Annotated in this window: 56 protein-coding genes and 1 pseudogene (2 of these 57 cut by a window edge); 36 read left to right on the top strand and 21 right to left on the bottom strand. The window is 64.1% G+C overall.

Annotated features, from left to right (window positions below):
• Nucleotides 1-1,030 carry the 3' portion of an IS3 family transposase gene (locus tag ACVJ5M_RS42710; protein ID WP_231142186.1) on the top strand. 38 nt of this gene lie to the left of the window's left edge, so the window shows 1,030 of its 1,068 coding nt (coding positions 39-1,068); its start codon lies beyond the left edge, outside the window; its stop codon occupies nt 1,028-1,030.
• Between the two features lie 237 nt (nt 1,031-1,267).
• Nucleotides 1,268-1,855, top strand: a complete 588-nt coding sequence (locus tag ACVJ5M_RS42705) for a hypothetical protein (protein ID WP_063985768.1) — start codon at nt 1,268-1,270, stop codon at nt 1,853-1,855.
• Between the two features lie 245 nt (nt 1,856-2,100).
• Here ACVJ5M_RS42705 and ACVJ5M_RS42700 read toward each other — a convergent pair whose 3' ends face one another.
• Entirely contained in the window at nt 2,101-3,192 is a 1,092-nt protein-coding gene (locus ACVJ5M_RS42700) for a TRAP transporter substrate-binding protein (protein WP_063985767.1), read from the bottom strand.
• A gap of 330 nt (nt 3,193-3,522) precedes the next feature.
• Entirely contained in the window at nt 3,523-4,614 is a 1,092-nt protein-coding gene (locus ACVJ5M_RS42695) for a TRAP transporter substrate-binding protein (RefSeq protein ID WP_063986726.1), read from the bottom strand.
• A 292-nt stretch (nt 4,615-4,906) separates the two neighbouring features.
• Here ACVJ5M_RS42695 and ACVJ5M_RS42690 point away from each other — a divergent pair, with 292 nt between their 5' ends.
• The gene (locus ACVJ5M_RS42690; protein ID WP_063985766.1) at nt 4,907-5,992 is read left to right on the top strand and encodes an SDR family oxidoreductase; all 1,086 of its coding nucleotides are present in this window, start codon (nt 4,907-4,909) and stop codon (nt 5,990-5,992) included.
• Between the two features lie 205 nt (nt 5,993-6,197).
• Here the strand turns inward: ACVJ5M_RS42690 and ACVJ5M_RS42685 are convergent, their stop codons facing one another.
• From ACVJ5M_RS42685 to ACVJ5M_RS42660, 6 genes are all read right to left on the bottom strand, one after another.
• Nucleotides 6,198-6,575: a hypothetical protein gene (locus tag ACVJ5M_RS42685; protein ID WP_063985765.1), complete on the bottom strand. Its 378-nt coding sequence runs from the start codon at nt 6,573-6,575 to the stop codon at nt 6,198-6,200.
• Nucleotides 6,576-6,650: 75 nt separating this feature from the next.
• On the bottom strand, nt 6,651-6,926 hold the full coding sequence (locus ACVJ5M_RS42680; protein ID WP_283017750.1) for a hypothetical protein: 276 nt from the start codon (nt 6,924-6,926) through the stop codon (nt 6,651-6,653).
• Nucleotides 6,927-7,281: 355 nt separating this feature from the next.
• Entirely contained in the window at nt 7,282-8,589 is a 1,308-nt protein-coding gene (locus ACVJ5M_RS42675) for an NAD(P)H-dependent oxidoreductase (RefSeq protein WP_063985764.1), read from the bottom strand.
• Between the two features lie 142 nt (nt 8,590-8,731).
• Entirely contained in the window at nt 8,732-9,532 is an 801-nt protein-coding gene (locus ACVJ5M_RS42670) for a phytanoyl-CoA dioxygenase family protein (RefSeq protein ID WP_063985763.1), read from the bottom strand.
• A gap of 141 nt (nt 9,533-9,673) precedes the next feature.
• A complete protein-coding gene (locus ACVJ5M_RS42665) occupies nt 9,674-10,351 on the bottom strand; it encodes a GntR family transcriptional regulator (protein WP_063985762.1) in 678 nt (225 codons plus the stop codon).
• A 183-nt stretch (nt 10,352-10,534) separates the two neighbouring features.
• Nucleotides 10,535-11,791 carry a M20/M25/M40 family metallo-hydrolase gene (locus ACVJ5M_RS42660; protein ID WP_063985761.1) on the bottom strand — a complete coding sequence of 419 codons (1,257 nt, stop codon included), beginning with the start codon at nt 11,789-11,791 and terminating at the stop codon, nt 10,535-10,537.
• A gap of 153 nt (nt 11,792-11,944) precedes the next feature.
• On the opposite strand from ACVJ5M_RS42660, the gene ACVJ5M_RS42655 reads away from it, so the two are divergent.
• Nucleotides 11,945-13,054, top strand: coding sequence for an IS630 family transposase (locus ACVJ5M_RS42655; protein WP_135216181.1), 1,110 nt, complete (start codon nt 11,945-11,947; stop codon nt 13,052-13,054).
• A gap of 10 nt (nt 13,055-13,064) precedes the next feature.
• Here the strand turns inward: ACVJ5M_RS42655 and ACVJ5M_RS42650 are convergent, their stop codons facing one another.
• A complete protein-coding gene (locus ACVJ5M_RS42650; protein WP_354098030.1) occupies nt 13,065-13,934 on the bottom strand; it encodes a sigma-70 family RNA polymerase sigma factor in 870 nt (289 codons plus the stop codon).
• Nucleotides 13,935-14,033: 99 nt separating this feature from the next.
• Between ACVJ5M_RS42650 and ACVJ5M_RS42645 the strand changes: the two genes are divergently transcribed.
• Complete coding sequence (locus ACVJ5M_RS42645; protein ID WP_063986725.1) at nt 14,034-14,489, top strand: carboxymuconolactone decarboxylase family protein; 456 nt, start codon at nt 14,034-14,036, stop codon at nt 14,487-14,489.
• A gap of 166 nt (nt 14,490-14,655) precedes the next feature.
• On the opposite strand, the gene ACVJ5M_RS42640 is transcribed toward ACVJ5M_RS42645, so the two are convergent.
• Nucleotides 14,656-15,468, bottom strand: a complete 813-nt coding sequence (locus tag ACVJ5M_RS42640) for an alpha/beta fold hydrolase (protein WP_063985759.1) — start codon at nt 15,466-15,468, stop codon at nt 14,656-14,658.
• Between the two features lie 2 nt (nt 15,469-15,470).
• Nucleotides 15,471-16,289 (bottom strand): alpha/beta fold hydrolase, encoded by an 819-nt coding sequence (locus tag ACVJ5M_RS42635; RefSeq protein WP_063985758.1) that lies wholly within the window; start codon nt 16,287-16,289, stop codon nt 15,471-15,473.
• A 138-nt stretch (nt 16,290-16,427) separates the two neighbouring features.
• On the opposite strand from ACVJ5M_RS42635, the gene ACVJ5M_RS42630 reads away from it, so the two are divergent.
• Nucleotides 16,428-16,970, top strand: coding sequence for a methylated-DNA--[protein]-cysteine S-methyltransferase (locus ACVJ5M_RS42630; RefSeq protein ID WP_063985757.1), 543 nt, complete (start codon nt 16,428-16,430; stop codon nt 16,968-16,970).
• 173 nt (nt 16,971-17,143) lie between these two features.
• On the opposite strand, the gene ACVJ5M_RS42625 is transcribed toward ACVJ5M_RS42630, so the two are convergent.
• Both ACVJ5M_RS42625 and ACVJ5M_RS42620 read right to left on the bottom strand, forming a co-directional pair.
• Nucleotides 17,144-18,688: an acyl-CoA synthetase gene (locus ACVJ5M_RS42625; protein WP_063985756.1), complete on the bottom strand. Its 1,545-nt coding sequence runs from the start codon at nt 18,686-18,688 to the stop codon at nt 17,144-17,146.
• 177 nt (nt 18,689-18,865) lie between these two features.
• Nucleotides 18,866-20,038, bottom strand: a complete 1,173-nt coding sequence (locus tag ACVJ5M_RS42620; RefSeq protein ID WP_354100264.1) for an acetyl-CoA C-acetyltransferase — start codon at nt 20,036-20,038, stop codon at nt 18,866-18,868.
• A gap of 238 nt (nt 20,039-20,276) precedes the next feature.
• Here ACVJ5M_RS42620 and ACVJ5M_RS42615 point away from each other — a divergent pair, with 238 nt between their 5' ends.
• The 8 genes from ACVJ5M_RS42615 to ACVJ5M_RS42580 all read left to right on the top strand — a co-directional run bounded on the left by ACVJ5M_RS42615 (nt 20,277) and on the right by ACVJ5M_RS42580 (nt 29,433).
• Complete coding sequence (locus ACVJ5M_RS42615; protein WP_231143663.1) at nt 20,277-20,855, top strand: TetR family transcriptional regulator; 579 nt, start codon at nt 20,277-20,279, stop codon at nt 20,853-20,855.
• 55 nt (nt 20,856-20,910) lie between these two features.
• Nucleotides 20,911-21,669 (top strand): SDR family NAD(P)-dependent oxidoreductase, encoded by a 759-nt coding sequence (locus ACVJ5M_RS42610; protein WP_063985753.1) that lies wholly within the window; start codon nt 20,911-20,913, stop codon nt 21,667-21,669.
• 185 nt (nt 21,670-21,854) lie between these two features.
• A complete protein-coding gene (locus tag ACVJ5M_RS42605; RefSeq protein WP_063985752.1) occupies nt 21,855-22,661 on the top strand; it encodes an enoyl-CoA hydratase/isomerase family protein in 807 nt (268 codons plus the stop codon).
• 44 nt (nt 22,662-22,705) lie between these two features.
• On the top strand, nt 22,706-24,577 hold the full coding sequence (locus ACVJ5M_RS42600) for an AMP-binding protein (RefSeq protein ID WP_063985751.1): 1,872 nt from the start codon (nt 22,706-22,708) through the stop codon (nt 24,575-24,577).
• A 158-nt stretch (nt 24,578-24,735) separates the two neighbouring features.
• Complete coding sequence (locus ACVJ5M_RS42595) at nt 24,736-25,863, top strand: acyl-CoA dehydrogenase family protein (RefSeq protein ID WP_231143662.1); 1,128 nt, start codon at nt 24,736-24,738, stop codon at nt 25,861-25,863.
• 119 nt (nt 25,864-25,982) lie between these two features.
• The gene (locus tag ACVJ5M_RS42590; RefSeq protein WP_354098028.1) at nt 25,983-27,227 is read left to right on the top strand and encodes an acyl-CoA dehydrogenase; all 1,245 of its coding nucleotides are present in this window, start codon (nt 25,983-25,985) and stop codon (nt 27,225-27,227) included.
• 123 nt (nt 27,228-27,350) lie between these two features.
• On the top strand, nt 27,351-28,595 hold the full coding sequence (locus tag ACVJ5M_RS42585) for an acyl-CoA dehydrogenase (RefSeq protein ID WP_231143661.1): 1,245 nt from the start codon (nt 27,351-27,353) through the stop codon (nt 28,593-28,595).
• Nucleotides 28,596-28,731: 136 nt separating this feature from the next.
• Nucleotides 28,732-29,433 carry a nitroreductase gene (locus ACVJ5M_RS42580; RefSeq protein ID WP_063985747.1) on the top strand — a complete coding sequence of 234 codons (702 nt, stop codon included), beginning with the start codon at nt 28,732-28,734 and terminating at the stop codon, nt 29,431-29,433.
• Between the two features lie 97 nt (nt 29,434-29,530).
• Here ACVJ5M_RS42580 and ACVJ5M_RS42575 read toward each other — a convergent pair whose 3' ends face one another.
• Complete coding sequence (locus tag ACVJ5M_RS42575) at nt 29,531-30,079, bottom strand: sigma-70 family RNA polymerase sigma factor (protein ID WP_014491704.1); 549 nt, start codon at nt 30,077-30,079, stop codon at nt 29,531-29,533.
• Nucleotides 30,079-30,309, bottom strand: coding sequence for a NepR family anti-sigma factor (locus ACVJ5M_RS42570; protein ID WP_063986724.1), 231 nt, complete (start codon nt 30,307-30,309; stop codon nt 30,079-30,081). Before ACVJ5M_RS42570 ends, ACVJ5M_RS42575 begins: the two co-directional genes overlap by 1 nt.
• A gap of 221 nt (nt 30,310-30,530) precedes the next feature.
• Here ACVJ5M_RS42570 and ACVJ5M_RS42565 point away from each other — a divergent pair, with 221 nt between their 5' ends.
• The gene (locus ACVJ5M_RS42565) at nt 30,531-31,337 is read left to right on the top strand and encodes a response regulator (RefSeq protein ID WP_014491706.1); all 807 of its coding nucleotides are present in this window, start codon (nt 30,531-30,533) and stop codon (nt 31,335-31,337) included.
• Between the two features lie 82 nt (nt 31,338-31,419).
• On the opposite strand, the gene ACVJ5M_RS42560 is transcribed toward ACVJ5M_RS42565, so the two are convergent.
• Complete coding sequence (locus tag ACVJ5M_RS42560) at nt 31,420-32,289, bottom strand: energy transducer TonB family protein (protein ID WP_063985746.1); 870 nt, start codon at nt 32,287-32,289, stop codon at nt 31,420-31,422.
• A 179-nt stretch (nt 32,290-32,468) separates the two neighbouring features.
• Here ACVJ5M_RS42560 and ACVJ5M_RS42555 point away from each other — a divergent pair, with 179 nt between their 5' ends.
• From ACVJ5M_RS42555 to ACVJ5M_RS42535, 5 genes and pseudogenes are all read left to right on the top strand, one after another.
• Nucleotides 32,469-33,101 carry a nuclear transport factor 2 family protein gene (locus tag ACVJ5M_RS42555; RefSeq protein WP_354100262.1) on the top strand — a complete coding sequence of 211 codons (633 nt, stop codon included), beginning with the start codon at nt 32,469-32,471 and terminating at the stop codon, nt 33,099-33,101.
• A 247-nt stretch (nt 33,102-33,348) separates the two neighbouring features.
• The gene (locus ACVJ5M_RS42550) at nt 33,349-33,774 is read left to right on the top strand and encodes a hypothetical protein (protein WP_071909388.1); all 426 of its coding nucleotides are present in this window, start codon (nt 33,349-33,351) and stop codon (nt 33,772-33,774) included.
• A 135-nt stretch (nt 33,775-33,909) separates the two neighbouring features.
• Nucleotides 33,910-35,787 (top strand): molecular chaperone HtpG, encoded by a 1,878-nt coding sequence (gene htpG / locus ACVJ5M_RS42545; RefSeq protein WP_063985743.1) that lies wholly within the window; start codon nt 33,910-33,912, stop codon nt 35,785-35,787.
• A 127-nt stretch (nt 35,788-35,914) separates the two neighbouring features.
• A pseudogene (locus ACVJ5M_RS42540) lies at nt 35,915-36,194 on the top strand (DUF3551 domain-containing protein).
• Between the two features lie 33 nt (nt 36,195-36,227).
• Entirely contained in the window at nt 36,228-36,497 is a 270-nt protein-coding gene (locus tag ACVJ5M_RS42535; RefSeq protein WP_063985741.1) for a DUF3551 domain-containing protein, read from the top strand.
• Nucleotides 36,498-36,541: 44 nt separating this feature from the next.
• Here ACVJ5M_RS42535 and ACVJ5M_RS42530 read toward each other — a convergent pair whose 3' ends face one another.
• On the bottom strand, nt 36,542-37,255 hold the full coding sequence (locus ACVJ5M_RS42530; protein WP_063985740.1) for an SGNH/GDSL hydrolase family protein: 714 nt from the start codon (nt 37,253-37,255) through the stop codon (nt 36,542-36,544).
• A gap of 285 nt (nt 37,256-37,540) precedes the next feature.
• On the opposite strand from ACVJ5M_RS42530, the gene ACVJ5M_RS42525 reads away from it, so the two are divergent.
• The 5 genes from ACVJ5M_RS42525 (at nt 37,541) to ACVJ5M_RS42505 (ending at nt 42,169) form a co-directional block, all read left to right on the top strand.
• Nucleotides 37,541-39,355 carry a long-chain-acyl-CoA synthetase gene (locus ACVJ5M_RS42525; RefSeq protein WP_063985739.1) on the top strand — a complete coding sequence of 605 codons (1,815 nt, stop codon included), beginning with the start codon at nt 37,541-37,543 and terminating at the stop codon, nt 39,353-39,355.
• A 148-nt stretch (nt 39,356-39,503) separates the two neighbouring features.
• Nucleotides 39,504-39,749, top strand: a complete 246-nt coding sequence (locus ACVJ5M_RS42520; protein ID WP_014491754.1) for an acyl carrier protein — start codon at nt 39,504-39,506, stop codon at nt 39,747-39,749.
• Nucleotides 39,736-41,118: a class I adenylate-forming enzyme family protein gene (locus ACVJ5M_RS42515; protein WP_063985738.1), complete on the top strand. Its 1,383-nt coding sequence runs from the start codon at nt 39,736-39,738 to the stop codon at nt 41,116-41,118. Before ACVJ5M_RS42520 ends, ACVJ5M_RS42515 begins: the two co-directional genes overlap by 14 nt.
• Nucleotides 41,111-41,833: an SDR family NAD(P)-dependent oxidoreductase gene (locus ACVJ5M_RS42510; RefSeq protein WP_063985737.1), complete on the top strand. Its 723-nt coding sequence runs from the start codon at nt 41,111-41,113 to the stop codon at nt 41,831-41,833. The genes ACVJ5M_RS42515 and ACVJ5M_RS42510 overlap by 8 nt, the downstream gene beginning before the upstream one ends.
• Before the next feature lie 126 nt (nt 41,834-41,959).
• Nucleotides 41,960-42,169, top strand: a complete 210-nt coding sequence (locus ACVJ5M_RS42505) for a hypothetical protein (protein WP_155794867.1) — start codon at nt 41,960-41,962, stop codon at nt 42,167-42,169.
• Nucleotides 42,170-42,173: 4 nt separating this feature from the next.
• Here the strand turns inward: ACVJ5M_RS42505 and ACVJ5M_RS42500 are convergent, their stop codons facing one another.
• A complete protein-coding gene (locus ACVJ5M_RS42500; protein ID WP_231143659.1) occupies nt 42,174-42,551 on the bottom strand; it encodes a hypothetical protein in 378 nt (125 codons plus the stop codon).
• A gap of 225 nt (nt 42,552-42,776) precedes the next feature.
• Between ACVJ5M_RS42500 and ACVJ5M_RS42495 the strand changes: the two genes are divergently transcribed.
• Nucleotides 42,777-43,931, top strand: coding sequence for a DUF3095 domain-containing protein (locus ACVJ5M_RS42495; RefSeq protein ID WP_063985734.1), 1,155 nt, complete (start codon nt 42,777-42,779; stop codon nt 43,929-43,931).
• Here the strand turns inward: ACVJ5M_RS42495 and ACVJ5M_RS42490 are convergent.
• The 3 genes from ACVJ5M_RS42490 to ACVJ5M_RS42480 form a co-directional block, all read right to left on the bottom strand.
• Nucleotides 43,928-44,362, bottom strand: coding sequence for a DUF2147 domain-containing protein (locus ACVJ5M_RS42490; protein ID WP_063985733.1), 435 nt, complete (start codon nt 44,360-44,362; stop codon nt 43,928-43,930). The genes ACVJ5M_RS42495 and ACVJ5M_RS42490 overlap by 4 nt on opposite strands.
• A gap of 96 nt (nt 44,363-44,458) precedes the next feature.
• Entirely contained in the window at nt 44,459-45,844 is a 1,386-nt protein-coding gene (locus ACVJ5M_RS42485) for an MATE family efflux transporter (protein WP_063985732.1), read from the bottom strand.
• A gap of 82 nt (nt 45,845-45,926) precedes the next feature.
• Complete coding sequence (locus ACVJ5M_RS42480) at nt 45,927-46,454, bottom strand: GNAT family N-acetyltransferase (RefSeq protein ID WP_063985731.1); 528 nt, start codon at nt 46,452-46,454, stop codon at nt 45,927-45,929.
• Nucleotides 46,455-46,685: 231 nt separating this feature from the next.
• Here ACVJ5M_RS42480 and ACVJ5M_RS42475 point away from each other — a divergent pair, with 231 nt between their 5' ends.
• The 10 genes from ACVJ5M_RS42475 to ACVJ5M_RS42430 form a co-directional block, all read left to right on the top strand.
• Nucleotides 46,686-47,282 (top strand): superoxide dismutase, encoded by a 597-nt coding sequence (locus ACVJ5M_RS42475; protein ID WP_063985730.1) that lies wholly within the window; start codon nt 46,686-46,688, stop codon nt 47,280-47,282.
• A gap of 215 nt (nt 47,283-47,497) precedes the next feature.
• Nucleotides 47,498-48,109 carry a permease gene (locus ACVJ5M_RS42470; RefSeq protein ID WP_063985729.1) on the top strand — a complete coding sequence of 204 codons (612 nt, stop codon included), beginning with the start codon at nt 47,498-47,500 and terminating at the stop codon, nt 48,107-48,109.
• Nucleotides 48,106-48,606, top strand: coding sequence for a hypothetical protein (locus tag ACVJ5M_RS42465; RefSeq protein ID WP_008138982.1), 501 nt, complete (start codon nt 48,106-48,108; stop codon nt 48,604-48,606). The genes ACVJ5M_RS42470 and ACVJ5M_RS42465 overlap by 4 nt, the downstream gene beginning before the upstream one ends.
• 44 nt (nt 48,607-48,650) lie before the next feature.
• Nucleotides 48,651-48,899: a hypothetical protein gene (locus ACVJ5M_RS42460; RefSeq protein WP_063985728.1), complete on the top strand. Its 249-nt coding sequence runs from the start codon at nt 48,651-48,653 to the stop codon at nt 48,897-48,899.
• 2 nt (nt 48,900-48,901) lie between these two features.
• Nucleotides 48,902-49,654 carry a metal ABC transporter ATP-binding protein gene (locus tag ACVJ5M_RS42455; RefSeq protein WP_063985727.1) on the top strand — a complete coding sequence of 251 codons (753 nt, stop codon included), beginning with the start codon at nt 48,902-48,904 and terminating at the stop codon, nt 49,652-49,654.
• Between the two features lie 6 nt (nt 49,655-49,660).
• Nucleotides 49,661-50,530, top strand: a complete 870-nt coding sequence (locus ACVJ5M_RS42450; RefSeq protein WP_063985726.1) for a metal ABC transporter permease — start codon at nt 49,661-49,663, stop codon at nt 50,528-50,530.
• A gap of 2 nt (nt 50,531-50,532) precedes the next feature.
• A complete protein-coding gene (locus ACVJ5M_RS42445) occupies nt 50,533-51,396 on the top strand; it encodes a metal ABC transporter solute-binding protein, Zn/Mn family (protein ID WP_063985725.1) in 864 nt (287 codons plus the stop codon).
• A 55-nt stretch (nt 51,397-51,451) separates the two neighbouring features.
• Entirely contained in the window at nt 51,452-52,492 is a 1,041-nt protein-coding gene (locus ACVJ5M_RS42440; protein WP_063985724.1) for a CobW family GTP-binding protein, read from the top strand.
• Nucleotides 52,492-53,511 carry a WD40 repeat domain-containing protein gene (locus ACVJ5M_RS42435; protein WP_354098032.1) on the top strand — a complete coding sequence of 340 codons (1,020 nt, stop codon included), beginning with the start codon at nt 52,492-52,494 and terminating at the stop codon, nt 53,509-53,511. The genes ACVJ5M_RS42440 and ACVJ5M_RS42435 overlap by 1 nt, the downstream gene beginning before the upstream one ends.
• A 211-nt stretch (nt 53,512-53,722) precedes the next feature.
• Nucleotides 53,723-55,087, top strand: the start of a protein-coding gene (locus ACVJ5M_RS42430) for an FG-GAP-like repeat-containing protein (RefSeq protein WP_063985722.1). Its footprint extends 2,178 nt past the window's final position; only the first 1,365 of its 3,543 coding nucleotides appear in the window; the start codon lies at nt 53,723-53,725; its stop codon lies off the right edge, out of view.

Below are 55,087 nucleotides of genomic sequence, written 5' to 3'. Positions count from 1 at the left end.
CCAAGCGGTTGCGGCAACTCGAGGACGAGAACGCCAAGCTGAAGAAGCTGCTGGCCGAGCAGATGCTGGATGCTGCAGCGCTACGCGAGCTTTTGTCAAAAAAATGGTAGGGCCCGTCGCCAAGCGCGAAGCCGTCGCGCACCTGCAGGCCGTCATGGGTCTGGCGGAGCGGCGGGCCTGCGGCATCGTCGGCGCTGACCGCAAGATGGTTCGGTACCGATCGTGCCGACCGCCGGACACCGAACTACGCGGCCACTTGCGCGAGCTTGCTAATGCCCGTCGGCGGTTCGGCTACCGCCGGCTGTTCGTGCTGCTTCGCCAGCAGGGCGAGCCGTCCGGGCGGAACCGGATCTACCGTCTGTATCGAGAGGAAGGCCTCAGCGTGCGCAAGCGCCGGGCCCGCCGCCGCGCCGTGGGCACCCGAGCGCCGATACTGGTCGAGGCTCGGCCGAACGCCCGGTGGTCGCTGGATTTTGTCCACGACCAGTTCGCCAGCGGCCGTCGCTTCCGGGTCCTGAATATCGTCGATGACGTGACCCGGGAATGTCTGGCGGCCATCCCCGACACCTCGATCCAGGGGCGGCGGGTGGCACGCGAACTGACGGCGCTGATCAATCAGCGCGGCAAGCCGGGCATGATCGTCTCCGACAACGGCACCGAGTTCACCTGCAATGCCATGCTGGCCTGGTCGGAGGAGAACAAGATCGACTGGCACTTCATTGCGCCGGGCAAGCCGATGCAGAACGGCTTCTGTGAAAGCTTCAACGGCCGGATGCGGGACGAGCTTCTCAACGAAACCTTGTTCTTCGGCCTCGATCACGCCCGCGCCAAGATTGCGGATTGGGTCGGCGACTACAACGGCCAACGCCCGCATTCCTCGCTCGGCTATCTGACCCCTGCGGCCTATGCCGCCTACCTCACCGCAACGTGCGATCGGCTGCGCAACCCCGACCAGCTCCGCCGATCGCACGTTGCTCACACCGCGCCAAACGGCGTAACATCCGCCGAGACTCTAACCGCTACTGGGTGAAACTTCAGGGGCAGGTCAAGGTCGGCAAGCGAGATGGATTGCATGCAGAACAATGTTTGGTGATCGCAGGAGCCACCACAGGGTTGTGATCATTCAGCCATGATCGGCCCTTAGCAGACGCAAGCGGAGTTCATGAGCAGTTCATTCCAGGCTCCCTAGTTTTTCCGTCGTCGAGACCCTCGATCGCCAAGACCTTCCGCTGACAACACCAACCATCCCCTTCAGGAGGAGACTCCCATGCCAGCATTGCTTCGTCCCGCCCTCACCGCGTTCGGCGTCGCGTGCCTTCTGTCCGCCGCATCGCTTGCCTCCTCCGGTACCGCGTTCGCGCAAGCCAAGCAGGCCGCGCCGGTTCCGCAGGCCGCGCCGGCGCAGGCGCCTAGCCTCAAGCAGATCGCGCTGACCGACAAGCAGCTCGACGGTGTGCTCGCCGCGCAGAAGGACATGGATGCGATCACGGAAAAGCTGCCCGAGAACACCGCACCCGACCAGAAGGTGATCGGCCAGCTCGACGGCGTCGCCAAGAAGAACGGCTTTGCGGGCTATGACGATTACAACAACGTCGTCGACAACATCAGCCTCGTGCTCGGCGGCTTCGATCCCGCGACCAAGAAATATGTCGGCACCGAAGCCGTCATCAAGGCGCAGATCGCGCAGGTCCAGGCCGACAAGAAGATGCCGGCCAAGGACAAGAAGGAAGCGCTCGACGAACTCAACGAAGCGCTGAAGACGCCGGCGCCGCAGGTCGAGAACAAGGCCAACATCGATCTCGTCGGCAAGTACTACGACAAGCTGGTTGCCGCGCTGGGCGACGATCAGAACTGAGCGCTATTACGGCAAGCGCCCGCCACACTCACAGCTGTCATGCCCCGGCTTGGCCGGGGCATGACAGTACGCCGCGGCGGAGGTGGTGAGAGCGTGTTCTCCAATATGGGCCTCTGGAGTACTGGATCGCACGGTCAAGCCGGGCGATGACACCTTTGGTGTGGTTCGGGCTCTCCCGAAACAAAAAGCCCCGGAGACATCTCCGGGGCTTTCGTCGTTTGTGGCGCTGCGTTTCGCTTAACGCCTCACGTCCGTGTCCGCATCCGCATCATGAAGCTGTCGTAGCTGAGCTCGGCGACCTGCATCCAGGCGAGCGACTCGTTCCTGAATGCCGACAGGCTGGTGTACATCTTGTTGAAGTGCGGATTGGTCTTGCTGAGATCGGCGTAGATCTCGTTGGCGGCGTTGTAGCAGGCCTCCAGGACTTCCTGCGGGAACGGCTTCAGGACCGCACCGGCCACCAGCAGGCGCTTCAACGCAGACGGGTTGACGTAGTCGTATTTGCCGGTGACCCAGGTGAAGGTATCGCGTGAGGCCATCTCGACCACGGCCTGATAGTGCTTCGGCAGCGCGTTCCACTTGTCGCGATTTATGACGTTGTGGCCCTGGCCGGTGCCTTCCCACCAGCCCGGATAGTAGTAGTATTTCGCGACCTTCACGAAGCCGAGCTTCTCGTCGTCATAGGGCCCGACCCATTCGGCGGCGTCGATCGTGCCCTTCTCCAGCGCCGGATAGATGTCGCCGCCCGCGATCTGCTGCGGCACGCCGCCGACCTTGGCGATGATCGTGCCGGCGAAGCCGCCGACGCGGAATTTCAGTCCCCTGAAATCCTCCATCGACTTGATCTCCTTCCGGAACCAGCCGCCCATCTGGGCGCCGGTCGAGCCGGTGGGAATGCCGACCGTGTTGTATTCCTTCAGCAGGTCGTTGAGCATTTCCGTGCCGCCGCCGAACAGCAGCCAGGAAATATGCGCCCGCGTGTTCAGTCCGAACGGCAGCGAGGTGCCGAACGTGAAGGCGGGGTTCTTGCCCCAGTAATAATACAGCGCCGTGTTGCCCATCTCGACCGTGCCGTTCGAGACCGCATCGAGCACCTGCAGGCCCGGCACGATCTCGCCGGACGCGAACGGCTGGATCTGGAATTTGTTGTCGGTGGCCTCGGCCACGCGCTTGCAGAAATATTCGCAGCCGCCGTAGAGCGTATCGAGCGCCTTGGGCCAGCTCGCGGCGAGCCGCCATCTCACTTCCGGCGAAGATTGCGCGATGGCCGGCGCAGCAACCGCTGTGCTTGCCGCCAGGCCAGCGCCTGTCACTTTCAGAAATTCACGACGTTTCATGCGTATCCCTCCGTTGTGCCGATTGCTCGACTAAGGGAACGATCTTCGTGTCGTCTTTTGCTTCGCCGAGAACCGAACTTGTCTTTGGTGAAGGTGTGAGTGTGTCCGACGGCCCTTCAGGGCTCTTTGTGGATCCCGTACGTTGCGGTTCCGGCCATCAGGATGACCGGTCGCCTTGCGATAATCAAGCGTCGTCGGAACGCTCGCAGTTGCGAAGCCGATGGGGACAACCAGGTTTGGTCCGAAACCAGAACCAAAGCACGTAAAACCCCGGAGATGGCAGCATCTCCGGGGCTTCTCCGTCTTTAGTCGTGTGAGCCGCTCAGCGCCTCACGTCTTGGTCCGCATCCGCGCCATGAAGCTGTCGTAGCTCAGCTCGGCCACCTGCGTCCAAGGCAACGAGTCATTCTTGAACGCGGTCATGCTCGCATGCATCTTGCCGAAATGCGGATTGGTCTTGGACAGGTCCGCATAGATTTCGTTGGCGGTGTTGTAGCACGCCTCGAGCACTTCCTGCGGGAAGCCCCTGAGGATCGCGCCGTTCACGATCAGCCGCTTCAGCGCCGGAGCATTCACCGCATCGTACTTGCCGGTGATCCAGGTGAAGGTGTCGCGTGACGCCGCGTCGATCGCCGCCTGATAGTGCTTGGGCAGCGCGTTCCACTTCTCGATGTTCATGATGTTGTGGCCCTGGCTCGTGCCTTCCCACCAGCCGGGATAGTAGTAGTACTTCGCGACCTTGGCGAAGCCGAGCTTCTCGTCGTCATAGGGACCGACCCACTCGGCCGCGTCGATGGTGCCCTTCTCCAGCGCCGGATAGATGTCGCCGCCGGCGAGCTGCTGCGGCACGCAGCCGAGCTTGGCGAGGATCGTGCCGGCGAAGCCGCCGATGCGCATCTTCAGGCCCTTGAGGTCGTCGACCGTCTTGATCTCCTTCCTGAACCAGCCGCCCATCTGCGCGCCGGTCGATCCGGTCGGGATGCCGTAGACGTTGTGCTCTTTCAGGAGGTCGTTGACGAGATCCTGTCCGCCGCCCCACAGCAGCCAGGAAATCTGCTGGCGCGTGTTCAAGCCGAACGGGAGGGCAGTTGCGAACGTGAATGCGGGGTTCTTGCCCCAATAGTAATAAAGCGCGGTATTGCCGATCTCGACCGTGCCGTTCGACACGGCGTCGAGCACCTGCAGGCCCGGGACGATCTCGCCCGCCGCAAAAGGCTGGATCTGGAATTTGTTGTCGGTAATGTCGGCGACCTGCTTGCAGAAATATTCGCAGCCGCCATAGAGCGTATCGAGGGCTTTCGGCCAGCTCGTGGCGTAGCGCCACCTGACCTCGGGCGACGACTGCGCGATCGCGGGCGCAGCCACTGCTGTGCTCGCGGCCAGGCCGACGCCTGTCACCTTCAGAAAATCACGACGTTTCATGCGCATCCCTTCCATTGCGTCGATGCATCGACCAGGGAACGATCTTGCTGTCGTCTTGTCTTCGTCGAGGATCGACGTTCTCTTGTTGAGATTTGTTTGAGCGTTTCCGAATGGCCCTGATGGGCTCTTGTTGCTGGAAGCCGAGCGTTGCGGTTCCGTCAGCAAGGATGACCGGACGCCCTGCGATAATCAAGCCTGATGCCTTCCTCGCAAGTGCGAACGCGGGCCAGACGCAAGTCGGAACCATCAGCGATCTGCTACGCGATTAGGCAATAACAAGGGAGGCTCGCGCATGACGGGCAAAAAGGTCGTGGTCGCTGGGGCAACCGGTCTCGTCGGCAACGCCGCGTTGCGACACTTCGGCACATCCGAGCCTTCAGAAGTTGTGGCGCTGTCGCGACGCAAGCCGCGCCACCTCTACGGCGCCCGCCACGTCCCGATCGACCTTACCAGCGAAGCCGATTGCCGCCGTGCCGCGGCCGAGCTTCAGGGCGCCACCCATTTGATCTACGCCGCGCTCTACGAGGCGCCACAGCTCGTCGATGGTTGGCGCGATCCGCAGCAGATCAAGACCAATGATCTGATGTTGCGCAATTTGATGGCCGCGCTCGAGCCGATGGCGCCAGACCTCAAGCATGTCGCCTTGCTGCAAGGCACCAAAGCCTATGGCGTTCACGTCCGCCCCTTGACGGTGCCGGCGCGCGAAGGCCGCTCCGAGATGTACGAGCAGCCCAACTTTTATTGGGCGCAGGAAAATTTCCTGCGCGAGCTCCAGGCCGGGAAAGCCTGGCACTGGAGTATCTTGCGCCCCGTTCTGATCGTCGGCCTCGCCATGGGCGGCGCCATGGATCTGATCCCGCCACTCGGCGTCTATGCCGCGATGCTGCGCGAGCAGGGCAGGCCGCTCGACTTTCCCGGCGGCGCCGCGCGGGTGGCGCAGGCCGTCGACGTCGATCTCCTCGCGCGCGCGATCGCCTGGTCGGGCGAGGCCAAGGCGGCACAGAACGAAGCCTTCAACGTCACCAATGGCGATGTCTTCACCTGGGAAAACATCTGGCCCGCGGTGGCCGACGCGCTGGAGATGAAGCCCGGCAAGCCGATCCCGCTATCGCTCGCCAAGGAGTTTCCCAATTGGGTCTCTTCTTGGGACGCGTTGCGACGCAAGCATGACCTTGTGTCGCCGGACCTCGCCGACTTCGTCGGCCTGTCGTTCCAATACGCCGATTACAGCATGCGCTACGGCCAGACCGAGTCCGGTCCGCCCTCGATCGTCTCGACCGTGAAGATCAACCGCGCCGGCTTCACCGAGATGATGGACACCGAGGACATGTTCCGGAAGTGGTTCAAGCAAGCCAGGGAAGAACGGCTGCTTCCATAGAGATCGCTACCACGAAGGCCCGCCGCCCGCTCGAAGCACTGGTGACGGTACGCGACCTCGATCCGGAGATCGGGGTCGTTCGTACACCCAGTCGTGCACCCACCGCGCGATCTGGATGCTAATTCTCGGCGAGAGCCACAACTCCGGCACGAAACAGGCGGCCCCTTTGGGGCCGCCTGAGCTGTTTAACGTCAGAGCAGATGACCTACTGGCAGAGATGCTGGAGGCCGTCGCTACCCTTGAAATAGGTGCCGGGCCGGCAGACGATGCCGTTACGGGCAGCATACGTACTCCAGCTGCCCTGCCAGCCCATCTCGCCGTACGACATGCCGGGCGACATGGCGTAGGAATTGCCCCAGTTGCCGACAGTCGCGTCCGCCGCTGCCGGCTGGCGATATGCCGTTCGCCGAGTTGATGGCCGAACCCGATAGTCGGGGGTGGTCCCCGTTCCAAGACCCGTGCAGCTGGCGAATTCAGCTTGGCATGCGTCCGGATTGGAGTTGTACCACTGCGCCTGTACAGCAGAGCTGGACAGGGCAGATGCCACAACAACGACCGCACCAAGAATTTTCAGATTTATCATGGATTGCTCCTTACGGTTGGACCGTGGTGCAAGATGCCACGTGTGTCAGTACCCGTTTTTTTTGCGCGCAAAACATCAAATCGACGTGACACGTTGGGCGAGCACGAACAGAACGAGCATCCCGGTGTCATCCTTCGCGACCATCCTGACACTGCTCGGCCCGGCCATTGGCTTCTCGGGGCTATCAATCGCTGTGACCAGCGCAAGAATTTCGAGGAGGCCGAAGCCAAGGTCATCGTGGTCGAAGAGGACGCAACCTGCTGCGATCATGAGTCCGCATATGGTTGGACATGGCGCGGGCTGCGGCCGATGCCGGCTTTTGATCGAGAAGCCGAACTCACGGTTCAACATTCACCGCTTTGGCATAGCTACACTTCATCTATAATTCTCTCCCGTGGATCAGCTACAGGAGGCAAGAATGAAGCGATCAATTGCCTTGTCAGCGTCGCTAATTATTGGCTTCTCAATTGGAAGCAATGCAGGCGCGAGTGCTGCAACTTACTGCCGACACGCTGGCTATCCCGCCAATTGTGGCGTTCGGACCGGCGTCATAGTCGCGCCAACCCGTGATGTTCGCGGAATGCCACCATCAATTGATGCGGGCCCGAGCGGCGTTATAAGGCAGGACTTGTTCGCAAGGAATAATCCGAACAATTTGCGATCGGATTGGCCCAGTCCACCCGCTCAACCGGGGCAGTTCTAGCCGCTATTTCGCGAATGCCGTCTCCATTACCTTTCGCGTCTTGATCGTCTCGTTGTTAGCGTCGAACTCGACGTCGCTCCAGCGCACGATCTCGCCATGGGCGACGTCGTGCTTCAGCTTCAGGCGATGTGCGAGACCGATCGGCAGGGCGCCTGCCTTCAGGCTCGCGGCCGCCGGCACCAGCTTGCCCCACACGGTGTAGCCGCCTTCGCCGTCCAGCATCTCGCCGGCGCGCAGATTGCGCTTGGCCACGGCGGCAACGTCGCCGCGGAAGCCATAGGGCTGGCCGGTCGGCTCGCCCCGCAGCGCCGCCGACAGGATCGAGATGTTCAGCTCGAGCCCGATCAGATGGTACGGCTTGTACATCGCCGCGAAGCGTCCGCTGCCGTCGGTCTTCAGGCCGTATTGCCTGAAGCAGTCGGCGGCATAGTCGTTCGGCGCCTCCAGCACGACATAGACGCCCCACCGCAAATCGCGAAACACCGGCCGGCCGTCGCGCTCGAGTGACGACACCACCTCCACCACGCCCGACCGTTCCAACACGCCGCCCTTGTCGCTGGGACGCATGACGTGTGGCAAATCGTCGACGCCGCAGGGCGGAAACAGCAAGCCGCTCGCGGGCACGTCGAGCCCGCAGGCATTGGCGATCGCGGCCATCTCGATCGCGGATTTGGTGCCGTCGAGGAAGGAGTTGAACATCTGCGGATTCATGCCGGCCGACTGTGCCTCGCCCGCGGTGAGACCATAGTGCTGCCAGACGCCGTCAGGTGTCACGTCGTGATAGGCTGGCAGATATTTTGTCCCTTTGCCGGCTGCGACCACGCGAAAACCGGTGGCGCGCACCCAGTCGACCATCTCGGCGGTCAGCGCCGGCTGGTCGCCATAAGCGAGCGAATAGACCACGCCCGCCTTCCGTGCTTCCTCGGCGAGCAGCGGGCCCGCCAGCACGTCGGCCTCGACATTGACCATCACGATATGCTTGCCCGCCGCGATCGCAGCGCGCGCGTGCTTGATGCCGACGGCCGGATTGCCGGTCGCTTCAACGACGACATCCATCGCGCCGCCCGCAATGGCGCGTGCGCCATCATCGGTGAAGACGGTGGCCGCGATCCGCTCGGCGCTCCAGCCCACGGTGCGGCAGGCTTCGCGCGCACGGTCGCGATCGATATCGACGATGATGGGCACCTCCAGCCCCGGCGTGTGCGGCACCTGCGCCAGAAACATCGAGCCGAACTTGCCGGCACCGATCAGCGCGACACGGACAGGCTTGCCAGCGGACGCGCGGGCCTGGAGGAGGCGGAAGAGGTTCATGGGGGATGTCCTGAGCGCAACAATCAAAGCTCGTCATTCCGGGGCGACGCGCAGCGTCGAGCCCGGAATCCATAACCACGATCGGGAGTATGGATTCCGGGCTCGCGCCCAAGAAGGCGCGCCCCGGAATGACAGTGAGAACTTACTCCGCCGCCTGTCGCGGCGCACGTGCGAGCCGCACCAGCGCATCATCGTCCACCGTCTTGATCGGCGCAAAATCGCGATGCGCGATGTACTCAGGCCGCGTCGGGGTGCGGATGTAGTTCGAGACCGCGTTCAGCGTCAGGTACACGATCTTGCGCGGGTAGGGCGTGATGTTGCCGGCCGAGCCATGCACGAGATTGCCGTGGAACATCAGCATGCCGCCCGGCTTGCCTGTGGGCGCGACGATGCCGCCCTGCTTGACGAGGCGCGTCACGGTCTCTTCGTCGAGCGTCCACAGTGGATAGGAGGTCGTCGCAAGGTCATGCGAGGCCTGGAGATCGCCGGCATTCTGGCTCTGCGGCACCAGCATCAGGGGGCCGTTGATCGGCATCACCTCGTCGAGGAAGATCGCGATGTTCATCGCGCGCGGCTCCGGCATGCCGTCGTCGCGCTTCCAAGTGCCGTAATCCTGGTGCCACTGCCAGACGTCGCCGGTGAAGGCCGATTTCGCGTTGATCTTGAACTGGTGCATGTAGACCGGCTCGCCGAACAATTGCTCGACCGGGTCGATCATGCGCGGATGCGCACCCAAGATGCGGAATGCCTCGTTGTAGAGATGCGCGGCAAACGCCGTGCGCGGCGCGCCGCTCTTCTCGCGCCAGACCTCGGGCCGATTCGCGTCATAGATGCCGATCGCCTCGCGCGCGAGGAAGTCGACTTCCTCCTGGCTGAACAATTCGGGGAGGAACAGCCAGCCCTCGTGGTGGAAGAACTCCAATTGCTCCTGAGACAGTTTCATGGGTCGTCCTCCTGTTTTGATTTGTTGTTTTCTCTCGTCATGGCCGGGCTTGACCCGGCCATCCACGTCTTTGCTCCACGTTCGCGAGAAGAACGTGGATGCCCGGGACAAGCCCGGGCATGACGGGGGGCGCGATAGTCGCTACGCCGCCGCCTCGTCCGTCGCCCTCAATTTCTCCTCGGTCATCCGTCCCGCCGTCTGCGCATGGGCCAGCGCTGCGCGCTCGGCGGCTTTCGCATCGCCTGCGAGAATGTGTCCGGCAATCGTCGCATGCTCGGCCCACGCGCTGCCGCGATAATCGAGCTCGGAGAGCACCGTCGCCATCGAGCGGCGCATATGCGGCCATTGCGGCGCGATCGTCTCCTCGATCACGGGATTGCCCGCGAGCTGATAGATCGCGCGGTGAAAATCGACGTCGAGCACGATCAGCTCGGCGAGCGAAGTCTTGCGGTCGATGCGGCGTCCGGCGGCGAGGGCTGCGTCCAACCGCGCGCGTCCCGCCGCGTCGCTTGCGGCGCGCTGAGCGGCGAGCCGCGCGGCCAGCGCGTCGATGGCGCCTCGCACCTCGTAGAGCTGGCGGATGCGCGAGGGGTCGAGCTGGGTGACTTCAAAACCGCGACGGCCGCTCTCGGCGACGAGACCCTGCCGGTGCAGCAGATGCAGCGCATGCGACACCGGCTGGCGCGACACGCCGAGCTTGTCGGCGAGTTCGTTCTGCCGGATGCGCTGGCCGGGTTGAAGCGTGCGGTCGGAGATCGCCTCCAGGATCCGCGCATAGACCTGGTCGATCAGGTTCGGGAGCGGGTCGAGAGGGATCACGCCGGCAGCTCCGAGACACAAAAGGGAATACGGAATTCCGTATTCGAAGGTATCGCAGGAGGGGGAGGGCGTCAAGGCGGTCCTCAAGCCGCCGTTTTGGCCTCGCTAAGCCATTGATATCGCTAGGGCCGTCTACTGTGCATGGGGTTGTTTTCGCCGAAATGGCTTGGCCGGCCCCGGCGCCTACTTCTTCTTGCCCTGCTCGATCAGTATCCGGCTCACCAGATAGAGCCGCGGCACGATCGAGTTGGTGTCGATGAACTCGTCCCGGGCGTGATAGCCGAAGCCGGCGAGGCCAAAGCTCTCGACCACGACCGCCTTGCCGCTGCGGTTGGCATAACCGGCATCGGTGGCGCCGCCGGTCATCTCGGCGATGTCGAGCTTGCGGTCGATCTCGGCATAGATCGCCTGCCCCTCCTGCGCGAGCGCGCGGCCGCGATCGCTGGCGACGAAGGGCGGGCGGCCCGCAATGATCGTCACCGTGGTTTCGGTGTCGGGCACGAACTTGTCCTTCACCTTCGCGTCGAGCGCCGCCTGCAATTTGGCGATGCCATCGGGGATGGTCAGGCGGATATCGGCGCCGGCCTCGGCCTTTTCCGGAATCTGGTTGCGCACCGTGCCGGCCTGCGCCGTGGTCCAGTTGAGCTGCGTGCCCGGGATCGACTTGGCGACGTCCTTTGTCTGCTGCAATTGGTGCGCGAGCTCGATCAGCGCGTTACGGCCGAGATCGGGCGCGGCGCCGGCATGCGAGGCGCGGCCCTTCACCTCCATTTTCGCCGTGGCAGTGCCGCTCGCGCCCAGCAGCAGCCCGTCATTCTTGGCGATCGGCGCGGCGACCGTGGGTTCGCAGGAGAGCACGACGTCGTGCTGGTCGGCGAACTCGGCGATGATCTCGCCCGACCCGATCGAGCCGACCTCTTCATCCGGATTGAAGGACACGGTGAGCCTGGCGTAGTCCTGCCAGCCGGCGTCCTTCAGGATCTTGAGCGCATGCAGGACCACGGCGATGCCGCCCTTGTCGTCGGCGATGCCGGGGCCGTAGATGCGGTTACCGTCGACACGGTACGGCTCGCTTGCGAGAATGCCGCGCTGATAGACCGTGTCCATATGCGCGATCAACATCAGCTTTCGCGACCCGGTGCCCTGGAAGGTGGCGATCACCATGTCGGCGCCCGTACCCGCGGTGGTCTTGCGCCGCTCGATGGTGGCGCCCAGCGCCTTCAGGCGCGCTTCGGTGAATTCGGCCATCTTCTTCAGGCCCTCGGCATCGCCGCTGCCGCTTTCGATCATCACCATGTCGTGCAGGGTCTCGATCAGCGGCGCCTTCTCCTGCTCGGCCGCGGCCTTCAGCTTTTCGTCGGCGGCCGCAAGCGCGGTGGTGCTGCCGGCGGCGAGGCCGAGCAGGGACAAGGCGAGCAGGGGAATGAAGCGGGCTGTCATGGAAATCGTCCTTTCGCGTCTTGAGCGCTGGCACCGCGCGATTGGACTTCAGCGTAACATCCGGGCCGTCCGGATGCCACGTCCCGCTAGTCATCTGGAACGCAAGTTCGCCACATTAGTTGATAGCTCGAATCTCTACAGAGGAGAGAGCTCGTGGCGAATGCAGGTGAACGAGGCCGGCCGATCGCGCCGTTGGTGCTTAGTCCGCAGGAGCGGGCGTACTTGGAGAGGCAAGTTCGTCGTCATCGCGTTGCCCGATCGCTATCTGAGCGCTGCCGCGCGATCCTGCGGTGTGCGGATGGCTTGCCAAGCAAGTCCGTGGCTGCCGAACTCGGCCTCCACGAACACACCGTTGGCAAGTGGCGTCGCCGATTTTTGAAGGATCGCTGTGATGGCCTGCTTGACGAGGCCCGCCCTGGCCGCCCTCGAACCATCAACGACGATCAGGTTGCTGAGGTAATTGAGCGGACATTGCGTACAACGCCACCCGACGCGACGCACTGGTCGATCCGCTCAATGGCTGGGGAAACTGGCTTTTCCCACACCACGATCCGCCGAATGTGGATGGCGTTCGGCCTGCAGCCGCACCGCAGCCAGACATTCAAGCTGTCGAGCGACCCGCTGTTCGTCGACAAGGTCCGCGATATCGTCGGCCTTTACCTGTCCCCACCGAACCGAGCCCTTGTCCTCAGTATCGATGAGAAAAGCCAGATCCAGGCCCTGGATCGCGAGCAGCCGGTCCTGCCGATGATGCCGGGCGTACCGGAACGGCGCACGCACAGTTATGTGCGGCATGGTACGACCTCGCTGTTTGCCGCGCTCGATGTCGCCTCGGGGTTCGTCATCGGCAAATGCTATAAGCGGCACCGGGCAGTCGAGTTCTTGAAGTTTTTAAAAGGGATCGATGCTCAAGTTCCTGAAGGCCTCGATGTCCATCTCGTCATGGACAACTACGCCACCCACAAAACACCTAAGATCAAAGCGTGGCTCGCCCGTCGGCCGCACTATCATGTCCACTTCACGCCGACTTCCGCGTCATGGATCAATCAGGTCGAGCGCTGGTTCGCTGAACTCACCAGAAAACAGATCCAGCGAGGTGTTCACACCTCCGTCAGGCAGCTCGAGGCCGACATCCGTACCTTCATCGACCTGCACAACAGAAAACCGAAGCCATTCAAATGGACCAAGTCCGCAGACCAGATTTTGGCTTCCGTCAAACGCTTCTGCTATAAAGCTCAGCGGACTTTATGTGGCGAACTTTAGATTCACGTGACTAGCGCTCCAGCACCTCCACCTCCATCGTCGCGATCTGGTCCGCATCGGCCACCGCCTCGATCCCCGCGATCCGGTCGCCGTTGAACGTCACGCGCAGCGCGATGCGCAGACGTCCGCCGAAGATGACGGCGACGCCGATCTCGCCATCGACCAGCGCCGTCCGTGCAGCCTGCGCACGGCCCTTGTAGAGCTGTGCGACCGCATCCGCGCCGCGGATCTCCGGCAGCGTGCCGAGCCGCACCGCAGCCTGGTCGGCACGGAACACGACGTCGGGATCGAGCAGGGCCAGCAGGCCCTCGAAATTGCCCTCGCGCGAAGCCCTGAGGAAGGCATCGACGATCGCGCGCTGGTGCGAGATGTCCGCCTCGGGCACCGGCGCCCCCTGGACGCGCCGTCGCGCGCGGCTCGCCAACTGCCGCGAGGCGTCGACCGAGCGTCCCACGATCGGCGCGATCTCCTCGAACGGGACTGCGAACATGTCGTGCAGCACGAAGGCGAGCCGCTCTGCCGGCTGCAATGTCTCGAGCACGACGAGGAGGGCCGCGCCGACGGAATCGGACATCTCCGCCTCGCGCTCCCGCGTCTCGTCGACCGGCTCGGGCACGTGCGGGCCCATCGGGTCCTCGCGGCGCGATTTGCGCGCGCGCAGCATGTCGAGGCAGATGCGCGCGACCACGGTGGTCAGCCAGCCGCGCAGGTTCGCGACATCGGACGTGTCGTAGCGGCTGACCCGCAGCCAGGCCTCCTGCACGGCATCGTCGACCTCGGCACTGGAACCCAGCATCCGGTAGGCGACCGCGCGCAGATGGTCCCTGCTGGCCTCGAATTGGCGGCTGAGAAAATTTTCTTCGAAGTTTTTCTGGGTCATCGGTCACATTCCCTCATCGCAATCCGTCATGCCCATGACGAAGCCAATCCGGCCGATGTGACCGGAACCGTCCAAATTCTCTAACGGAGACGCAAGATGATGCACGCGCGCATGAACCACCCCGTCATGGTCCTGCCTGAAGCCATGAACCACCTTCAATCCCTCGGCAATTTGACCAAGCAGGGGCTGCCGGAAAAGCTCCTGGAACTGGTGCACCTGCGCGCCAGCCAGATCAACGGCTGCAGCGTCTGCGTCGACATGCATCCGAAGATCGCCCGCAAGCTGGGTGAAACCGACGAGCGCCTGTTCGCCGTCTCGGCCTGGCGCGATGCGCCCTATTTCAGCGACGCCGAACGCGCCGCGCTGGCGCTGACCGAAGCCGTCACGCGCCTTGCCGATCGCGAGGACCCGGTGCCGGATGCGATCTGGAACGAGGCCTCCAAGCATTTTGACGAGCGCGAGCTCGCAACCCTGATCCTCTCGATCGCGACCATCAACGTCTGGAACCGGCTGAATGCGACGATCAAGATGCCGGTCGGCGTTTGGAAGGTGTGAGTTTCTGTGCCCTCTCCCCTTGCGGGAGAGGGCAGCGCCGCTGGGAGACACGAACTCACTTGGTGAGGGGTATTTCTCCGCAGACTCATTTGCAGATGTGATCTCTCCCACATCCGCCTTCGCCTGAAGGCTTCGGCGGACAAGAGGGGAGAAGGAAAAAAGAAAGCTACTCCGCCAAAAACCTGTTCACCACCTCGCCGAACTCAAGCGGCGCCTGCTCGAACATCCAGTGGCCGGCATTGGGGATCACCGCGGTCTTGCTGCCCGCGATGTGCTCGGCCAGCACGCGCCACATCACCGAGAGGCTGCCGGTGGTTGCACCGCCGCCGATCAGCAGCGTCGGCGTCCTGATCGCCTGCGCATCAGCGAGCGTGTAGGGCCGGCGCTGCTCGTTGATCTGGCCGAGGAAGGTGAGCGTGTTGTCGCGCAGCTGTTGCTTCGCCGCCGCCGGCACGCGCCGCCACGAGCCGTCGCCTTCGATGCCCTCGTAGAAATTCTGCAGCGCGCCGTCGAGATCGCCGGCGCGGATCATCTCGACCGAGCGTATCGTCTTCGCAGCGAGCGGCGGATGCGCGGGCGTGCCTTCGGGCACCGACAGGCTGGCGTCGAGATCGCCGCCCGGCTCGGCCAGCACCAGCTTGCGCAGCAGGTCAGGCCGCGCTTGCGCGACGCGAAACGCGATGTGGCCGCCGCGCGAATGCCCCATCAGGTCGACCGGCCCGGGTTTGACCTGCTCGATGAAGGCGATCGTGTCCGCGACGTGCTGCGCCATCTTGTAATCGTCGCCGATGGCGTCCCAATGCTCGGGAAAGAAATGCCGCAGGCTGACCGAGATCACGCGATGGGACTTCGACAGTGGGCCGAGCACTGAATACCAGGTGCGGAAATCACCTAGCGTGCCATGGACGCAGACCAGCGGCGGGCCGTCCCCGACTTCGAGATAGGCCATGTCGTAACCGTTGACGCGAAAGCTCTGCATGATCAGCTCGCCAGGAAATCCAGAACCAGTTCGGAGTATTTTTGCGGCGCCTGCTCGAACATCGGATGGGTCGCGTTCGGGATGATCGCCGTCTTGGAATAGGGTACGTGCGCGGCCAGCGCATGCAGCACCTTTGGCAGCAGGCCTTTGGTCCGCGCACCCAGGATGAACAGCGTCGGCATCCTGATCGATTCCGCATCCGCCTTCGAGAAGGGCGGACGGTTGTCGCGGACCTGCCCGATCAGGGTATAGGCGTTGTCGCGCAGATTCTGCTTCACCATCGCCGGCAGCCGCGGCCAGGTGCCGGCGCCCTCCAGCGTGTCCACGAAGACGGCAAGGCCGCCGTCGACATCGCCGGCCGCGATCTTCTCGGCCGAGGCCGTGAACCGCGCCAACAGCGGCGAGGGGCCGCCGACGTAATCGGGATCGAGGCTCGCATCGAGCTCGCCGCCGGGTTCGGCCAGGATCAGCCGCCGCAACAGGTCGGGGCGCGCCTGTGCCACGCGGAAGCAGATGTGCCCGCCGCGGGAATGGCCCATCAGATCGACCGGGCCGACGTCGAGCTTCTCGATGAAGGCGATGACGTCCTGGACATGCTGGGCGATCGAATAGGTGTCGCCGACGCCATCCCAGCGGTCCGGGAAGAAGTGCCGCAAGCTGACGGCGATCACCCGATGCCGCTGCGTCAGCGGTCCGAGCACGCAGCCCCAGACGCGGAAGTCATTGAGCGAGCCATGTACACAGACCAGCGGCGGCCGGCTCCTGTCTTCGCCCACGTCGAGATAGGGCATGTCGTATCCGTTGACGTGGAGGCTTTGCATTCGGGGCTCGCGGGAGGGGGCAGGAACTCCTGTGCAAGATTCCCGGAAACCGGGTGGATCGCAACTATTTCCAAGCCTAGATTTAGGCATGGATCACAATGGGGGCATGCGACGAGGGCGCAAGCCAGGAACCAAGCCATGACCGACCAGCATTTTGCCCTGTTCGACACCAGGATCGGCCTCTGTGCCATCGCCTGGGGCCCGCGTGGTATCAACGGCACGCAACTGCCCATGGGCGGCGAGGAGAAGATCCGCACCCGCATCAGCCAGCGCCATGCCGACGCCACCGAGGCCGAGCCGACCGCCGAGGTGCGAGAGGCGATCGACCGCATCACAAAATTGCTCGCGGGCGAGCCGGACGATCTCACCGACATCCCGCTCGATCTCGACGGCGTGCCCGACTTCAACCGCGGCGTCTACGAGATCGCCCGCGCCATCCCGCCCGGCAAGACCATCACCTATGGCGACATCGCCAAGCAGCTCGGCGGCGTCCAGCTGTCGCGCGATGTCGGTCAGGCGCTCGGCCGCAACCCGTGCCCGATCGTCGTGCCCTGCCATCGCGTGCTGGCCGCCGGCAACAAGCCCGGCGGCTTCTCGGCCAATGGCGGCGTGGTGACGAAGCTGAAGATGCTCGAGATCGAAGGCGCGCTGGTGAACCACACGCCGAGTTTGTTTGATTAATCTCCGCTTCACCCTCCCCTGGAGGGGGAGGGTCGATGCGCATGCAGCGAAGCGGAATGCGCAGCGGGGCGGGGTGACAGTCTCTCCGAGTGGAACAGTGCCCGAGTGGAGAGATCACCCCACCCCGTCGCTTCGCGCCGACCCTCCCCCTCCAGGGGAGGGTAAGCAAGTGGCTAAATCTTTGCCGTCGTCTTCGGCCAATACCGGTCGCGCAGATGCCGCTTCACCAGCTTGCCCGTCGGCGTGCGCGGCAGCTCGGCTTCGAAATCGATCGAGCGCGGGCATTTGATCGCCGAGAGACGTGTCTTGCAGTAGGCGATCAGGTCGGCTTCGAGCGCCTTGCCGGCGCGGCTCATGTCGTGTGGCTGCACCACCGCCTTCACCTCTTCGCCCATCTCCTCGTTCGGCACGCCGAACACGGCGACGTCGGCGATATCAGGGTGAGTGATGAGCACGTCCTCGGTCTCCTGCGGGTAGATGTTCACCCCGCCGGAGATGATCATGTAGGACTTGCGGTCGGTGAGGAACAGAAAACCGTCCTTGTCGAGGTAGCCGACGTCGCCAAGCGTCGACCAACCCTTGGCGTTGTAGGCCTTCTTCGTTTTCTCTGGATCGTTGTGATAGGTGAAAACAGGCGCATCGGCGAAATAGACCGTGCCGATCTCGCCCACCGGCTGCTCCTCGTCGTTCTCGTCCAGGATCTTGATCTTGCCGACCACGGCGCGGCCGACGCTGCCGCGATGCTCCAGCCATTGCTGCGAATTGCAGACGGTGACGCCGTTGCCTTCCGAGCCGGCGTAATACTCGATCAGGATCGGTCCCCACCATTCGATCATTTTTGCCTTGACGTCGACAGGGCAGGGGGCAGCGGCGTGGATCGCGCCCTTCAGCGTGGAGACGTTGTACTTGCCGCGAACCTCGTCCGGCAGCTTCAGCATGCGCACGAACATGGTCGGTACAAGCTGTGACTGCGTGACCTTGTACTTCTCGACGAGCTTGAGAAAATCCTCGGCGTCAAAATGCTCCATGATGATGGAGGTGCCGCCCAGCACGATCGCCATCATGTTGAAGCGCAGCGGAGCCGCGTGATAGAGCGGCGCCGGCGAGAGATAGGTGCTCTCCGCATTCATGCCGCACATGTCGGCGCAGAGGACGCGCAGGAAGGCGTTCGGCACGTCGATCTTGTTGCCTTCGAAGGCCCTCTTGATGCCCTTCGGTCGGCCGGTGGTGCCGGACGAATACAGCATGTCGTAGCCGGCGACCTCGTCCGCAATCGGCGTTGTCGGCTGTGCCGACGCTTCCTTGTCGTAGGAGCGGAAGCCGGGCTGGGGTTCGTCGACCATGTAGAAGATCGGCTCGCCTGCGGTCCCCTTGATCAGGGCCCTGATCTGGTCGGCGCATTTCGGCGTGGTGATCACGACCTTGGCGCCGCAATCGCCGATGATGTAGTCGATCTCGTCCTGCTTCAGATAGCGGCTGATGGCGGTGTAATAGAGCCCGCTGCGTTGCGCGGCCCAGCAGATCTCCATGAACGCGAGACGGTTTTCCATCAAGAGCGCGATGTGGTCGCCGGCCTTCAGGCCGAGCGAGCGGAACAGGTTTGCGCCCTGGTTCGAGAGCTCGTCGAGCTCGCGATAGGTGATCGCCTTGCCGGTCCCGGCCATCTGGTAGGCGATCTTGTCGGGCGTGGTTTTGGCGTAGACGGACGGATGGGTCATAAGCGTAGGTCCCAAGGCACACGAGATGTCGTCCCGGCGAAAGCCGGGACCCATAACCACAGGGCGTCGTTTGGCAGAGGATTGTCGTTCGGTACTGCGACCAACCACAATCGATAGATTTCGCGGTATGGGTCCCGGCTTTCGCCGGGACGACACCGTTAGTGTGGCAGCAGCAGCTTACAGCCGCTCCACGATCGTTACATTCGCCATGCCGCCGCCTTCGCACATGGTCTGAAGACCATAGCGCTTGCCGCGCTGGTGCAGGGCGTGGACCAGTGTGGTCATCAACTTGGTGCCGGAGCCGCCGAGCGGATGACCGAGCGCGATGGCGCCGCCATTGACGTTGAGGCGGGCTGGATCGGCGCCGGTGGTCTTGAGCCAGCCGGTCGGCACCGAGGCGAAGGCCTCGTTGACCTCGAACAGGTCGATGTCGTCGATCGTCATGCCGGCCTTCTCCAGCGCGCGCTTGGTGGCGTGCAGCGGAGCATCGAGCATGATGACGGGATCGCCGCCGGTCATGGTCATGTGATGGATGCGCGCCAGCGGCGTGAGGCCGAGCTGCTTGAGGCCGCGCTCGTTCACCACCATGACACCGGAGGCGCCGTCGCAGATCTGGCTGGCGCTCGCCGCCGTCAGCTTGCCGTTCTCGGCAATCAGCTTGACGCCCTTGATGCCGTCGAGCGTGGCGTCGAAGCGGATGCCTTCGTCGATGTGATGGGTGTCCTTGCTGCCGTCGGCGCGGGTGATCTCGAGCGGCACGATCTCCTTCTTGAAGTGGCCGGCTTGCGTCGCTGCGATCGCGCGCTGATGGCTGTTGTAGGAGTATTCGTCGAGATCATTCTTCGACAGGCCGTACTTCTCGGCCATCATCTCCGCGCCGGTGAACTGGCTGAACACGATGTTCGGATATTTGTGCTCGATGCCCGGGCTCTTGTAATTGCTAAAGCCGTTCTTGGCCGGAAGCTGCGAGGACAGGCCCATCGGCACGCGCGTCATCGATTCCACGCCAGCGGCGATCACCACGTCCATCGTGCCGGACATCACGGCTTGCGCGGCGAAGTGCAGCGCCTGCTGCGAGGAGCCGCACTGCCGGTCGATCGAGGTGCCCGGAACGCTCTCCGGCAGCTTCGAGGCCATGATCGCGTTGCGCGCGACGTTGTTGGACTGCTCGCCGACCTGCATCACGCAGCCCATGATCACGTCCTCGACCAGGGCGGGATCGACCTTGGTGCGATCGACCAGTTCGTCCAGCACCTTCGCGGCGAGATCGGCCGGATGCCAGCCGGCGAGGCGGCCCCCCTTGCGCCCGCCCGCGGTACGCGCAGCGGCGACGATGTAAGCCTCGGCCATGTCGGTCTCTCCCTGGATTGTTCTCTATCGAGTTTGGATTGTCGCGGCGGATTTAATGGGCGCGATATCGTTTAGTCAATCGATCAATTAACTCTTGTGATGAGGCGCTGCTTCGGCTTATCTGCGGCCGCTTCAAGCGGCGAGAACAGGGAACTCCGTGACTACCAGCGTACCGAACAGGCTCCCCAGCGGAAAGAATTCCACGGCAGAGAAATTGCTCGTGGCCGCGAGCGAGCTGATGATCGAACGCTCGTCGATCGAGATCTCGCTGTCCGACATCGCCCAGAAGTCGGGCGCCAATGCCGCGCTGGTCAAATATCATTTCGGCAACAAGGACGGCCTCTTGCTGGCGCTGCTCGCGCGCGATGCCGCGACCGAGATGTCAAATCTCGAATATCTGCTGGCGCAACCGATCACATCGACGGCGAAGCTGAAGCTGCACATCGCCGGCATCATCCGCGCCTATTACCGGTTCCCCTACATGAATCGGCTGATTCACTATCTGCTGCATGAGACCAATGCCGGCTCTGCCGACGAAGTCTCAAAGTTCTTCGTCGCGCCGCTGCTGGATTTCCATCGCCGCCTGCTCACTGAGGGCGTCAGCCGCGGCGAGTTCCGTGCCACCGATCCGGTGCTGTTCTACACCAGCCTGATCGGCGCCTGCGATCACCTGTTCTTTGGCCGGCACGCGATGTCTCGCGCGACCGGCGTCGGTCCGGTCACCGATGACGTATGCCGGCAATACATCAAGCACATGGAAACGCTGATTTGCGGTGGCATCCTCACGCAAGCCGAGGAAGCTGCCGCGGCCGGATAATCCGGCCGAGACGTACAAGTCTAGAGAAGAAACGCCCAAGGAAAGGTAGCCTGTCATGGAATTGAAAGACGTAGCCGTTCTCATCACCGGTGGTGGTTCGGGTCTTGGTGAAGCGACCGCGCGCGCCATGGCCGCCAAGGGCGCCAAGATTGGTGTGATCGATCAGAACAAGGACAATGCAGAGAAGGTCGCTACCGAAGTGAAGGGCGTCGCGCTTCATGCCGACGTCACCAGCGAGGAGCAGATCAAGGCAGCAATCGCGAAGGCGGAAGCCGCGCACGGCGTCGCGCGCGTGCTGATGAACTGCGCCGGCATCGGCGGCTCGCAGCGCATCGTCGGCCGCGACGGCATCTATCCGCTCGAAAAGTTTGCGCGCATCATCAACGTCAATCTGATCGGCACCTTCAACTGCCTGCGTCTGTTCGCCGAGCGCCTCGTCACGATCGAGCCCGTCGGAGAAGAGCGCGGCGTCATTATCAACACTGCCTCGGTGGCCGCCTATGAAGGCCAGATTGGCCAGATCGCCTACTCGGCCTCGAAGGGCGGCGTCGTCGGCCTAACGCTGCCGGCCGCGCGCGACCTCGCCAGCCAGAAGATCCGCGTCAACACCATTGCGCCCGGCCTGTTCTTCACGCCGTTGTTGATGGGTCTGAATGAAGAAGCCCGCAAGAGCCTCGGTGCCCAGGTGCCGCATCCCTCGCGCCTCGGCGATGCCAAGGAATACGGCTCGCTCGCGGTGCATATCGTCGAGAACGCGATGCTCAACGGCGAGACCATCCGTCTCGACGGAGCCATCCGTATGGCGCCGCGGTAGTAGATGCGCTCTTCCTTCTCCCCTCGTGGGAGAAGGTGGCGCGAAGCGCCGGATGAGGGGTCTCTATCCGCGGAGACAGACCCCTCACCCCGGCGAGTATGTGGCTAGCGATGTACATGCCCTCTCCCGCAAGGGGAGAGGGCACAATAATCGGCACCGCCAAGACCGGTAAGCAGGAGCGCACCATGTCCCAACCGCTGCTGATCGAGCACAACGACGGCGTCGATACGGTGACGCTCAATCGTCCTGAAAACCTCAATGCCCTCGATCCCGCGCTGATCGATGCGCTCAACGTCTATTTCCAGGGCCTCCAGCGCAACCGCGACACGCGCGTCGTCGTGCTGAAAGGCGCCGGCAAGAATTTTTGCGCCGGCCTCGACCTCAAAGCGGCGATGGCCCGCCGCGCCGGGCAGCAGGAGCCGCCCGGTGTCACCGAGTCGCTCGACTCGCAGCGCCGCATCGCCGACATCGTGATGCTGATGCGGCGTTGTCCGCAGCCGATCATCGCTCTGGTACAGGGCGCGGCGGCCGGCGGCGGGTTCGCGCTGGCGCTTGCCTCCGACATCCGCATCGCGACGAAGTCGGCGCGGATGAACTGCGCCTTCATCAAGCTCGGCCTCGGCGGCTGCGACATCGGCACCAGCTACTTTCTGCCGCGGCTCGTCGGCGTCTCTGTGGCGTCCGAATTGATCCTGACCGGACGTTTCATCGGCGCCGAGCGCGCGCTCGCGGTTGGGCTCGTGTCCGAGGTCGTCGATGAAGATAAGCTCGATGCTGCTGCTGCGCCCTATGTCGATGCGATGATGACGGCGTCGCCCGTGGGACTGCGCCTGTCAAAAGAATGTCTCAACATGAGCGTCGATGCGGGATCGCTGGAAACCGTTATCGCGATAGAGGACCGCAACCAGGTCCTGTGCAGTCGCTCCGAGGAATTTTCGGAAGGCATCAGGGCCTTCCTTGAGAAGCGAAAGCCTGTCTATATCAGGCGCTGAAACGAGAACGATCCGCAAAGGACGATAATTCCGGGAGACGCAAAATGAGTGGAAGTGCGGCGGCCGTGATGACGAAGCCCGCCTTTCGCAAGGTCGAGTGGCTCGCGCGCGACATCGACGTCGAGCGGCGCGACGACGGCACGGTGGTGCTGAAGTCGCGCATTCCGCTGCAAGCCTACGAGACGCATCTTCCGGCCTCGCTGGCGAAATGGGCCAGGCAAGCGCCTGAGCGCATCTGGCTCGCGCAGCGCGGCGGAGCGAACCGCGAATGGCGCAAGGTCTCCTACGGTGAGGCCAAGCGCACCGTGGATGCGCTGACGCAGGCGCTGCTTAATCTCAGGCTCGAGGGACGCCCGGTCACGATCCTCTCCGGCAATTCGATCGAGCACGCGCTGATGACGCAGGCCGCGATGCAGGCGCGCTTGCCAGCAGCGCCGGTGTCGCCGGCCTACTCGCTGATGAGCCATGACCACGTCAAGCTGAAGTATCTGTTCGACCTGATCAAGCCGGCCGTGGTGATGGTGCAGGACGGCCCGACCTTCGAGAAGGCGCTGAACGCACTCGACCTCACCGGCGTCACCGTCGTTCACGTCGCTCGTCCCTGCGACGGCATCACGAGCGTCAGCTTTGCCGAGCTCGCGGCAACGTCCGTGACCGCCGATGTCGAAGCATCGATCGCGAAGATCACGCCGCAGACCGTGGGCAAGCTGTTGTTCACCTCCGGCTCGACCGGCATGCCCAAGGCGGTCATCAACACGCAAGAGATGATGTGCGCCAATGCGGCGATGATGATGCAGGTGCGGCCGCGCGATCCCGGCGGTCCGATCTCGACCATGCTGGACTGGATGCCATGGAACCACACCATGGGCGGCAATGCGGCGTTTCACCCGGTGCTGGTCGACGGTGGCACGCTCTATATCGATGACGGCCGGCCGATGCCGGGCCAGTTCGAGGAGACGCTGCGGAATCTGCGCGAGATCTCGCCGACCTATTACGCCAACGTGCCGGCCGGCTATGCCGCGCTCGCGGCGGCCATGGAGAAGGACGATGCGCTGTGCCGCTCGTTCTTCAAGAACCTGTCGATCATGGCCTATGGCGGCGCGCGGCTGCCCGACGATCTCTATGAGCGCATGCAGGCGCTCGCGGTGAAGACGACCGGCGAGCGCATCGTGTTCTACACCGGCTGGGGCTCGACCGAGACGGCGCCGACCTCGACCGGCACCTATTGGGACACCGAGCGCGTCGGCCTGATCGGCCTGCCGTTCCCCGGCGTCGAATTGAAGATGGTGCCGTGCGGCTCAAAATACGAGCTGCGCCTGCGCGGCGTCAACGTCACGCCCGGCTATTTCGGCCAGCCGGACCTGACGAAGAAGATGTTCGACGAGGAAGGTTTTTACTGCATCGGCGATGCCGGCATCTTCGTCGACGATGCCGATCCGGTGAAGGGCATCATCTTCGCCGGCCGCGTCGTAGAGGACTTCAAGCTCACCACCGGCACCTTCGTCCATGTCGGATCGCTCCGCACTGACGCGATCGCCGCGGCGACGCCCGTTGTGCATGACGCGCTGGTTGCCGGGCAGGATCAATGCTCGATCGGTCTGCTGGCATGGCCGAACCTGCACGCCTGTCGCCAGCTCGTCGGCAATCTCGAGCTGAGCTTCGAGGACGCGGTGAAACATCCCGAGGTGATCGCCTGCTTCAGACGTGGCCTCGAAGCACACAACACGGAGTGTGGCGGCGCCAGCAGCCGCGCTATCGCGCGCGCAATGCTGATGGCCGAGCCGCCCTCCATCGACGGCAATGAACTCACCGACAAGGGCTACATCAACCAGCGCGCCGGCCTGGAGCGCCGTGCGGCGCTGGTGAAGCGGCTCTATGCGGACAAGCCTGATCAGGATGTGATCGTGCTGCGATGAATGCGCAACTCTCTCAACTCGTCATTCCGGGATGGCCCGAAGGGCCAGGCCCGGAATCCATAACCCCGGCTGGTGGATATGGATTCCGGGCTCGCGCTCCGCGCGCCCCGGAATGACGGCGCAAATAAATGACAACGAATAAATAAGGGTAGCCCGCCATGAACTTCGATTTCTCCGACGACCAGAAACAGCTCCGCGACCAGGCGCGCAAATTCCTCACCGAAAAATGCTCGCCGAAGGCGGTGCGCGTCGTGCTCGACGGCAAGGCGCCCTACGACAAGGACCTCTGGAAAGGTCTCGCCGAGATGGGCTTTCTCGGTGTCGCGATCCCAGAGGAGTTCGGTGGCGCTGGCGCGGGCCATCTCGAGCTCTGCGTGATCGCGGAGGAGATGGGCCGGGCGAATGCGCCGGTGCCGTTCTCCTCGACAGTGTATCTTGCCGCCGAAGCGCTGCTGATCGCGGGCAGTGATGCCCAGAAGAAGAAATGGCTGCCGGCGATTGCCTCGGGCGAGGCGATCGGCACGCTGGCGCTGTTCGAGGGCAAGGGCAATCCGTCGCCGAAGAACGTCAAGCTCACCGCTGCGAATGGCGTGCTCAACGGCGTGAAGAAGCCGGTCGCGGATGGTGCGATCGCCGACTTCGCTGTCGTCGCCGCGCGCACCGGATCGGGCGGTCGCGACGGCGACATCTCGCTGTTCCTCGTCGACCTCAAGGCCGGTGGCGTCGAGGTGAAGAGCCTCACCAATCTCGATCCGACCCGCGGACAGGCCGAGATCACGTTTAAGGATTGCAAGGCCGAGCCGCTGGGAGCTGCGGGTGAAGGCTGGAGCATTTTGACCCAGGTGCTCGATCGCGCGGCGGTGCTGTGCGCATTCGAGCAGGTCGGCGGCTCCGACCGCGCGCTCGAAATGGGCCGCGACTACGCGCTCGACCGCATCGCCTTCGGCCGCCAGATCGGCTCGTTCCAGGCGGTCAAGCACATGCTCGCGGACATGTATGTGTCGGCGACGCTGGCGCGCTCCAACAGCTATTACGGCGCCTGGGCGCTCTCGACCAACGCGGCCGAGCTGCCGGAAGCCGCCGCCGCCGCGCGCATCAGCGCGACGCAGGCGTTCCAGCATTGCGCCAAGAACAACATCCAGGTTCACGGCGGTATGGGATTCACCTGGGAGTTCGACTGTCACATGTACTACCGCCGCGCCAACGCCATGGCGCTCGGGCTCGGCAGCCTGTCCTATTGGGAAGACCAGTTGATCGACCGCATGCGCAAGAAGAACGCGGCGTAACGACAGGTGATTTGTAGGATGGGTAGAGCGTAGCGAAACCCATCATGACGCGGGTGGTCTGACAGATGGGTTTCGCTTCGCTCTACCCATCCTACGACGCCGGCGAAGGATGACAGACCATGAATTTCGACGACACCCCGCAGGAAGCCGAATTCCGCGCCACCGCCCGCGCCTGGATCGGCGCGAACGCGCCCAGGCAGTACGAGGAAGAGCTGCGCAAATCCTCGCTCGGCCGCACCCAGCTCAAGAACGCCAATATTCTCGAGGTCGCCAAGGCCTGGCAGAAGAAGAAGGCCGATGCCGGCTGGGCCTGCCTGCACTGGCCGAAGGAGTATGGCGGGCGCGGCTCGTCGCCGATCGAGCGCGTGATCTGGCAGCAGGAAGAGGGGCCGTTCGGCCAGCTGTCCCGCATGCTCATCATCGGCCATGGCATGTGCGGGCCGACCATGATGGCGTTCGCCCGCGAGGAGCATAAGCGCACGTACCTCCCGCCGCTCGCATCCGGCGAAAAGGTCTGGTGCCAGCTGTTCTCCGAGCCGGCCGGCGGCTCCGACGTCGCGGGCCTGCACACGCGCGCGGAAAAGGACGGCGACGACTGGGTCATCAACGGCCAGAAGATCTGGACGTCGGGCGCGCATTATTCCGACTATGGCATCCTGCTGACCCGCACCGATCCGACCGTGCCCAAGCACAAGGGCCTCACCATGTTCTTCCTGGACATGAAGAGCCCGGGCGTCGAGGTGCGGCCGATCAAGCAGGCGAGCGGTGCATCCGACTTCAACGAGGTCTATTTCACCAATGTCCGTATTCCCGACCATCAGCGCCTCGGCGAGGTCGGTGACGGCTGGAACGTCTCGCTGACCACGCTGATGAACGAGCGCAGCGCGATCGGCGCGGCCGTCTCGACCGGCTTCCCGGAGCTGTTCGAATATTGCTCCAGCCTGATGCTCGACGACGGCCCGGCGATCGAGGATCGCGCTGTACGCTCGAAGCTCGCGAACTGGGCGGTGAAGGCGAGCGGGCTGAAGTACACCAGCATGCGCGCGATCTCGGCGCTGTCGAAGGGCGAGCGCCCGGGTCCGGAGAATTCCATCGGCAAGCTGGTGGCGGGCTCGATGATCCAGGACGTCGCGACCTACGCGCTGGACCTGCAGGGTGCGAACGGCGTGATCAGCGGCGAGGATGGCGAACTCGCCGGCCGTTTCCAGGCGATGCTCTTGCGCGCGCCGGGCACGCGCGTCGAAGGCGGCACCGACGAGATCATGCGCAACATCATCGCCGAGCGGGTGCTGGGCCTGCCCGGCGATATCAGGGTCGACAAGGACGTGCCGTTCAACAAGATCCCGACGAAGGGAAGAGGCTAGAGTCGTAGGGTGGGCAAAGGCGCGTAGCGCCGTGCCCACCAATTCTGTCGAGAACGAGGGAAGGTGGTGGGCACGCTTCGCTTTGCCCACCCTACGCACCGAGCAAGAATTGAGAGGTTCGCCATGAATTTCGACGACACCCCGCAGGAAGCCGCTTTCCGCGAGACCGCGCGCAAATGGGTCGAGGCCAATGCGCCGAGGGAGTTGCATGCCGAGCTGTCAAAATCCTCGCTCGGCCGCATCCGGCTGGCCAATCATGACATCGTCGATGTCGGCAAGGCCTGGCAGAAGAAGAAGTTCGAAGGCAATTGGGCCTGCCTGCACTGGCCGAAGGAATATGGCGGCCGCGACGCCACGCCGATCGAGAAGGTGATCTGGCAGCAGGAGGAGGGCGTCTACGGCAAGCTGACGCAACCGTTCCAGATCGGCGAGGGCATGTGCGGCCCGACCGTGATGGCTTTTGGCAGCGAGGACGCCAAGCGCCGCCATCTGCCGAAGCTCGCCTCCGGCGAGGAGATCTGGTGCCAGCTGTTTTCCGAGCCGTCCGCCGGCTCCGACGTCGCGGGGCTGCGCACCCGCGCGGAGAAGAAGGGCGACAATTGGGTCGTCAACGGCCAGAAGATCTGGACCTCCGGCGCGCATTATTCCGACTTCGGTCTGTTGATCGCGCGGACCGATCCGAACGTGCCCAAGCACAAGGGCCTCACCATGTTCTTCCTGGACATGAAGAGCCCGGGCGTCGAGGTTCGCCCGATCAAGCAGGCCAACGGCATGCAGGAGTTCAACGAGGTCTATTTCACCGATGTGGTGATCCCCGACAGCCAGCGCCTCGGCGCCGTCGGCGAGGGCTGGAGCGTGTCACTGACGACGCTGATGAACGAGCGGATGTCGATCGGCTCGCGGCTTGCGACCGGCGTCCCTGAAATGTTCGAGTTCTGCTCCAATCTGATGCTCGAGGACGGGCTCGCCATCGACGATCCCGCCGTGCGCTCGAAGCTCGCGAGCTGGGCGGTGAAGTCGAGCGGGCTGAAATACACCAGCTACCGCGCGATCTCGGCGCTCTCGAAGGGCGATCGGCCGGGGCCGGAGAATTCGATCGGCAAGTTGGTGTCGGGCATGATGCTCCAGGACATCGCGACCTACGCCATGGACCTCCAGGGCGCGGCCGGTGTTCTCACCGGCACCGACGAGGAGACGGTGCAGGGGCAGTTCCAGCAGATGCTGCTGTCCTCGCCCTCGATGCGCATCGCTGGCGGCACCGACGAGATCTTGCGCAACATCATCGCCGAGCGCGTGCTGGGATTGCCGGGCGACATTCGCGTCGACAAGGACGTGCCGTATAACAAGATCCCGACCAAGGGTCGGTGATCCAGCCTCTCGCTGTATCGCGTAGGGTGGGCAAAGCGAAGCGTGCCCACCATATGCAGATGCGCCGGGGTAAGTCTGTCGGTGGGCACGGCGCTATCGCGCCTTTGCCCACCCTACGAGGAGCGCGAGCTAATTCATGGATGCAAAAGTGAGCCAGACCCAGGACCGCATCGGCGTGCTCGAAGAGCTCCTCAACGAGCGCTACTCCGTCCGCGCCTTCTTGGCCAAGGAGGTCGACCGCGCGACCATCGAGCATGTGCTGACCACCGCGCAGCGCACCGCGTCCTGGTGCAACAGCCAGCCCTGGCAGGTCATCATCGCCAGTGGCGCGGCCAAGGAGCGCTTCCGCCAGGCGATCTACAAGGAAGCGTCGGGCGGATTGGGTGACGATTACGATTTCACGCCACCTCGCGAGTATGCCGGCGTCTATCTCGAACGCCGCCGCGAGAGCGGCTTTCAGCTCTACAACACGCTCGGCATCGCCCGCGGCGACAAGATGGCTTACGCAAAACAGGCGCTGGAGAATTACAATTTCTTCGGTGCGCCGCATGTCGCGATCATTCACACCGACGAGCCGCTCGGCATCTACGGTGCGATCGATTGCGGCGCTTATGTCTCGAATTTCATGCTGGCCGCGCAGGCGCTCGGGCTCGGCACCATTCCGCAGGCGGCGCTCGCGCGCCATTCCGGGCTGATCCGCCGCCACTTCAATCTGCCCGACGACCGCCGCGTCGTCTGCGGCATCTCGTTCGGCTATGCCGACGACGCCCACAAGGTCAACAGCTACCGCACCTCGCGCGCGAGCGTCGCCGACACCGCCACGTTCGCGGACGAATGATCCCGTCTCGCGCGCGCCATCCGGCTTTCACACACGCGCAAAGGCGGCCGCAGAAACGGCCGCCTTCACATTCGTCTCGGTCCGGTTGACGCGGCCGCTATCCGCCGCTGCCGCCGATCACGGCGCGCACGGTCTCGTCGGGCCCGAAGTCCTCGGCGCCATCGACATAAAGCAGCGCAGCGAGCTTCGAGCGCGCGCGATTGACGCGGCTCTTGATCGTGCCGACGGCACAGCCGCAGATCGAAGCTGCGTCCTCATAGGAGAAGCCGGAGGCGCCGACCAGGATCAAGGCCTCGCGCTGGTCCTGCGGAAGCTTCTCGAGCGCGCCGCGGAACTCCTCGAACTCGAGATGCGCGTTCTGCGACGGCTGCGTCTTCAGCGTCTTGGCATAGTTGCCCTCGGCATCCTCCACCTCCCGCCGCCGCTTGCGATAGTCGGAGCGGAACAGATTGCGAAGGATCGTGAACAGCCACGCCGGCAGGTTGGAGCCGGGCTGGAACGAGTCGATGTTGGCGAGCGCACGCAGAAGCGTTTCCTGCACCAGATCGTCGGCGCGGTCGGCATTGCCGCTCAGCGAGATCGCGAACGCGCGCAGACTTGGCACGGCCGCGAGGATGTCGTCACGAAGGGAGTCCGTGAGAGGCATTAATCCCTCCCATTGTTGTCGTTGGAGCCCCTGTCAGGTTCCACTTGGGGTGCGCCTCCGGGCGCATCAAGCTTCTTGATCAGTTCCGCGAACCGGTCCGGAACCCCCTGCCGCACCACGTCGTCGTACATGGCGCGCAGCTGGTGGCCGATCCGGGACTGAATCTCCGGAGTGAGGCCTCCCTTGCCGGGGGTCGTGCTTTTGCTGGCTTGAGACTTGAGATCTTTCATGACCTGTTCCACGTTTCCCCGAGTTAAGTAACTGTAAAATCGAGAAGTTCTCTCAACCGGGAGCCGTTCCCTGAATAGGCACAATTCCAGGTTCGACAAAAAGTTCCCAGATAAGCGGAACTTTTCTTGGCGTGAGGCGTAGACAGCCCAGCAGGGGAACCCGGGCCTCCCCGCTTGTTGCCTGGTTCGTCAAGGTTGGCCCGAAGATGAATGGAGTGGGGATGTCCCGTTCGCAGCTTGTTGCTGAACACTTGCCGTTGTTGCGCCGGTACGCGCGCGCCCTGACGGGCAGCCAGGCCTCCGGTGACGCCTATGTCGCAGCCATGTTGGAAGCGATGCTCGGAGATCCGTCCGTGCTCGACGAGAGCCACGGTCCGCGCGCCGGCCTGTTCCGGCTGTTCACCCAGATATGGAATTCGGTCTCCGTCAACGACGATGCCGAGGTAACGACCTTGCCGATGCCGCCGGAGCGGCGGCTGTCGAACATCACGCCGCTGCCGCGGCAGGCATTCCTGCTGCTCTCGCTCGAAGGATTCTCGGAAGAGGAAGTCGGCTACATCCTCGGCACCGACGTCGCCGAGACGCGGCGGCTTGCCGATGCCGCGGGACGCGAGATGGCGGCCGAGATTGCGACCGACGTGCTGATCATCGAGGACGAGACCTTCATCGCCATGGACCTCGAGAGCCTGGTGAAGAATCTCGGTCACAATGTCGTTGGTGTCGCGCGCACCCATGCCGATGCGGTGGCGCTGGCCAAGAACAAGCGGCCGGGCCTGATCCTCGCCGACATCCAGCTTGCCGACGGCTCGTCGGGCCTGGACGCCGTCAACGAGCTGCTCCGCACCTTCGAGGTGCCGGTGGTATTCATCACCGCCTATCCGGAGCGCTTCCTGACCGGCGAGCGCCCCGAGCCGGCGTTCCTGATCTCAAAGCCGTTCCAGCCCGCGATGGTGTCGGCGGTGGCGAGCCAGGCGCTGTTCTTCCAGCGCAATTCGCGCAACCGCGCGCCGAAGGCGCCGGCGGCGTAAGCAAGCCTCTATCGGACTAAGGAGACGGCGCGTCGCAAGGCGCGCCGTTTTTGCATCTGGCAGAGAGTTGTTCTGCTCTGCTTCAGCAGCCGCGGCAGATGCTGCGAAGCATGGAATTCAGCTTGGTATCGTCTGGCCCAGGGGACTTCGCATTCAGCCTGGCCTGGTCCTCGATCCAGGATTTGAGCAATTTTTCTCGTTCCGGCGACGGCCCTGGGTTTAGCCGCGTTCCGTCGAAGCTCATGAGGACGGTCACTCTCTGCAGGTCGTCCTTCGCCTCAGCGGGCGGTTTCGGGAATGGCACGGATCGCTCGACCATGGCGAGCGTTGCGGCATCTAGCGGCGCGAAGCCTGTGCTTTCTACCAGCACGTTCGAGATCAATTTGCCTGAACGATCGACCACGAACGTGACGCCGGTATCGCCCCTCTGACCGATCGCCTCCGGAGGAAATGCCCTGTGGCGCCAGACGTGTTGGGTGACCGTCTTGCGCCAGGCGGCCATGGGATCGGCCTCCGTGGAGGCGGGATCCGTGGAGGCGGGATCCGGCCTGCTCAGCACGACCCCTAAGGGCGGCACCTGAAATTGACGGCCGCTGAAGACAATCTGCACCGTGAAAGGGAACGAGTCCTCCTTGAGCTCCGAAGGTGGCGCCGGAAACGGTTCGGCGCGGGCGATGATCGCCAGCGCAGCATCGTCGAGCGACCGCGAGCCGGCGCTTTCAGCCAACGCCCGCGAGATCAACGTGCCCGACCGGTCGATGACGAATGTGACTCTGGCCTTGCCGGTTTGCCCCCGTGCTCCAACTGGAAAGAACCTGTTGCTTGCAATATGTGCCGACAGCCCCGCCTTCCAGGCTTTGACGGTCTCGCTCTGCGGTTCAGTCTGCGCATGTGCGGGGAACGCCGCCAACAATCCGAGAAGCGCGGCCAACAAGGGGAATTTCGTCTGCATCGGTGCGGATACTAATCGCGGTCAGGTTGATTGCAAGGCTCCCTACCCGTATCGCGCTCGCGCGGCTGTGGGCAATTCGAAGGGCTGGGAAGCCCGCTTGACGGCGGCCAAATTGCCTCGTTCATACGTCGGGTCGATGACATCAATCGCGACCTCGAGCTGCCAGGAGATTTTTCATCATGGACCAGCAACTCCTCGACCGCCTCGCCATCCGCGACCTCGTCGAGAACTGGGCGGTGTGGCGCGACGCCGGCGACTGGGAGCGTTTCGCCACGGTCTGGCATGACGAGGGCTGGATGTCCGCCACCTGGTTTCAGGGGCCCGCGCGGGATTTCATGCGGGTCAGTCAGGAGGGGTTTGCCAAGGGCGTGCGCATCCTGCATTTCCTCGGCGGCACCAGCATTGATCTCGCAGGCGCGCGCGCCATTGCGCAAACCAAGATGACGATCTCGCAGCGTGCCCTGGTGCATGACGTGCTCTGCGACGTCGTCTGCACCGGACGCTTCTACGATTTCCTGGAGAAGCGGCATGACCAATCAGGCATTGGCAAATGGGGCATCGTCCGCCGCCAGCCGATCTACGAGAAGGACCGGATCGACCCGGTCGATCCTGCCGCAACGCTTCAACTCGACCAAAAAGCGCTCGCTGCGCTCCCCGAAGGCTACCGCCACCTCGCCTACATGCAGGAATTGATCGGCTACAAGGTCAAGCGCGACATGCCGGGCTTGATCGGCACTGAAGTCGAGAAGCTCTATGGCGAAGGGCGGGACTGGCTCGCGGGGGAAGCCGAAGTGAGGCTCAGACAAAAGTAAGGCGCGACTGGCATCACCACAGTCGCGCCCTACGTCGCCGGCTTATGGGGCAGGGGGGAATAGCCGGCTGTTGAGACGACTCTCGGGCCTGAGAGTCGTTCCAGGCGGGTGAAAATTTTTTTGTGCGGCATTTTTATGCGGCCTGCGGTGAATTTCGCACACGGTTAAGTGATCTTAACAGCTGAGAACTGCCGGTCCTCCCATCGCGTTGTTCCCGCGATCGCCATGGGGCGAGGGATCGACAGCCATGTTGCAGATGCAAAAGGTATTTTTGGGTGTTGTCGCGATTGCCGCGACGCTTGGTGCCGTCCAGGTCGGTGCCGTCCAGCTGGCCTCCGGCCATGATCTGGCCGACCGCTGGCAGGCGGTCGCCGACAGGCCCACGCAAGATGCGGGTCACAACGTCAACCGTTCCGGCAAGGCCGACCGGTTCGCCGACGTCAAGCAGGCCCCGGTTCCCACCCGCACCGTGTCGATGCGGCTGAACGATCTGGCCGAGACGTCGGTGCTGCTGCGGGTCCGCGCGGTCATCGAGACCGGCAACGCCAAGCCGCCGGTGCTGCTCCAGAACCGGAAGCAGGGTCCCAAGAGGCCGACGATTGCCTGCGAGCCGATGGTCAGCTCCCTGACCGAGGTCGCAAAGCTGCTCCAGCCCGGCCGCTGTGTGACCTGATTCTTCTTCGCCGCCCTTGGCCGCCACGGACAAATCGCCTTCCCGCCGGGAGGGCGATAGTTCACGTCCACTTGATCCCCTATCCCCTCGCGTTATATCCCGGGTTTCTTTCCCCTTGATTGACCGGGTAAACGCATGACGACGTCAGATACGGCCGCGCATACGCAGCCTTTCCAGGCCGAGGTTTCCGAGCTTTTGCACCTCATGGTGCACTCCGTCTATTCCGAGACCGACATCTTCCTGCGCGAGCTCGTCTCCAACGCATCGGACGCCTGCGACAAACTGCGCTATGAAGCCATCGCCAGCCCGGCGCTGCTGGGCGAGGGCGACGCGCTCAAGATCCGGATCATCCCCAACAAGACGGCCGGAACGCTCACGATCGCCGACAACGGCATCGGCATGGAGCGCCAGGAGCTGATCGACCATCTCGGCACCATTGCCCGCTCCGGCACCAAGGCGTTCGTCTCGAAGCTGAAGGAGGCCAAGGACGGCCTCGGCCTGATCGGCCAGTTCGGGGTCGGCTTCTATTCCGCCTTCATGGTCGCCGAGAAGATCGTCGTCGTCAGCCGGCGTGCCGGCGAGAGCGACGTGTGGAGCTGGACGTCCTCCGGCGGCTCCGGCTTCGAGATCGCGCACGCAAGCGATGAGGAAGTGGCGCGCGTGGCACGCGGCACCGAGATCGTCCTGCACCTGAAGGACGACGCCAAGAAGTATCTCGAGACCTACGAGATCGAGCGCATCGTCAGTGCCTATTCCGACAACATCCTGTTCCCGATCGAGCTGGTGCCGGAAGAGGGCGAGCCGCGCCAGATCAACTCGGCGAGCGCGCTGTGGCAGCGTTCCAAGTCCGAGCTGACGGCCGAGGACTACAAGAAGGCCTATCAGCAGATCGCCTCCGCCTTCGACGATCCCGCGATGACGCTGCACTACCGCGCGGAAGGCCGCTATTCCTACGCCGTGCTGCTGTTCGCGCCGTCGACGAAGCCGTTCGACCTGTTCGAGCCGAACCGCAAGGGCAGGGTGAAGCTTTACGTCCGCCGCGTCTTCATCACCGACGATGCCGATCTGCTGCCCGGCTATCTCCGCTTCATCCGCGGCGTGGTCGACAGCGAAGATCTCCCGCTCAACATCTCGCGCGAGATGCTCCAGAACAATCCGCAGCTCGCGCAGATCCGGAAAGCCGTGGCGACCCGAGTCGTGTCCGAGCTGGAAAGCCTTGCCGACAAGGACCCGGAGAATTTTGCCAGGATCTGGGACGCCTTCGGCGCAGTGCTGAAAGAAGGCATCTACGAGGATTTCGAGCGGCGCGAAAAGCTGCTGTCCTTGTCGCGCTTCGCCACCACCTCGGGCGAGAAGCGTTCGCTGAAGGACGTCATCGCCGGTTTCAAGCCGAACCAGACCGAGATCTATTATCTCGTCGGCGACAGCATCGAGCGGCTGAAGTCCAATCCGCGGCTGGAAGCCGCGACCGCGCGCGGCATCGAGGTGCTGCTGCTGTCGGATCCGGTCGATGCCTTCTGGACCTCGATGCCATCGGAGTTTGACGGCAAGCCGCTGAAATCGCTGAGCCAGGGCGATCTCAATCTCGACCTGATCCCGCGCACCGACGAGGCCGACGAGGCGAAGAAGGACGAGCCGCAAGCCGACGAGGCCGCCACCATCGCGGTGATCAAGGCCGCGCTCGGCGAGCGCGTCAGCGACGTCAAGGTCTCGACGCGCCTCACCAGCTCCGCCTCCTGCCTCGTCGCCGACAGTCAGGGCCCGAGCCGCGAGCTCGAGCGCATCCTGTCGCAGCAGAACCGCGGCATGCGCACCAAGCCGATCCTCGAGATCAATCTGCGCCATCCGCTGGTGACGGCGATCACCGGGGCGCAGGCCGGCTCCAGGGCGGTCGACGATCTCAGTCTGATCCTGCTCGAACAGGCGCAGATCCTGGACGGCGAATTGCCCGAAGACCCTGCCGCGTTTGCGGCAAGGCTGAACCGGCTGGTCCTGCAGGGGCTGGGCGGGTAGCGCGCGCAGCGCACCCCGCTCACCTTGCCGTCATCCGCCGGAGGAACAGTCGCCTCCGGCGTGGTGTTATGCCATAGGAGGACGTCGGCATCAGATCCGACGCCGCCATCGATTCGAGGATGTCTCCATGCGCCTGCCTGTCCTGACCCTCACCGCGATTGCCACGCTGTTCGTGGCGGCAGATGCCGACGCCCAGACCTATGATCCGCGCTATCCGGTGTGCATGCACGTCTATACTTCGGGCGGGCCGGGGCGGTGGCGGCGACTATTACGACTGCTCCTTCACCTCGATCCCGCAGTGCCGGGCCACGGCGTCGGGCCGCGCGGCGAGCTGCGATGTCAATCCCTATTACGCCTACAACGAACCGCCGCCGCCCCCGCGCAAGCGTCACAAGAAGGTGCAGTAGTTGTTCGCGATGCGGCACGCAGCAACATCCCTCATGCGTTTCTCATCCGGCCTGATCATCACCGTCGGCGCGCTGACCGCAGCTGCGCCGTCGCATGCGCAGACCTTTGATCCCAGCTATCCCGTCTGCATGCACGTCTATTCCGGCGCGAACGGCGGCGGCGGGGAGTGGTACGATTGCTCCTTCACGTCGCTGCCGCAGTGCCGCGCCACGGCGTCGGGCCGCGCCGCGACCTGCGATCTCAATCCGTATTATCCGGTCAATGTTGCGCCGCCGCGCCCACGCTACAGGCGAAGCGGCTAGCGCCCGCCACCCGTTCAGCTGCGAATCCGGCGGAGCGCGCAGAGCTAGGTGCCGTGAGGCGCCTTGTTGGCAGCGGCGACGATCGCGTCGGTCAATTGCCACGTCATCTTGTCCGTGGTCCAGTCGCTGGCGTGCAGTCTGCTATCATCGCCCGGGTCGACCATGCGGTCGAACGAAATCCTTGCGACATCGTACCAGCCCTTCATCAGCCCGAAGCGACCAAAGACGTTGACGCCCTTCACATGCGCGATCTCGCTGATCGCCTCGACCATGGCCTCCGTCTTTTTGAGCTTGGCCGGTGTCAGCAGCGCCGGCACATATTGAAGGTCCATCAGGATCACGTCGATCCGCTCGGCGTCGAGCAGCCGGTCGACACCTTCGCGGATGGCCTTCGTGGTGTCTGCGAACGAGGGAGGATTCTGATCGGCGGGTTGCCATACTGAATTGGTGCCGACCTGCCAGATGACGAGATCGGGATTCAGATCGAAGACGTCATGGTCGAACCGCTTGAGCTCAGCAGGGGCCTCTTCGCCGCCGACACCCCGGTTGATCACCTCGATTCCGACATTTGGATATTTGATCCGAAGATCCGCCAGCAGCCGCTGCGGATAGGGAGCGATGCCTCCTTCGCCCGCCGTGGTCGACGAGCCGATCGCAACCACCCTGGCCTGCCCACCCTTCACGCGGCCGGCGAAATTCGTCAGGCGCTGCTCGAACGGCGCGGCCTGGACCGGAAACTCTGACGGATCGTGAGCCACGGGACGTCTCCCTTTCGTAGCCATGACAACGCAGGGTAGAAAAGCATAGCCCGTTTGCCAGGGAGCGCCTAGCCTCGGCGAGGCCGGATCGCTACGCCTTCCTGATCCCCGACAACTCGATCACCTTGCGCCGGCGGTCGGTCGCCGCCGTCTGCATGCCGCCGAACTCGCCCGCGTCGGATGGCCAGAGTTAATCACGTACTAACCTGGCTTTACCTTGTCTCTTAACACCTGGGCAGGGCGCGCGAGCTAAGCTTGGGGAAGCAGCAGATACGTTCCGAAAGAATGGACGGCATGACCACCGGCGTCATCGAGCAACCGAAAGTCGCGCGCGCACCTTCGGCTTCAAAGATCTGGCTGAAGGCGATCGAGCTCACCGCGCGCATCGAGACGCTGCCGGGCCGGCTGTTCGCCGACGTCGTTGACGATTGGGCGCAGCGTCAGCCCGCTCGCACCGCGCTGGTCGCAGATGAGACAACGATCGACTACGCAGGCCTCTCGAAGCGCATCAACCGCTATGCGCGCTGGGCGCGCTCGGTCGGCGTGGCCAAGGGGGATACCGTCGCGCTGATCATGCGGAACGGCATCGACTATGTTGCCGCGTGGCTCGGCATCAGCCGGGTCGGCGGCGTGGTCGCGCTGATCAACACCAGGCTCGTCGGCCAGTCGCTCGCGCATTGCGTCGATGTCGCCAGGCCGTCGCATGTCATCGTCGCGCACGAGCTCATGGAAGCCTTGGACGGCGCGTCGCCGCACCTGAAGACAGAAGCAAAAGTCTGGACCCATGGCGATGCCCGCAGCGAGCGCGCGATCGACGTCGCACTTGCCGCGCTCGAGGACGGGCCGCTCTCGCCGGACGAGCATGGCGACGTGACGATCAACGACCGGGCCCTGCTGATCTACACCTCCGGGACCACCGGCCTGCCGAAGGCGGCGAGCATCAGCCACCGCCGCATCCTCAACTGGGGCTTCTGGTTCGCCGGCCTTACCGGCGCCACCCCGCAGGACCGGCTCTATGATTGCCTGCCGCTGTTCCACTCGGTCGGCGGCATTGTCGCCCCGTGCAGCATGCTCGCCGCCGGCGGCTCGGTGGTGATCGCGGAGAAATTTTCGGCCTCGAACTTCTGGCCCGACATCGTGCGGCACGATTGCACGCTGTTCCAGTACATCGGCGAGCTCTGCCGCTATCTTCTGAAGGCGGCGCCGTCCGAATACGAGAACCGTCACCGCCTGCGGCTCGTTTGCGGCAACGGCCTGCGCGGCGACATCTGGGAGGATTTTCAGGGTCGCTTCGCCATTCCGCGCATCCTCGAATTCTATGCGGCGACGGAAGGCAATTTCTCGCTGTTCAACGTCGAGGGCCAGCCGGGTGCGATCGGCCGCGTTCCGCCGCTGCTCGCGCATCGCTTTCCGGCGGGTCTCGTCAAGCTCGATCCTGATAGCGGTGCACCGCTGCGCAACGAAGAGGGCTTTTGCGTTGCGTGCGCCAGGGGCGAGGCCGGCGAAGCCATCGGCCGCATCGGCACCGCGGATGAAGGCGGTGGCCGTTTCGAGGGCTATACCGACGCCGGCGAGACCGAGAAGAAGATCCTGCGCGACGTCTTCGCCAAGGGTGATGTCTGGTTCTGCACCGGCGATCTGATGCGGCTCGATGACAAGGGCTTCTTCCATTTCGTCGACCGCATCGGCGACACCTTTCGTTGGAAGGGTGAGAACGTCGCGACATCGGAGGTCAACGACGCCGTGCGCGATTTCACCGGCGTGATCGATGCCACCACCTATGGCATCAGCATCCCCGGCACCGACGGCCGCGCCGGCATGAGCGCCATCGTCGTCAACGAGGGGTTTGACATCGAGGGGCTACCCGCCCATCTGGCGCAGCGCTTGCCGGTTTACGCCCGCCCTGTCTTCATTCGCATCTCGCGCGAGCTCGATGCGACCGAGACGTTCAAGCAGAAGAAAGGCGAGCTGGCCCGGGACGGCTTTGATCCGGCCACGATCAACGATCCGCTGTTCATGCTCGACCCGAAATCCGGCGGCTACATCGCCTTGGACGCGGATGTGTACGCAGGGATCATCGATGGCGCGATCAGGTTCTAGCCGCACGAAAATCCGCCAGATAGGTCCAATTTTATCTGAATTGTCCAAGAAGCCATTTACTTCTGTCGGGTAAACAACACGGGCCTTGGGGAGGCGGTCATCAAGAGCCGCTGCAACACGAACCATCAATAACAAGAGTGAGCCAGCCATGTCGGTAAGGTCTAAGGTCATCGAAGCGATCCAGCAGATCGCCAAGGAGCAGCACGTCACGCTTCCCGCACTCTCGGACGATCTGTCCCTGCACGAGACGGGTTTCGATTCCCTCGCCTTCGCAATTCTGGTGGCGCGCCTCGAGGACGAGACCGGCGTCGATCCCTTCACCATTTCCGAGGACGTAGCGTTCCCCGCCACCGTGGGCGATTTCGTGCGGGCCTACGAAAATGTCCCCGCGTGAGATTTTTGCGCTCCGCGACTATCTGAGCCCGGAGCTCAAGGGCCGCACGATCTCCGATGCCCATCATGTGGTGTCGCTGACGGATGTGCTGCCGCATACGGTTCTGGGCGGCCGCCTGCGTGAGCTGGCGGGCCGCTCTGTCCTGCTGAAGCTGTCGGACCAGCTCAAATCGGGCCTCGCCATGGTCGAGCTCGACGGTGTCGCGCGGCGCATGCTGCTGTGCCCGCCCGATCTCAATCCGGCGCATCTCGATGCGCTGATCGCGGACGCCGAGATCGATGCCGTCGTCACCGACGAGCCCGCGCAATGGGCCGCAAAGACAATCGCGCTCGTCGTCACCGCGCAATTGCCGCTTCAGGCCGCCACGCCGGCCAGGACCGAACGCGCCACCGAATGGCTGATGCTGACGTCCGGCACGTCGGGCGTACCAAAAATCGCCGGCCATACGCTGGAAGCATTGACGGGCGCCATCGTCGCCGAAGGCCCTGCGCGCGGACCCGCGCCGGCCTGGGCGACATTCTACGACATTCGCCGCTATGGCGGCCTGCAGATCTTCCTGCGCGCCATCCTCTCCGGCGGCTCGATGGTGCTGTCCGATCCGCATGAAGCGCTCGGCGACCACGTCGCGCGCCTGAACGCGCGCGGTGTCACCCATATCTCCGGCACGCCATCGCACTGGCGCAAGCTCTTGATGAGCGGCTCGGCTGCACAGTTCGCGCCGGGATACGTCCGTCTGTCCGGCGAGATCGCCGACCAGGCGGTGCTCGACGGCCTGAAGGCCGCGTTCCCGAATTCCTCCGTCGGTCACGCCTATGCCTCGACCGAGGCGGGCGTCGGCTTTGCCGTCAATGACGGGCTGGAGGGCTTTCCGGCCGATTATCTCGGCAACCGCAACGGCGTCGAGATGAAGGTCGTCGACGGCTCGCTGCGCATCCGCTCGACGCGCACGGCGCATGCTTACATCGGCCGCAATGCGGCCGCGTTGACCGATGACGACGGGTTCGTCGACAGCGGCGACATCGTCGAGCTGCGCGGTGACCGCTATTATTTCGTCGGCCGCCGCGGCGGCATCATCAATATCGGCGGGTTGAAGGTTCACCCCGAGGAGATCGAGGCGGTCATCAATCGTCATTCCGACGTGCGGATGTCGCGGGCGAAATCGCGCCGCAGCCCGATCACCGGCGGCATCGTCGTCGCGGACGTGATCCTTGCCGACGGCACCGATCAGGCGCGGGTGAAGGAGATCCGGGACCAGATCCTGGATCAATGCCGCGCGCAGCTCGCGTCCCACAAGGTGCCGGCGGTGATCCGCTTCGTCGATGCACTCGACGTCACCCCGGCCGGAAAACTGGCGCGCACCGATGCATAATGTCCTCGTCACCGGCGGCAGCCGCGGCATCGGCCTTGCGATCGGCAAGCGGCTGGCTGATGCCGGTTATAATGTGATTGCGGCGGCACGGCGCGAGAGCGAAGAGCTCAGGGCGGCGATCGGCCCCTCCGAAGGGCGCCTGCATTTCCGCGCCTGCGACCTCGCCGTGATCGACGCGATCCCGGCGTTCGCAAAGCTTATCCGCGACGAGTTCGGCCCGATCTACGGCCTCGTCAACAATGCCGGCCTCGGCACCGAAGGCCTGCTCGCCACCATGCACAATTCCGAGATCGAGGCGCTGGTGCAGCTCAACGTGCTGTCGCCGATCATTCTCACCAAATATGTCGCGCGCCAGATGATGGCGGACGGTGCCGGCCGCATCATCAACATCTCCTCGATCATCGCGACCACGGGCTACAACGGCCTGTCCGTCTACGGCGCGACCAAGGCCGCCGCCACCGGCTTCACCCGCTCGCTCGCGCGCGAGGTCGGCAAGCTCGGCATCACCGTGAACGCGATCGCGCCTGGTTTCATCGACACCGAGCTGACCCACAATCTCTCCGACGAAGGACGCAAGCGCATCGCCGGCCGCAGCGCGCTACGTCGCCTGCCGGAGACCGACGATGTCGCGCGCATGGTGGAATATCTGCTCGGCGAGGGCGGCCGCAACGTCACCGGCACCGTGTTCACGATCGATGCGGGGAACACGGCGTAAGCGGAACTCCGCCGCCACGATTGAGTTGATCCGACGCAATGACATCGAGCCGGATTTGGTCGTAAGATGCCCCGCAATCGATTGGCTTACGTCAATCGATCTGCCCTAATCGAGAGGGAGCAGTCGATGGCCACTTCAAACATGACCGCTTCAAATCAAGCCCGGATCGAGGAGCCTCGCGCGAAGCCGGACGATGTCCATTGCCCCCCGATGACGCATCAGAATTCCGGCGGACACGGTCATGAAATGTATCCGCAGCAATTCGTGCGCCTGGTCGGCTGCCACGATCTCTCTCTCGACGCCCTGCGCAAGCGCGAGGACGAAAAGCTCCACTAGGCGTTCACTTCGGCAGGTCAATCCGCTCGCGTGAAAATTCCGGCGGCCCTTCGGTCAGGCGGCGTATGCGGCGTTCGCGTTCGTCCGTTGGCAATGCGGGGTCGAGCAGCCGCTCGATCTCGTGCACGGCCAGCGCCTCGATCCTGGTGGCGTCGGATGCGACCGGCTGGGCCGACGAGAATGCCGGGGGCGCGACCTTCAGGCCCAGTTCGACCAGCTTGCAGATCGCAGCCGAACGCGACAAGTGATGAGCTTCAGCCCAGGCGTCGACGGCCGCGGTCAGTGCTTCCGGCATCTTCACCGCGCTGAGCGGATCGAGCCGCGTGCGTCGGCGCACTGGAGCCGTCGAGTCCTTGTTGCCGAAGTCGGGCACTTCGATCATCCCATGTAATCTCTGGATATGCCCCGACCATAGCCGCTCTTCCGGCCGGCTCTTTGACGCCGATCAATGACGGACTGCGGCATTTGCAGCGTGCGCGATCTTGTTGTCCGGGTGCATTTCGGCCAATGATCGGGAATCGAAAGAGGGGACGCCGGGCGGCGAACCCGGATCGATCCTGCCTCGTATCTTCCTCGGACGCGCTTCCCAACCATCCGGCATCACTCGATGACATCAGGCGAATCCTTCTACGGCAGCATTCCCGTCTTTCGCGGCTTCACCAGCCTGATGGACCCCGCGCTCTATTCGCGATTGCCTGACGACTGGAGCATCGGCGTTGCCGACATCGTCGATTCCACCAAGGCGATTGCGGCGCAGCGCTACAAGGCGGTCAACATGGCCGGTGCCGCCGTGATCGCGGCGGTGACCAACGCGCTCGAGGGACGCGAATTCCCCTTCGTGTTCGGCGGCGACGGCGCGAGCTTTGCGGTCGCGCCTTCCGATGTCGAACGTGCCCGCGAGGCGCTGGCCGCGACCGCAACCTGGGTGCGGGAAGACCTCGATCTGAAGATGCGCGTCGCGCTGGTGCCGGTGGGTGCAATTCGCGCGCAGGGGCTCGACGTGCGCGTCGCACGCTTCGGTCCGTCGGCCAATTTGTCCTATGCGATGTTTTCCGGCGGAGGGCTCGCCTGGGCCGACGCCGCCATGAAGCGCGGCGAGTTCGCGGTCGCCGAGGCACCCGCCGGCACGCAGCCCGATCTTTCCGGCCTGTCCTGCCGCTTCGAGGTGATGCCGTCCGCGCGCGGCCTGATCCTGTCGGTGCTGGTGATGCCGGCGCGCGGTGTCGATCCGCACGCCTTCCGCAAGGTGATCGAGGACATCATCCATCTCGTCGAGCGCAGCCCTGATGGCGGCCGCCCGGTGCCGCCGCAGGGGCCGCCGCTGAAATGGCCGCCGCAGGGGCTGGAATTCGAAGCCCGCACCAAACGCGGCGGTCCGCTGGTCGCGCGCCGCGCCCGCGTGCTGGCCTACACGCTGTTCGTCTATCTGATCATGCGTTTCGACCTCAACGTCGGCGGTTTCGTGCCAAACGTCTACAAGCGCCAGGTGGTCGAGAATTCTGACTTCCGCAAATATGACGACGGCCTGCGCATGATCCTCGACTGCACCCCGCAGCTCGAGCGCGCGTTGAGCGACCGTCTCGCGGCTGCGGCACGCGACGGCGTCGTGCGCTACGGCCTCTACCCGCAGGACGCCGCGATGATGACCTGTTTCACGCCATCGGCCCTGCGCAGCGACCACGTCCATTTCATCGACGGCGCGCGCGGCGGCTACGCGTCGGCGGCAACGGCGTTGAAGGCGATGATGGCAGGCGCGAGCTAGCGTCCCGCGCGCGTCCAGGTCTCGCCGCCGCAGAGCGCGCCGACGCAACCTTCGACCCGCAGCGAATCCGCACCAGTCACGGAGACGTTGCTCGCATAGGTGCTGCCGTCATCGGCATTGTAGATCTGGCCCGACCATTTGTTCGGCCCTGAGGGCTCCATGCCGCTGAACAGCGGCAGCCCGATCATCGCGCGTTTGGCGAGCGCTGGATTGGGATTCTTGCTGTCGATCGCAGGCTGGCCGGTCGCGGTGTCATAGGGCTCGCGCAGCCAGACGATATGGCCGCAGATGCCGCCGCCGCACTTGCTGATCTTGACGCGCGCATCGCCGGCCTGCGTCAGCCAGGTCCCATCGGCGCTCTGCGCGTGGGCGGCGGTCGCACCAAACAGTGCAGTCAGGATGATGGAAAGGATGGCGAATCTGCCGAACATGGAAAGTGCCCCCGAAAATGGAGGCGCCTCCATAGCAGTCCGGCAGGATAGTGCAACGCTGGATGGAATCACATTCCCGCGCTTATTTGCCTGCGCTCATTTGCCCCAGCGTGCGAAGGCGACCGAGGCCGCGGTCGAAAGCCCGAACACGACCATGGCGCCGCCGACCAGTGCGAACAAGGTCCAGGCCGGCGCCTGCGCCGTCATGAGACCGACGCCGCCGATCGCGACGATCAGCAGCCGCGCCGTGGAGGCCAGCACCGGACCGCCGACGCGCGCTGCGCCTTGCGAGGAAAAATACAGCGACACGCCCATGCCGAAGAACACGAAGGCCGGACCGGCCCAGTGGAAATAGCTGTGCGCCGCCGCGGTGACGCCGGGATCCCCGGTGAAGAGCGATACCCACAACGCCGGATCAAGCGCGATGACGAGGCCGATCAGGCCGACGGTCAATCCCGAGGCCGCGGCCGCGGTCCAGGCGACACGCCGCGCGCGTTTCACATGCCCGGCGCCCATCGCCATGCCGACCATCGGCACCGAGGCGATGCCGAAGGCGAAGGTGATCGGGATCAGCAGGAATTCCAGCCGTGACCCGATGCCGTAGCCGGCCAGCATCTCGGTGCCGAAGGTCGCGAGGATTTTTGTGAAGATCAGAATCGTGAGCACGGTCTGGAGCGGCGACAGGCAGGCGACCGCGCCGACCTTGAGGATGTCCAGGAACATCGCGCGTTCGAAATGGAAGGTGCGGACCTTCAGCGGCAGCCGGCTGCGGCCGGACAGGAGATACCAGAGGAAGAAGATCGCCGCGCAGGTGAAGGCGATCAACTGGCCGGCAGCGACACCCGGCATGCCGAATTGCTTCAAGCCGAATAGGCCGAGCCCCAGCGTGCCGCCGAGCGCGATCTGGAGCGCGCTCGCCCCGATCAGAATCATCGAAGGCAGGCGCATGTCGCCGGTGCCGCGGATCACCGAGGCCAGCGTGTTGACGAGCCAGATCGCGACCGCGCCGGAGAACAGCATTTGCGAATAGCCGCTGGCTTCCTCGAGCACGCGCTCGCGTCCGCCGAGCAGCGTGAAGAAGCTGCGGCCGAAGGCGAGCATCATCACCGTGAAGAACAGTCCGCCGCAGAGGCCGATGATGGCGGCGTGCAGCGCCAGCGTCGCGGCGCGGTCACGATCGCCTGCGCCGAGCGCGCGGCTGATCGCGGACGAAACGCCGCCGCCCATCGCGCCCGCGCTCATCATCTGCGTCAGCATCGCGAACGGAAACACCAGCGCGATCGCCGCCAGCGGAATGGTGCCGAGCCGGCCGATATAGGAGGTCTCGGCAATCGCAACCAGCGTGCTGCCGACCATCGCGATCATGTTGGGGATCGCGAGCCGCAGCAGTGTCGGCAGGATCGGCGCCGTCAACAGGCTCGCAATGGGGGAAGCGACCGGTGCACGTGGCGGCGCGGCGTCTGCGGAGGCGTCGATCGTCATGTTCACCGGGCGGAATATTGGATGACGATCGACATCTTATCTGGCGCAGCATCTTCGCGCCAGTCCTCCCCTCACGCAGGGCTCACCAGGGCAGGCCGCATAGGTCGATGGTGCCCAGCGTCGGCGCGCGGACGATGTTGAAGACGTAGGGCGCCATGTAGTCGAAGCGGATCCGACCCTCCGGCTGCTCGCAATAGACCTCGCCCTTGAAGGGGAGCCAGCTGCGGGCCTCGTAGAACGCAAAATTGTTCGATTCGGAGAACAGCAGCCCGAAACGGACCGCCTCGTTGGCGCGCATGGTGTGGATGGCTGCGTCGATCGCCATGGTCGCGTAGCCGCGGCCGCGCCGGTCCTCGCGGGTGCAGACCCCGCCGATGCCGCCGATGTGAACCTTCTGTCCATTCCAGGTGACGGTACGGAAGTAGATGCCGACGTGGCAGACGAGGCCGTCCTCGGGCGTCTCGATCAGCACGCGAAGGTCGGCATTGGCCCATTTAACGTGGCTCCACGACGGCTTCTCGGCGGCGTCGCGTCCCCAGACCGCACTGAGCAGGGGCTGTGCGATCCGCCACGAAGCGTCGCCGTTCAGGATGTCGATCTCGATGCTCATTGCTTTCTCTTTTGCATCTCCGCGCCATGGTGCGTTCGTTCCGCCATAAGCGCCTCAAAGGCAATGATATTTTACGGCCTGTCGAAGCGCGCCCCACATGCGTCGATTTTATGCAATCCGGCCAATCGGCCGCATCACGCAATTTCGCAAATTGGCGGTATTTAACGGCGGTGGAACCTTCTATAAGAGTCCCCGTTAAGCCAGTTCCCCATCAGTCGCGGACAACAACCCATGACCTTTACGCTGCCCCCACTCCCTTACGCCTATGACGCCCTCGGCCAGTTCATGTCGAAGGAGACGCTGGAATTCCACCACGACAAGCATCATCAGGCCTACGTCACCAACGGCAACAACGCGCTTAAGGGCACCGAATGGGAAGGCAAGTCCCTTGAGGAGATCGTCAAGGGCTCGTTCGGCAAGAACCCGGCCGTGTTCAACAATGCCGGCCAGCACTACAACCACATCCACTTCTGGAGCTGGATGAAGCCCAATGGCGGCGGCACCAAGCTGCCGGGCAAGCTCGAGAAGAAGATCAACGAGGACCTCGGTGGCTTCGAGAAGTTCAAGACGGACTTCCAGGCGGCCGGCGTTGGCCAGTTCGGCTCCGGCTGGGCCTGGCTCCAGGTCAAGAACGGCAAGCTCGAGATCGCCAAGACCCCGAACGGCGAGAATCCGCTGGTGCACGGCGCCACCCCGATCCTCGGCGTGGACGTCTGGGAGCACTCCTACTACATCGACTATCGCAACCGCCGTCCGGACTATCTGAAGGCGTTCGTCGAGAACCTCGTGAACTGGGAATACGTCGAGTCCCTGTTCGACAAGGCCTGAGCCATCACACTTTCCGGGTGCGGCGTCGCCGCTCCGGGATGACGAACTCGAAAAGGCGGTCGCATGCGCGACCGCCTTTTTGCTGTGCGGAATTCGACTGCTGCTTCGCATGGCCCTGCGCGAGGTGCGCATCGCTTCCCGCCATCGTACTGTTTGCATCGCATGGGCGGCGCCCTTAATCAGGATGGGCATCACCCTCGAGCCCACCGAGCCCGTTGTCAGAGCCTTCCCCGAACAATCCGGCGCCTGCCGAGGACGCGGAGTCCGAGCCGCGGCCGGGGCGTGTGCGCGAGCCGATCGGCTGGTCGACCATCATCATCGCGGTGCTGGTGGCGGTGAGCGCGGGCCTGGTCTGGCGGCGTGATGGCACGGACGGTGTCCTGGAGATTCTCACGCACGACCTCTCGCTGTTCGGCGGCATCCTGCCGCGCGTGCTGGCCGGCTGCCTGCTCGGGGCCTTCATCTCCGAAATCCTGCCGCACGAAAAAGTCTCGCGCTCGCTCGGGCCGAAATCCGGCCTGATGGGCCTTTTGATCGGCACCGCCTTCGGTGCGATCCTGCCGGGCGGACCCTTCACCGCCTATCCTGTGGCGAGCGCGCTGCTCGCCGTCGGCGCCGATTTCGGCGCCACCATCGCCATGGTCGTGAGCTGGACCCTGATCGGCTACGGCCGCGCGGTGGCCTGGGAAATCCCGATCATGGGCACCGACTTCACGCTGTGGCGGATCCTGATCTCGCTGCCGCTGCCGGTGCTCGCCGGCGCGCTCGGCCGCTTCGTCTATGTTCGGATCTATCCGCAGCCGGCCGCGAAGGACGACGAGAATTGAGCGCCGCGCTTCTGATCGACATCCTGTTGTGGGGCTCGGTGTTCGGCGTCGGCCTGATCGCCTTTCGCCGCGGCCCACCGGTGTTCAAGGCCTCGCTCCGCGAAGGCTCCATGGACTTCATCAACATCGTGCCGCGCATCGCGCTCGGGGTGATCGGCTCCGGCTACATCGCCGCCATCATCCCGCAGGAGGTGATCACCGGCTGGCTCGGGCCGGACAGTGGCTGGCTCGGGGTTGCGACCGCCGTGGTCGCCGGCGCCGCCACGCCCGGCGGACCCGTGATCGGCTTCTCCATCGGCACGGTGGCGCTGAAGTCGGGCGGTGGGGTACCGCAGGTGGTTGCCTATGTCGTCGCCTGGGCCTTATTTGCCTTCCAGCGGGTGATTTTATGGGAAATCCCGTTCATGCCGGCCCGGTTCGTCTGGTTCCGCTGCGCCGTCTCGGTGCCGTTCCCGTTCGTCGCCGCAGCCATCGCGATGGTGATCGGCAAGCCTTGAGCCGGCCGTGGACAGGGGTAATGTTATAATATAACGTCGCTGGCATGGTTCCCGCCGCGTCCCACGCTCATCACCACGACCACGTTCATGGCCAGTCCCATGACCATTCTCATGGCGACGGGCATTCGCATGGACACGATCATACCCACGCCCATGTCCATGATGCGGCCTCGCCCCATCCGGCCCAGGACGCGCCCTGGTCGATCCTGCGCATGACCATGGCCGGCCGCCTCGCGGCCGCGCTTGCCGTCTGTGCCGTGCTCTGGGGCGTGGTCTTCCTGGCGATGAGGTGACCATGGCGGCCGTGCACTTCCATAATGTCACGCTCGGCTACGACCGGCATCCGGCCGTGCATCATCTCAACGGCGAGGTCGCCTCCGGTGCGCTGGTAGCCGTGATCGGCCCGAACGGCGCCGGCAAGTCGACGCTGTTGCGCGGCATCGTCGGCATCCTCCGGCCGCTCGACGGCAGCATCCATCTCGGCGGGCTCGATAGCCGCGATATCGCCTATCTGCCGCAGAGCGCGGAGATCGACCGCAGCTTCCCGATCTCGGTGTTCGACTTCGTCGGCACCGGGCTGTGGCGCGACGCGGGCCTGTTCGGGGGCATCGGCAAGGCTGCGCGGGAGAAGATCCTGCGCGCGATCGCTTCCGTCGGCCTCAACGGCTTCGAGAACCGCCCCATCGGAACGCTCTCGGGCGGGCAGATGCAGCGCATCTTGTTCGCGCGCGTGCTGCTCCAGGACGCGCGCCTGATCGTGCTCGACGAGCCCTTCAACGCGATCGACAGCAAGACCACGGCCGATCTGCTCGCGCTGGTGAAGCACTGGCACGGCGAGGGCCGCACCGTGCTCGCCGCGCTGCACGACATGGAAATGGTGCGCAACCATTTCACCGAAACACTGGTGCTGGCGCGCGGTCCCGTGGCCTGGGGGCCGACGGCGGAGGTGCTGACGCCGGAAAACCTGCTGGTCGCGATGCGGATGTGCGAGGCTTTTGACGATAGTGCCACGGCTTGCGCCGAGGACGGACGCTCGCGGGCGGCGTGATCGCAGATGATCTATGACGCGCTGATCGGCCCGTTCACCGAATTCGAGTTCATGCGGCGCGCGCTCGCCGCCGTGATCGCGCTGTCGCTGGCGGGTGCGCCGATCGGCGTGTTCCTGATGCTGCGGCGAATGAGCCTCGTCGGCGATGCCATGGCGCATGCGATCCTGCCCGGCGCTGCCGTCGGCTTCCTGCTCTCCGGCCTCAATCTGTTCGCGATGACCGCCGGCGGCCTGGTTGCAGGATTTGCGGTTGCGATCCTCGCCGGCGTGGTCGCGCGTTCGACCGGGCTCAAGGAGGACGCCTCGCTTGCGACCTTCTATCTGGCCTCGCTGGCGCTGGGTGTGACCATCGTCTCGATCAAGGGCACCAACATCGACCTCTTGCACGTGCTGTTCGGCAACATCCTCGCGATGGACGACCAGACGCTGCTGGTGGTGGCCTTCAACGCCACGGTCACGCTGCTGGTGCTCGCGGTGATCTATCGCCCGCTGGTGATCGAGAGCGTCGATCCCTTGTTCCTGCGCACCGTCAGCCGTGCCGGCGGCCCCGCGCATCTCGCCTTCCTCGCGCTCGTCGTGATCAACCTCGTCAACGGCTTTCAGGCGCTCGGCACGCTGCTCGCGGTGGGCCTGATGATCCTGCCGGCCGGCATTGCCCGGTTCTGGTCGCGCGATCTCACTGTCATGATCTGCATCGCCGTCGTCGCTGCCGCCGTCTCGGGCTATGCGGGCCTCGTGCTGTCGTTCCAGACCCGCGTGCCGTCGGGGCCTGCGATCATTCTGGTGGCGACGGTGCTCTACATCGTCTCGGTGCTGTTCGGCCGCGTCGGCGGCATCGTCCGGCAGATGTTTCCCGGCCGGCATCTGGAGGCGTGACGATGCGGCGCCTCCTGCTTTGTGTGCTCCTGCTGATCGCCTCGCCGCTGCATGCGGCTGAGCGGCTCAATGTCGTCGCGAGTTTCTCGATCCTCGGCGATTTCGTCCGGAACGTTGGCGGCGATCGGGTCGACGTCACGACGCTGGTCGGCCCCGACAGCGACGTCCACGTCTACACGCCCGCGCCAAGCGATGCGAAGCGGATTGCGGATGCAAAGCTCGTCATCGTCAACGGGCTCGGCCTCGAAGGCTGGCTGCCCCGTCTGGTGCAGTCCGCAGGAAGCAAGGCGCAGGTGGTCACCGTGAGTGCCGGCATCGCACCGCTGAAGCTCGGCTCGGCCGCGGATCCACATGCCTGGCAGTCCGTCCCCAACGCCAGGATCTACGTGAGCGACATCGCCAATGCGCTGGCTGCGGCCGACCCTGACGACGCCGAGTTCTTCCGCGCCCGGGCAAAGGCCTATCTGGACAAGCTCGAAGCGCTCGACCGCGAGGTGCGGGAGGCCGCGGCGAAAATCCCGCCGGAGCGGCGCAAGGTGATCTCCACCCACGACGCCTTCGGCTATTTCGCCGCCGAATATGGTGTCCAGTTCGTGGCCCCCTTGGGGGTCTCCACGGAGACCGAGCCCAGCGCGCGGGACATCGCCGCCATCATCGGCCAGATCAAGGCCCAAAAGATCCCGGCCGTGTTCCTGGAAAACATCAGTGATGACCGTCTGATCCGGCGGATCGCGGCCGAGACCGGGGCCAAGGTCGGCGGGACCCTGATTTCGGACGGTCTGACGGGCGAAAAGGGGCTTGCCCCCACTTACATTGACATGGTCAGGCACAATATAAAGGCCCTGACCAGCGCGCTTGACCACTAGGGCAGGGGGCCACCCCGCCTCGCGTCGCGCGGAAAAGCCCGATGTCGGAGTTCTTATGTCTGAAGCGACTTCCCCGAAAATTCCCGTGACCGTGCTGACCGGCTATCTCGGTGCCGGCAAGACCACGCTTTTGAATCGCATCCTGTCGGAAAACCACGGCAAGAAATACGCCGTCATCGTCAACGAATTCGGCGAGATCGGCATCGACAACGACCTCATCATCGGCGCCGATGAGGAAGTGTTCGAGATGAACAATGGCTGCATCTGCTGCACCGTGCGCGGCGACCTCGTGCGCATCATGGACGGCCTGATGAAGCGCAAGGGCAAGTTCGACGCCATCATCGTCGAGACCACCGGCCTTGCCGATCCCGCGCCTGTCGCCCAGACCTTCTTCGTCGACGAGGACGTGCAGAAGAACGCGCGGCTCGACGCCGTCGTCACGGTTGCCGACGCCAAATGGCTGTCGGACCGGCTCAAGGATGCGCCCGAGGCCAAGAACCAGATCGCCTTCGCCGATGTCATCGTGCTCAACAAGACCGATCTCGTCACCAAGCCGGAGCTTGCCGAGGTCGAGGCCCGCATCCGCGCCATCAATCCCTATGCGAAGCTGCACCGCACCGAGCGCTGCTCGGTGGCCTTGGCTGACGTGCTCGACCGCGGCGCGTTCGACCTCGACCGCATCCTCGACATCGAGCCGGACTTTTTAAATGCCGATGATCATGACCATGACCATGATCATCACGGCCACGACCATCACCACCATGATCACGGCCACGGCCTGAAGCACTATCACGACGAGGACATGCAGTCGCTCTCGCTCAAGACCGACAAGCCGCTTGATCCGAACATGTTCATGCCCTGGCTCCAGAACCTGGTGCAGGTGGAGGGCGGGAAGATTTTGCGCTCCAAGGGCATCCTTGCGTTCCACGACGACGATGACCGCTACGTCTTCCAGGGCGTTCACATGATGCTGGAGGGCAACCACCAGCGGAAATGGAAGGACGGCGAGCCGCGCCAGAGCCGCCTCGTCTTCATCGGTCGCGAATTGCCGGAAAAGGCCATTCGCGAGGGTTTTGAGAGCTGCATCGTCTCGTGATGAAAGAGTTTACGCCGGCCCCCGATTCCGCCTCGATCGTCTCCGTCACCGATCGCGTCAAGCCTGTTACGCTCGGGATGGGCGTGACCTCGGTGTATTTCCTTGGGCCCCGCGCCGCCTTCGTCGGCGGCGAGGAGAATGTCGCGTTCGTCGACGCCAAGGGCGAGATCACGACGGTCGCCGTGCATAGTAGCGGCATTCTGTCGACCGCCTCCGACGGCAAGCGCCTCATGATGGGCGGCGACGATGGCAAGGTCGTGTCGCTCGACGCCAAGGGTGAGGTGACGCTGCTCGCCACCGATCCGAAGCGGCGCTGGATCGACGCGGTGGCGCTGCATCCCGACGGGGCCTATGCCTGGTCGGCCGGCAAGACGGCCACCGTCAAGAGCGGCAAGACCGAGGAGAAGTCGCTCGAGGTGCCCTCGACCGTCGGCGGTCTCGCGTTCGCGCCGAAGGGCCTGCGGCTCGCGATTGCCCATTACAACGGCGCGACGCTGTGGTTTCCGAACATGGAAGGATCGGCCGAATTCCTGCCCTGGGCCGGCTCGCATCTCGGCGTCACCTTCAGCCCGGACAACAAGTTCCTGGTCACCACGATGCACGAGGCGGCGCTGCACGGCTGGCGGCTTGCCGACAACAGGCACATGCGCATGACCGGCTATCCCGGCCGCGTCCGCTCGATGTCATGGAGCGCGGGCGGCAAAGGATTGGCGACTTCGGGTGCCGACACAGTCATCATCTGGCCGTTCGGCAGCAAGGACGGCCCGATGGGCAAGGAGCCCGCGATGCTCGCGCCCCTGCAGGCGCGCGTGTCCGTGGTCGCCTGCCATCCGAAGAACGACATCCTCGCCGCCGGCTACAGCGATGGCACCGTGCTGATGGTGCGGCTCGAGGACGGCGCCGAGATCCTCGTTCGCCGCAATGGCACGCCTCCGGTCGCCGCGATTGCCTGGAACGCCAAGGGCACGCTGCTGGCCTTCGCCGACGAAAATGGGGACGGCGGTCTACTGGAGCTATGAGGCCGACTATCCACAGCCTCTCCCTGTTATGTTATTTTTGTTATCGTGTAACATAACCGACAAGCAGCCTCTGTAGGGTCGCAGATGTAGAGAGCACGGCGTGCAATTTCGAATTGCTGCCGCGCGATCGAATGTGCCTGGCGCCGGTTTGTCCGGGGCCAGTGTGCATTTCGAATCCCCGCATCAACACGCGCCACCGCAGGGAATTCAGATGCCCGTCATCCCCGATCTTCCGACCATCACCAGCATCACAGCGACCGATCCGACCCAGACCGACGCCGGAACGGTGCACTACACCGTCACGTTCTCGAAGCCTGTTCTTGGCGTCACGATTGATCAGTTCAGCCTTGCAACGAGTGGCAGCATCGGCGGCGCGGGCATCACCGACGTGACACCGGTCGCCGGCAGCAACCTTTCGAGCTATACGGTCACGGTGAATACCGGATTCGGCTCCGGCTCGGTGGCGCTCCAGTTCACGGGAAGCAACGTCCACGATACCAATGGTTACTATGTCGGACCGTACCAATCCGAATCGAAGCTGACCGTAAACAGCCCGACGTCCTTCGCGATCGGCGACGTCAACGGAGACGGGAAGCTGGACGTCGTGATGGGGACAAACTTTTTCGTCAACCCGAGCTACGTCAGCGTGGCGCTGAACGACGGCACCGGTCACTTCTCCTCAGCCTCGAACACCTCGAGCCCAGGCCTATTGCCCTTGCTGGCGCTTGCCGATCTGAATGGCGACGGCAAGCTGGACATCGCACAGGTCACCCTCGACGGTACCGTGACTGTTCGTCTCGGCAACGGTAACGGCACGTTCGGGGCCAACACGAGCTATTCCGCCGGCAGCGGCGTCTATCAAACACCTAAAGTGATCGACGTGACCGGCGATGGCGTGCTCGACATCGTCGTCGGCAGCACGGTCCTGCCAGGAAATGGCAACGGTACGTTTGGGACTGCCATCACCACGAATCTCGGCGTCGGCTCCATCGCCTATGGCGACTTCAATGGAGACGGCAAGCTCGACCTCGTGACGAGGAATTCGACCAATCTGGCAATAGCGCTGAGCTTCGGCAATGGTGACGGCACGTTCCAGGCTCCGTCGTCCCCGGTCAAGACGGCGACATCTGTCCTCACCGGCGATTTCAACGGTGACGGCAAGCTCGACATGGCGGCCGTCAGCAGCGCCACAATCTCGATCCTGCTCGGCAACGGCGACGGTACTTTCACCTCGTCCGGGACGACTCTTCAGGCGGCGGGTACGATCGGATCCGGCGCGGTCGCCGACATCAACGGCGATGGCGTGGCTGATCTCGTGGTCGTCGGAACCAACAACACGCTCTCGACCTTCTTCGGTCACGGCGACGGCACGTTCGGGCAAGTGAGGATCTCGCCGCTCGACAAGACCGCCGGGCAGATCGGCGTCGGTGACCTGAACGGCGACGGCAAGGCCGACGTTCTGGTCGGATATCAATTCGGCACCAATCCTTTCACTCAAAGTTCGGGCACCGATATCCTGCTGACCGGTTCATCCAGCGAGACGGGACCGGCGTACACGATCGCGCGGACGTCGCCG

The organism is Bradyrhizobium sp. S3.7.6 (assembly GCF_054061875.1).
This window is presented reverse-complemented; position numbering and strand designations above follow the sequence as displayed.

Bases quoted from the DNA above. Each gene is read 5' to 3' on its own strand.
- ACVJ5M_RS42705 (WP_063985768.1), top strand. From the start codon at position 1,268: ATGCCAGCATTGCTTCGTCCCGCCCTCACCGCGTTCGGCGTCGCGTGC.
- ACVJ5M_RS42700 (WP_063985767.1), bottom strand. From the start codon at position 3,192: ATGAAACGTCGTGAATTTCTGAAAGTGACAGGCGCTGGCCTGGCGGCA.
- ACVJ5M_RS42695 (WP_063986726.1), bottom strand. From the start codon at position 4,614: ATGAAACGTCGTGATTTTCTGAAGGTGACAGGCGTCGGCCTGGCCGCG.
- ACVJ5M_RS42690 (WP_063985766.1), top strand. From the start codon at position 4,907: ATGACGGGCAAAAAGGTCGTGGTCGCTGGGGCAACCGGTCTCGTCGGC.
- ACVJ5M_RS42685 (WP_063985765.1), bottom strand. From the start codon at position 6,575: ATGATAAATCTGAAAATTCTTGGTGCGGTCGTTGTTGTGGCATCTGCC.
- ACVJ5M_RS42680 (WP_283017750.1), bottom strand. From the start codon at position 6,926: ATGTTGAACCGTGAGTTCGGCTTCTCGATCAAAAGCCGGCATCGGCCG.
- ACVJ5M_RS42675 (WP_063985764.1), bottom strand. From the start codon at position 8,589: ATGAACCTCTTCCGCCTCCTCCAGGCCCGCGCGTCCGCTGGCAAGCCT.
- ACVJ5M_RS42670 (WP_063985763.1), bottom strand. From the start codon at position 9,532: ATGAAACTGTCTCAGGAGCAATTGGAGTTCTTCCACCACGAGGGCTGG.
- ACVJ5M_RS42660 (WP_063985761.1), bottom strand. From the start codon at position 11,791: ATGACAGCCCGCTTCATTCCCCTGCTCGCCTTGTCCCTGCTCGGCCTC.
- ACVJ5M_RS42650 (WP_354098030.1), bottom strand. From the start codon at position 13,934: ATGACCCAGAAAAACTTCGAAGAAAATTTTCTCAGCCGCCAATTCGAG.
- ACVJ5M_RS42645 (WP_063986725.1), top strand. From the start codon at position 14,034: ATGCACGCGCGCATGAACCACCCCGTCATGGTCCTGCCTGAAGCCATG.
- ACVJ5M_RS42640 (WP_063985759.1), bottom strand. From the start codon at position 15,468: ATGCAGAGCTTTCGCGTCAACGGTTACGACATGGCCTATCTCGAAGTC.
- ACVJ5M_RS42635 (WP_063985758.1), bottom strand. From the start codon at position 16,289: ATGCAAAGCCTCCACGTCAACGGATACGACATGCCCTATCTCGACGTG.
- ACVJ5M_RS42630 (WP_063985757.1), top strand. From the start codon at position 16,428: ATGACCGACCAGCATTTTGCCCTGTTCGACACCAGGATCGGCCTCTGT.
- ACVJ5M_RS42625 (WP_063985756.1), bottom strand. From the start codon at position 18,688: ATGACCCATCCGTCCGTCTACGCCAAAACCACGCCCGACAAGATCGCC.
- ACVJ5M_RS42620 (WP_354100264.1), bottom strand. From the start codon at position 20,038: ATGGCCGAGGCTTACATCGTCGCCGCTGCGCGTACCGCGGGCGGGCGC.
- ACVJ5M_RS42615 (WP_231143663.1), top strand. From the start codon at position 20,277: ATGATCGAACGCTCGTCGATCGAGATCTCGCTGTCCGACATCGCCCAG.
- ACVJ5M_RS42610 (WP_063985753.1), top strand. From the start codon at position 20,911: ATGGAATTGAAAGACGTAGCCGTTCTCATCACCGGTGGTGGTTCGGGT.
- ACVJ5M_RS42605 (WP_063985752.1), top strand. From the start codon at position 21,855: ATGTCCCAACCGCTGCTGATCGAGCACAACGACGGCGTCGATACGGTG.
- ACVJ5M_RS42600 (WP_063985751.1), top strand. From the start codon at position 22,706: ATGAGTGGAAGTGCGGCGGCCGTGATGACGAAGCCCGCCTTTCGCAAG.
- ACVJ5M_RS42595 (WP_231143662.1), top strand. From the start codon at position 24,736: ATGAACTTCGATTTCTCCGACGACCAGAAACAGCTCCGCGACCAGGCG.
- ACVJ5M_RS42590 (WP_354098028.1), top strand. From the start codon at position 25,983: ATGAATTTCGACGACACCCCGCAGGAAGCCGAATTCCGCGCCACCGCC.
- ACVJ5M_RS42585 (WP_231143661.1), top strand. From the start codon at position 27,351: ATGAATTTCGACGACACCCCGCAGGAAGCCGCTTTCCGCGAGACCGCG.
- ACVJ5M_RS42580 (WP_063985747.1), top strand. From the start codon at position 28,732: ATGGATGCAAAAGTGAGCCAGACCCAGGACCGCATCGGCGTGCTCGAA.
- ACVJ5M_RS42575 (WP_014491704.1), bottom strand. From the start codon at position 30,079: ATGCCTCTCACGGACTCCCTTCGTGACGACATCCTCGCGGCCGTGCCA.
- ACVJ5M_RS42570 (WP_063986724.1), bottom strand. From the start codon at position 30,309: ATGAAAGATCTCAAGTCTCAAGCCAGCAAAAGCACGACCCCCGGCAAG.
- ACVJ5M_RS42565 (WP_014491706.1), top strand. From the start codon at position 30,531: ATGTCCCGTTCGCAGCTTGTTGCTGAACACTTGCCGTTGTTGCGCCGG.
- ACVJ5M_RS42560 (WP_063985746.1), bottom strand. From the start codon at position 32,289: ATGCAGACGAAATTCCCCTTGTTGGCCGCGCTTCTCGGATTGTTGGCG.
- ACVJ5M_RS42555 (WP_354100262.1), top strand. From the start codon at position 32,469: ATGGACCAGCAACTCCTCGACCGCCTCGCCATCCGCGACCTCGTCGAG.
- ACVJ5M_RS42550 (WP_071909388.1), top strand. From the start codon at position 33,349: ATGTTGCAGATGCAAAAGGTATTTTTGGGTGTTGTCGCGATTGCCGCG.
- htpG (WP_063985743.1), top strand. From the start codon at position 33,910: ATGACGACGTCAGATACGGCCGCGCATACGCAGCCTTTCCAGGCCGAG.
- ACVJ5M_RS42535 (WP_063985741.1), top strand. From the start codon at position 36,228: ATGCGTTTCTCATCCGGCCTGATCATCACCGTCGGCGCGCTGACCGCA.
- ACVJ5M_RS42525 (WP_063985739.1), top strand. From the start codon at position 37,541: ATGGACGGCATGACCACCGGCGTCATCGAGCAACCGAAAGTCGCGCGC.
- ACVJ5M_RS42520 (WP_014491754.1), top strand. From the start codon at position 39,504: ATGTCGGTAAGGTCTAAGGTCATCGAAGCGATCCAGCAGATCGCCAAG.
- ACVJ5M_RS42515 (WP_063985738.1), top strand. From the start codon at position 39,736: ATGTCCCCGCGTGAGATTTTTGCGCTCCGCGACTATCTGAGCCCGGAG.
- ACVJ5M_RS42510 (WP_063985737.1), top strand. From the start codon at position 41,111: ATGCATAATGTCCTCGTCACCGGCGGCAGCCGCGGCATCGGCCTTGCG.
- ACVJ5M_RS42505 (WP_155794867.1), top strand. From the start codon at position 41,960: ATGGCCACTTCAAACATGACCGCTTCAAATCAAGCCCGGATCGAGGAG.
- ACVJ5M_RS42500 (WP_231143659.1), bottom strand. From the start codon at position 42,551: ATGATCGAAGTGCCCGACTTCGGCAACAAGGACTCGACGGCTCCAGTG.
- ACVJ5M_RS42495 (WP_063985734.1), top strand. From the start codon at position 42,777: ATGACATCAGGCGAATCCTTCTACGGCAGCATTCCCGTCTTTCGCGGC.
- ACVJ5M_RS42490 (WP_063985733.1), bottom strand. From the start codon at position 44,362: ATGTTCGGCAGATTCGCCATCCTTTCCATCATCCTGACTGCACTGTTT.
- ACVJ5M_RS42485 (WP_063985732.1), bottom strand. From the start codon at position 45,844: ATGACGATCGACGCCTCCGCAGACGCCGCGCCGCCACGTGCACCGGTC.
- ACVJ5M_RS42480 (WP_063985731.1), bottom strand. From the start codon at position 46,454: ATGAGCATCGAGATCGACATCCTGAACGGCGACGCTTCGTGGCGGATC.
- ACVJ5M_RS42475 (WP_063985730.1), top strand. From the start codon at position 46,686: ATGACCTTTACGCTGCCCCCACTCCCTTACGCCTATGACGCCCTCGGC.
- ACVJ5M_RS42460 (WP_063985728.1), top strand. From the start codon at position 48,651: ATGGTTCCCGCCGCGTCCCACGCTCATCACCACGACCACGTTCATGGC.
- ACVJ5M_RS42455 (WP_063985727.1), top strand. From the start codon at position 48,902: ATGGCGGCCGTGCACTTCCATAATGTCACGCTCGGCTACGACCGGCAT.
- ACVJ5M_RS42450 (WP_063985726.1), top strand. From the start codon at position 49,661: ATGATCTATGACGCGCTGATCGGCCCGTTCACCGAATTCGAGTTCATG.
- ACVJ5M_RS42445 (WP_063985725.1), top strand. From the start codon at position 50,533: ATGCGGCGCCTCCTGCTTTGTGTGCTCCTGCTGATCGCCTCGCCGCTG.
- ACVJ5M_RS42440 (WP_063985724.1), top strand. From the start codon at position 51,452: ATGTCTGAAGCGACTTCCCCGAAAATTCCCGTGACCGTGCTGACCGGC.
- ACVJ5M_RS42435 (WP_354098032.1), top strand. From the start codon at position 52,492: ATGAAAGAGTTTACGCCGGCCCCCGATTCCGCCTCGATCGTCTCCGTC.